The 54,749-nt window shown below is 70.9% G+C and carries 59 protein-coding genes (2 of these 59 cut by a window edge); 28 read left to right on the plus strand and 31 right to left on the minus strand.

Translation table 11 applies throughout. From position 1 onward, the window contains the following. The 5 genes from AB0C15_RS04990 to AB0C15_RS05010 form a co-directional block, all read right to left on the minus strand. Positions 1 to 203, minus strand: partial view of a methylated-DNA--[protein]-cysteine S-methyltransferase gene (locus tag AB0C15_RS04990; RefSeq protein WP_357348790.1) — the start only. 307 nt of this gene lie to the left of the window's left edge; 203 of the gene's 510 nt are visible here — the first part of the coding sequence; the start codon lies at positions 201 to 203; the stop codon falls past the left edge of the window. Beyond that, entirely contained in the window at positions 200 to 1,699 is a 1,500-nt protein-coding gene (locus AB0C15_RS04995; protein WP_357348792.1) for an AlkA N-terminal domain-containing protein, read from the minus strand. Before AB0C15_RS04995 ends, AB0C15_RS04990 begins: the two co-directional genes overlap by 4 nt. Before the next feature lie 78 nt (positions 1,700 to 1,777). Further along, positions 1,778 to 3,229 carry an FAD-binding oxidoreductase gene (locus tag AB0C15_RS05000; protein WP_357348794.1) on the minus strand — a complete coding sequence of 484 codons (1,452 nt, stop codon included), beginning with the start codon at positions 3,227 to 3,229 and terminating at the stop codon, positions 1,778 to 1,780. Positions 3,230 to 3,508: 279 nt separating this feature from the next. Next, positions 3,509 to 4,006: a hypothetical protein gene (locus AB0C15_RS05005; RefSeq protein WP_357348796.1), complete on the minus strand. Its 498-nt coding sequence runs from the start codon at positions 4,004 to 4,006 to the stop codon at positions 3,509 to 3,511. Further along, positions 4,003 to 4,512: a SigE family RNA polymerase sigma factor gene (locus AB0C15_RS05010; RefSeq protein ID WP_112583752.1), complete on the minus strand. Its 510-nt coding sequence runs from the start codon at positions 4,510 to 4,512 to the stop codon at positions 4,003 to 4,005. Before AB0C15_RS05010 ends, AB0C15_RS05005 begins: the two co-directional genes overlap by 4 nt. A 137-nt stretch (positions 4,513 to 4,649) precedes the next feature. Between AB0C15_RS05010 and AB0C15_RS05015 the strand changes: the two genes are divergently transcribed. After that, a complete protein-coding gene (locus tag AB0C15_RS05015; protein WP_357348798.1) occupies positions 4,650 to 5,153 on the plus strand; it encodes a hypothetical protein in 504 nt (167 codons plus the stop codon). 113 nt (positions 5,154 to 5,266) lie between these two features. Further along, entirely contained in the window at positions 5,267 to 6,001 is a 735-nt protein-coding gene (locus AB0C15_RS05020) for a peptidase E (RefSeq protein ID WP_357348800.1), read from the plus strand. A gap of 3 nt (positions 6,002 to 6,004) precedes the next feature. Here AB0C15_RS05020 and AB0C15_RS05025 read toward each other — a convergent pair whose 3' ends face one another. Further along, on the minus strand, positions 6,005 to 6,574 hold the full coding sequence (locus AB0C15_RS05025) for an exonuclease (RefSeq protein WP_357348802.1): 570 nt from the start codon (positions 6,572 to 6,574) through the stop codon (positions 6,005 to 6,007). Between the two features lie 146 nt (positions 6,575 to 6,720). Between AB0C15_RS05025 and ychF the strand changes: the two genes are divergently transcribed. Both ychF and AB0C15_RS05035 read left to right on the plus strand, forming a co-directional pair. Beyond that, positions 6,721 to 7,806 carry a redox-regulated ATPase YchF gene (ychF, locus tag AB0C15_RS05030; RefSeq protein ID WP_357348804.1) on the plus strand — a complete coding sequence of 362 codons (1,086 nt, stop codon included), beginning with the start codon at positions 6,721 to 6,723 and terminating at the stop codon, positions 7,804 to 7,806. 671 nt (positions 7,807 to 8,477) lie between these two features. After that, a complete protein-coding gene (locus tag AB0C15_RS05035; protein WP_357348806.1) occupies positions 8,478 to 9,017 on the plus strand; it encodes a DinB family protein in 540 nt (179 codons plus the stop codon). A 162-nt stretch (positions 9,018 to 9,179) separates the two neighbouring features. Here AB0C15_RS05035 and AB0C15_RS05040 read toward each other — a convergent pair whose 3' ends face one another. Continuing rightward, positions 9,180 to 9,569: a hypothetical protein gene (locus AB0C15_RS05040; RefSeq protein ID WP_357348808.1), complete on the minus strand. Its 390-nt coding sequence runs from the start codon at positions 9,567 to 9,569 to the stop codon at positions 9,180 to 9,182. A gap of 222 nt (positions 9,570 to 9,791) precedes the next feature. Between AB0C15_RS05040 and AB0C15_RS05045 the strand changes: the two genes are divergently transcribed. Next, complete coding sequence (locus tag AB0C15_RS05045) at positions 9,792 to 10,562, plus strand: class I SAM-dependent methyltransferase (RefSeq protein ID WP_357348810.1); 771 nt, start codon at positions 9,792 to 9,794, stop codon at positions 10,560 to 10,562. Between the two features lie 43 nt (positions 10,563 to 10,605). On the opposite strand, the gene AB0C15_RS05050 is transcribed toward AB0C15_RS05045, so the two are convergent. The 6 genes from AB0C15_RS05050 to AB0C15_RS05075 all read right to left on the minus strand — a co-directional run bounded on the left by AB0C15_RS05050 (position 10,606) and on the right by AB0C15_RS05075 (position 14,426). Then, positions 10,606 to 10,974: a VOC family protein gene (locus AB0C15_RS05050; RefSeq protein ID WP_357348812.1), complete on the minus strand. Its 369-nt coding sequence runs from the start codon at positions 10,972 to 10,974 to the stop codon at positions 10,606 to 10,608. A 188-nt stretch (positions 10,975 to 11,162) separates the two neighbouring features. Continuing rightward, a complete protein-coding gene (locus tag AB0C15_RS05055; RefSeq protein WP_357348814.1) occupies positions 11,163 to 11,363 on the minus strand; it encodes a hypothetical protein in 201 nt (66 codons plus the stop codon). Positions 11,364 to 11,461: 98 nt separating this feature from the next. Beyond that, positions 11,462 to 12,193 carry a class I SAM-dependent methyltransferase gene (locus tag AB0C15_RS05060; RefSeq protein WP_357348816.1) on the minus strand — a complete coding sequence of 244 codons (732 nt, stop codon included), beginning with the start codon at positions 12,191 to 12,193 and terminating at the stop codon, positions 11,462 to 11,464. 223 nt (positions 12,194 to 12,416) lie between these two features. Further along, entirely contained in the window at positions 12,417 to 12,779 is a 363-nt protein-coding gene (locus tag AB0C15_RS05065) for a PH domain-containing protein (protein ID WP_030337500.1), read from the minus strand. 10 nt (positions 12,780 to 12,789) lie between these two features. After that, complete coding sequence (locus AB0C15_RS05070; protein WP_357348817.1) at positions 12,790 to 13,545, minus strand: class I SAM-dependent methyltransferase; 756 nt, start codon at positions 13,543 to 13,545, stop codon at positions 12,790 to 12,792. Beyond that, on the minus strand, positions 13,542 to 14,426 hold the full coding sequence (locus AB0C15_RS05075) for a LysR family transcriptional regulator (protein WP_357348819.1): 885 nt from the start codon (positions 14,424 to 14,426) through the stop codon (positions 13,542 to 13,544). Before AB0C15_RS05075 ends, AB0C15_RS05070 begins: the two co-directional genes overlap by 4 nt. A gap of 114 nt (positions 14,427 to 14,540) precedes the next feature. Here AB0C15_RS05075 and AB0C15_RS05080 point away from each other — a divergent pair, with 114 nt between their 5' ends. Further along, on the plus strand, positions 14,541 to 14,963 hold the full coding sequence (locus AB0C15_RS05080; protein ID WP_357348821.1) for a VOC family protein: 423 nt from the start codon (positions 14,541 to 14,543) through the stop codon (positions 14,961 to 14,963). Here AB0C15_RS05080 and AB0C15_RS05085 read toward each other — a convergent pair. Next, entirely contained in the window at positions 14,950 to 15,258 is a 309-nt protein-coding gene (locus AB0C15_RS05085) for a 4a-hydroxytetrahydrobiopterin dehydratase (protein WP_357348823.1), read from the minus strand. The two genes, AB0C15_RS05080 and AB0C15_RS05085, sit on opposite strands and share 14 nt — an antisense overlap. Before the next feature lie 183 nt (positions 15,259 to 15,441). Here AB0C15_RS05085 and AB0C15_RS05090 point away from each other — a divergent pair, with 183 nt between their 5' ends. After that, entirely contained in the window at positions 15,442 to 15,885 is a 444-nt protein-coding gene (locus AB0C15_RS05090) for a (deoxy)nucleoside triphosphate pyrophosphohydrolase (protein ID WP_357348825.1), read from the plus strand. Between the two features lie 247 nt (positions 15,886 to 16,132). Here AB0C15_RS05090 and AB0C15_RS05095 read toward each other — a convergent pair whose 3' ends face one another. The 6 genes from AB0C15_RS05095 to AB0C15_RS05120 all read right to left on the minus strand — a co-directional run bounded on the left by AB0C15_RS05095 (position 16,133) and on the right by AB0C15_RS05120 (position 23,608). Continuing rightward, positions 16,133 to 17,197 carry a succinate dehydrogenase/fumarate reductase iron-sulfur subunit gene (locus AB0C15_RS05095; protein ID WP_357348827.1) on the minus strand — a complete coding sequence of 355 codons (1,065 nt, stop codon included), beginning with the start codon at positions 17,195 to 17,197 and terminating at the stop codon, positions 16,133 to 16,135. After that, positions 17,194 to 19,122, minus strand: coding sequence for a fumarate reductase/succinate dehydrogenase flavoprotein subunit (locus AB0C15_RS05100; protein WP_357348829.1), 1,929 nt, complete (start codon positions 19,120 to 19,122; stop codon positions 17,194 to 17,196). The genes AB0C15_RS05095 and AB0C15_RS05100 overlap by 4 nt, the downstream gene beginning before the upstream one ends. A gap of 12 nt (positions 19,123 to 19,134) precedes the next feature. Further along, complete coding sequence (locus AB0C15_RS05105; RefSeq protein WP_357348831.1) at positions 19,135 to 19,941, minus strand: hypothetical protein; 807 nt, start codon at positions 19,939 to 19,941, stop codon at positions 19,135 to 19,137. A gap of 246 nt (positions 19,942 to 20,187) precedes the next feature. Next, positions 20,188 to 21,570: a metallopeptidase TldD-related protein gene (locus AB0C15_RS05110; RefSeq protein ID WP_357349317.1), complete on the minus strand. Its 1,383-nt coding sequence runs from the start codon at positions 21,568 to 21,570 to the stop codon at positions 20,188 to 20,190. 20 nt (positions 21,571 to 21,590) lie between these two features. After that, positions 21,591 to 23,027 carry a TldD/PmbA family protein gene (locus AB0C15_RS05115; RefSeq protein WP_357348834.1) on the minus strand — a complete coding sequence of 479 codons (1,437 nt, stop codon included), beginning with the start codon at positions 23,025 to 23,027 and terminating at the stop codon, positions 21,591 to 21,593. Positions 23,028 to 23,059: 32 nt separating this feature from the next. Then, complete coding sequence (locus AB0C15_RS05120) at positions 23,060 to 23,608, minus strand: Uma2 family endonuclease (RefSeq protein ID WP_357348836.1); 549 nt, start codon at positions 23,606 to 23,608, stop codon at positions 23,060 to 23,062. Positions 23,609 to 23,885: 277 nt separating this feature from the next. Here AB0C15_RS05120 and AB0C15_RS05125 point away from each other — a divergent pair, with 277 nt between their 5' ends. The 5 genes from AB0C15_RS05125 to AB0C15_RS05145 all read left to right on the plus strand — a co-directional run bounded on the left by AB0C15_RS05125 (position 23,886) and on the right by AB0C15_RS05145 (position 29,896). Then, positions 23,886 to 24,941: an ABC transporter ATP-binding protein gene (locus tag AB0C15_RS05125; protein ID WP_357349320.1), complete on the plus strand. Its 1,056-nt coding sequence runs from the start codon at positions 23,886 to 23,888 to the stop codon at positions 24,939 to 24,941. 55 nt (positions 24,942 to 24,996) lie between these two features. Next, positions 24,997 to 26,061, plus strand: a complete 1,065-nt coding sequence (locus tag AB0C15_RS05130) for a dipeptide ABC transporter ATP-binding protein (protein WP_357348838.1) — start codon at positions 24,997 to 24,999, stop codon at positions 26,059 to 26,061. Continuing rightward, the gene (locus AB0C15_RS05135; protein ID WP_357348840.1) at positions 26,058 to 27,065 is read left to right on the plus strand and encodes an ABC transporter permease; all 1,008 of its coding nucleotides are present in this window, start codon (positions 26,058 to 26,060) and stop codon (positions 27,063 to 27,065) included. Before AB0C15_RS05130 ends, AB0C15_RS05135 begins: the two co-directional genes overlap by 4 nt. 10 nt (positions 27,066 to 27,075) lie before the next feature. Then, on the plus strand, positions 27,076 to 28,062 hold the full coding sequence (locus tag AB0C15_RS05140) for an ABC transporter permease (RefSeq protein ID WP_357348842.1): 987 nt from the start codon (positions 27,076 to 27,078) through the stop codon (positions 28,060 to 28,062). A 91-nt stretch (positions 28,063 to 28,153) separates the two neighbouring features. Further along, on the plus strand, positions 28,154 to 29,896 hold the full coding sequence (locus AB0C15_RS05145) for an ABC transporter substrate-binding protein (RefSeq protein ID WP_357348844.1): 1,743 nt from the start codon (positions 28,154 to 28,156) through the stop codon (positions 29,894 to 29,896). Between the two features lie 269 nt (positions 29,897 to 30,165). Here the strand turns inward: AB0C15_RS05145 and AB0C15_RS05150 are convergent, their stop codons facing one another. After that, positions 30,166 to 30,867: an XRE family transcriptional regulator gene (locus tag AB0C15_RS05150; protein ID WP_357348846.1), complete on the minus strand. Its 702-nt coding sequence runs from the start codon at positions 30,865 to 30,867 to the stop codon at positions 30,166 to 30,168. Positions 30,868 to 31,063: 196 nt separating this feature from the next. On the opposite strand from AB0C15_RS05150, the gene AB0C15_RS05155 reads away from it, so the two are divergent. Continuing rightward, the gene (locus tag AB0C15_RS05155; protein ID WP_357348848.1) at positions 31,064 to 31,894 is read left to right on the plus strand and encodes a hypothetical protein; all 831 of its coding nucleotides are present in this window, start codon (positions 31,064 to 31,066) and stop codon (positions 31,892 to 31,894) included. Beyond that, positions 31,891 to 32,427, plus strand: coding sequence for an ATP-binding protein (locus tag AB0C15_RS05160; RefSeq protein ID WP_357348850.1), 537 nt, complete (start codon positions 31,891 to 31,893; stop codon positions 32,425 to 32,427). Before AB0C15_RS05155 ends, AB0C15_RS05160 begins: the two co-directional genes overlap by 4 nt. A gap of 51 nt (positions 32,428 to 32,478) precedes the next feature. Here the strand turns inward: AB0C15_RS05160 and AB0C15_RS05165 are convergent, their stop codons facing one another. After that, complete coding sequence (locus AB0C15_RS05165) at positions 32,479 to 32,700, minus strand: helix-turn-helix transcriptional regulator (protein ID WP_357348852.1); 222 nt, start codon at positions 32,698 to 32,700, stop codon at positions 32,479 to 32,481. A gap of 58 nt (positions 32,701 to 32,758) precedes the next feature. Between AB0C15_RS05165 and AB0C15_RS05170 the strand changes: the two genes are divergently transcribed. Next, positions 32,759 to 33,043, plus strand: a complete 285-nt coding sequence (locus tag AB0C15_RS05170) for a hypothetical protein (protein WP_357348854.1) — start codon at positions 32,759 to 32,761, stop codon at positions 33,041 to 33,043. Between the two features lie 2 nt (positions 33,044 to 33,045). Here AB0C15_RS05170 and AB0C15_RS05175 read toward each other — a convergent pair whose 3' ends face one another. From AB0C15_RS05175 to AB0C15_RS05185, 3 genes are all read right to left on the minus strand, one after another. Beyond that, entirely contained in the window at positions 33,046 to 33,234 is a 189-nt protein-coding gene (locus AB0C15_RS05175) for a DUF1737 domain-containing protein (RefSeq protein WP_357348856.1), read from the minus strand. A gap of 99 nt (positions 33,235 to 33,333) precedes the next feature. Beyond that, positions 33,334 to 34,254, minus strand: a complete 921-nt coding sequence (locus AB0C15_RS05180; protein WP_357348858.1) for an alpha/beta hydrolase — start codon at positions 34,252 to 34,254, stop codon at positions 33,334 to 33,336. Between the two features lie 123 nt (positions 34,255 to 34,377). Further along, complete coding sequence (locus AB0C15_RS05185; RefSeq protein ID WP_357348860.1) at positions 34,378 to 36,522, minus strand: prolyl oligopeptidase family serine peptidase; 2,145 nt, start codon at positions 36,520 to 36,522, stop codon at positions 34,378 to 34,380. 86 nt (positions 36,523 to 36,608) lie between these two features. Between AB0C15_RS05185 and mshB the strand changes: the two genes are divergently transcribed. The 3 genes from mshB (at position 36,609) to AB0C15_RS05200 (ending at position 38,538) form a co-directional block, all read left to right on the plus strand. Further along, positions 36,609 to 37,535: an N-acetyl-1-D-myo-inositol-2-amino-2-deoxy-alpha-D-glucopyranoside deacetylase gene (gene mshB, locus AB0C15_RS05190; RefSeq protein WP_357348862.1), complete on the plus strand. Its 927-nt coding sequence runs from the start codon at positions 36,609 to 36,611 to the stop codon at positions 37,533 to 37,535. Further along, positions 37,532 to 37,990 (plus strand): hypothetical protein, encoded by a 459-nt coding sequence (locus AB0C15_RS05195; protein ID WP_357348864.1) that lies wholly within the window; start codon positions 37,532 to 37,534, stop codon positions 37,988 to 37,990. The genes mshB and AB0C15_RS05195 overlap by 4 nt, the downstream gene beginning before the upstream one ends. Before the next feature lie 83 nt (positions 37,991 to 38,073). Next, on the plus strand, positions 38,074 to 38,538 hold the full coding sequence (locus AB0C15_RS05200) for a hypothetical protein (protein WP_357348866.1): 465 nt from the start codon (positions 38,074 to 38,076) through the stop codon (positions 38,536 to 38,538). Between the two features lie 363 nt (positions 38,539 to 38,901). Here the strand turns inward: AB0C15_RS05200 and AB0C15_RS05205 are convergent, their stop codons facing one another. Next, positions 38,902 to 39,861 (minus strand): GNAT family N-acetyltransferase, encoded by a 960-nt coding sequence (locus AB0C15_RS05205; RefSeq protein WP_357348868.1) that lies wholly within the window; start codon positions 39,859 to 39,861, stop codon positions 38,902 to 38,904. A 79-nt stretch (positions 39,862 to 39,940) separates the two neighbouring features. Here AB0C15_RS05205 and fdxA point away from each other — a divergent pair, with 79 nt between their 5' ends. After that, positions 39,941 to 40,267 carry a ferredoxin gene (fdxA, locus tag AB0C15_RS05210; protein WP_091422126.1) on the plus strand — a complete coding sequence of 109 codons (327 nt, stop codon included), beginning with the start codon at positions 39,941 to 39,943 and terminating at the stop codon, positions 40,265 to 40,267. Next, positions 40,264 to 41,367 carry a succinyldiaminopimelate transaminase gene (gene dapC, locus AB0C15_RS05215; protein ID WP_357349322.1) on the plus strand — a complete coding sequence of 368 codons (1,104 nt, stop codon included), beginning with the start codon at positions 40,264 to 40,266 and terminating at the stop codon, positions 41,365 to 41,367. Before fdxA ends, dapC begins: the two co-directional genes overlap by 4 nt. A 49-nt stretch (positions 41,368 to 41,416) precedes the next feature. On the opposite strand, the gene AB0C15_RS05220 is transcribed toward dapC, so the two are convergent. Next, positions 41,417 to 41,566 (minus strand): hypothetical protein, encoded by a 150-nt coding sequence (locus AB0C15_RS05220; RefSeq protein WP_357348870.1) that lies wholly within the window; start codon positions 41,564 to 41,566, stop codon positions 41,417 to 41,419. Next, on the minus strand, positions 41,539 to 43,257 hold the full coding sequence (locus AB0C15_RS05225; protein ID WP_357348872.1) for a M48 family metallopeptidase: 1,719 nt from the start codon (positions 43,255 to 43,257) through the stop codon (positions 41,539 to 41,541). The genes AB0C15_RS05220 and AB0C15_RS05225 overlap by 28 nt, the downstream gene beginning before the upstream one ends. Before the next feature lie 227 nt (positions 43,258 to 43,484). Here AB0C15_RS05225 and AB0C15_RS05230 point away from each other — a divergent pair, with 227 nt between their 5' ends. From AB0C15_RS05230 to AB0C15_RS05240, 3 genes are read left to right on the plus strand one after another with little or no spacing between them, the layout of a single operon-like run. Then, entirely contained in the window at positions 43,485 to 44,504 is a 1,020-nt protein-coding gene (locus AB0C15_RS05230; protein ID WP_357348874.1) for a prephenate dehydrogenase/arogenate dehydrogenase family protein, read from the plus strand. Positions 44,505 to 44,514: 10 nt separating this feature from the next. Beyond that, entirely contained in the window at positions 44,515 to 45,165 is a 651-nt protein-coding gene (locus AB0C15_RS05235; RefSeq protein ID WP_357348876.1) for an SIMPL domain-containing protein, read from the plus strand. Next, the gene (locus AB0C15_RS05240; RefSeq protein ID WP_357348878.1) at positions 45,165 to 45,812 is read left to right on the plus strand and encodes a nucleoside/nucleotide kinase family protein; all 648 of its coding nucleotides are present in this window, start codon (positions 45,165 to 45,167) and stop codon (positions 45,810 to 45,812) included. Before AB0C15_RS05235 ends, AB0C15_RS05240 begins: the two co-directional genes overlap by 1 nt. 89 nt (positions 45,813 to 45,901) lie before the next feature. Here the strand turns inward: AB0C15_RS05240 and AB0C15_RS05245 are convergent, their stop codons facing one another. Beyond that, positions 45,902 to 46,459, minus strand: coding sequence for a sugar O-acetyltransferase (locus AB0C15_RS05245; protein ID WP_357348880.1), 558 nt, complete (start codon positions 46,457 to 46,459; stop codon positions 45,902 to 45,904). A 179-nt stretch (positions 46,460 to 46,638) separates the two neighbouring features. Here AB0C15_RS05245 and AB0C15_RS05250 point away from each other — a divergent pair, with 179 nt between their 5' ends. Beyond that, positions 46,639 to 49,947: a S8 family serine peptidase gene (locus AB0C15_RS05250; RefSeq protein ID WP_357349324.1), complete on the plus strand. Its 3,309-nt coding sequence runs from the start codon at positions 46,639 to 46,641 to the stop codon at positions 49,945 to 49,947. Between the two features lie 51 nt (positions 49,948 to 49,998). On the opposite strand, the gene dapD is transcribed toward AB0C15_RS05250, so the two are convergent. Next, entirely contained in the window at positions 49,999 to 50,958 is a 960-nt protein-coding gene (gene dapD, locus AB0C15_RS05255) for a 2,3,4,5-tetrahydropyridine-2,6-dicarboxylate N-succinyltransferase (protein WP_357348882.1), read from the minus strand. 78 nt (positions 50,959 to 51,036) lie between these two features. Here dapD and dapE point away from each other — a divergent pair, with 78 nt between their 5' ends. Continuing rightward, complete coding sequence (gene dapE / locus AB0C15_RS05260) at positions 51,037 to 52,110, plus strand: succinyl-diaminopimelate desuccinylase (RefSeq protein WP_357348884.1); 1,074 nt, start codon at positions 51,037 to 51,039, stop codon at positions 52,108 to 52,110. 56 nt (positions 52,111 to 52,166) lie between these two features. Here the strand turns inward: dapE and AB0C15_RS05265 are convergent, their stop codons facing one another. Then, complete coding sequence (locus AB0C15_RS05265) at positions 52,167 to 52,334, minus strand: hypothetical protein (RefSeq protein WP_357348886.1); 168 nt, start codon at positions 52,332 to 52,334, stop codon at positions 52,167 to 52,169. 154 nt (positions 52,335 to 52,488) lie between these two features. Between AB0C15_RS05265 and AB0C15_RS05270 the strand changes: the two genes are divergently transcribed. The 3 genes from AB0C15_RS05270 to AB0C15_RS05280 all read left to right on the plus strand — a co-directional run. Next, positions 52,489 to 53,355, plus strand: coding sequence for a TIGR00730 family Rossman fold protein (locus AB0C15_RS05270; protein WP_357348888.1), 867 nt, complete (start codon positions 52,489 to 52,491; stop codon positions 53,353 to 53,355). Beyond that, positions 53,355 to 53,900, plus strand: coding sequence for a TIGR00730 family Rossman fold protein (locus AB0C15_RS05275; protein ID WP_357348890.1), 546 nt, complete (start codon positions 53,355 to 53,357; stop codon positions 53,898 to 53,900). Before AB0C15_RS05270 ends, AB0C15_RS05275 begins: the two co-directional genes overlap by 1 nt. 212 nt (positions 53,901 to 54,112) lie before the next feature. Beyond that, positions 54,113 to 54,749 carry the start of an ATP-dependent DNA helicase gene (locus tag AB0C15_RS05280; RefSeq protein WP_357348892.1) on the plus strand. Its footprint extends 2,939 nt past the window's final position, so only the first 637 of its 3,576 coding nucleotides appear in the window; its start codon is at positions 54,113 to 54,115; the stop codon falls past the right edge of the window.

Below are 54,749 nucleotides of genomic sequence, written 5' to 3' on the forward strand. Positions count from 1 at the left end.
CCGTCCAGGTAGGAGTGGACCGCCGCGCTGACCGGGCCGAGGTCGGCCCGCTCCCGCAGCGGCGCCCGCAGGGCCGGGTGAACCAGGGGCAGCAGCGCCGCCGGGTCCGGGGTGAAGCCGGCCGCCCGGACGTCACCGTCAGGCCCGGCGAGGATGCTGAGCGGGCCGGTGGGTGTGCCGAGCACGGTGCTGTCGATGTTCATGCCGCTCTCCAGAGTCTGATCGTGGCGTAGGACCGCCAGGGACGCCACCGTTCGGCGTACCGGTCGAGGGTTGCCGGGGTGTCGGGCAGGCCGAGCGCGGCGGCGCCGCGTCGCACCGCGAGGTCGGAGCTGAGCAGGATGTCCGGGTCGCCGAAGGCGCGCATGGCCAGGTAGTTGGCGGTCCACGGGCCGATGCCGGGCAGCGCGAGCAGCCGTCGGACGGTGTCCTCCCGATCCACCCCCGCCGCAAGGTCGACGGATCCGTCCACCACCGCCCGGGCCAACCCGCGCAGAGCCTCCCGCCGCGCCACCGGCATCCCGAACCCCGAGTCCGGCAGCGACAGGAGTTCCTCCGCCTCCAGAAACCCCCGCAGCGTCGGTTCCGCCGGCTCCGGCGGTTGATCATGAAGTTGTTGTCCCGACACGCCGTCGTTCGTGGCAACAACTTCATGATCAATGCGGGAGTGGGTGGTCAGGAGGCGGGTCAGGGTTGTTACGGCGGAGGTTACCGAGACCTGTTGGCCGATGATGGCGCGGACGGCCAGCTCGAAGGCGTCGACCGACCGGGGGACCCGGATGCCGGGTTCGGCAGTGACCGCCAGGGCGAGCACCGGGTCGGCGGCAAGCGTGGCGTCGATGGCCGCCGGGTCCGCGTCCAGGTCGAGCAACCGTCGGCAGCGGGCCACCGCCGGCGCCAGGTCGCGCAGGTCGGCGAGCCGCAACGTCGCCGCGACGTGCCCGTCCGCCGGGGTCAGCGCCACCTGGGCGGTGCCGTGCGGCAACCGAAGACCCCGGTGGTACGTCCCGTCGCGGACCTCCTCCACACCGGGCAACGCCCGCACCGCGAAGAAGTCCAGCAGCGCCCGGGCGTGCAGCGGCGGGCGGTACGCCAGCCGGAGCGCGATGGTGCCCGCCCCGACCGGCGCCTGTTTGCGGCCACGGGCCGCGCGCAGGTCCGACGGGGCGCTCGCGTACACCTCGCGAAGCGTGTCGTTGAACTGCCGCACGCTGCCGAAGCCGGCGGCGAACGCGATCTCGGCCATCGCCAGGTCGGTCGTCTCGATCAGGATCCGGGCGGTCTGGGCGCGCTGGGCCCGAGCCAGTGCGAGCGGCCCGGCACCCATCTCGGCGCTCACCATCCGGTGCAGGTGCCGCTCGGTGTAGCCCAGCCGGGAGGCAAGCCCCGGTACGCCGTCCCGGTCGACGACCCCGTCGGCGATCAGCCGCATCGCCCGACCGACCACGTCCGCGCGGACGTCCCAGAGCGGGGAACCGGGCGCGGCGTCCGGCCGGCAGCGGCGGCAGGCGCGCAACCCGGCACCCTGCGCGGCGGCGGCGGACGGGAAGAACCGGACGTTCTTCCGCTTGGGTGTGATCGCCGGGCAGGACGGCCGGCAGTAGATGCCGGTGGACGTCACACCGGTGTAGAACCAGCCGTCGAACCGCTGGTCACGGCTGTCCACGGCCCGGTAACACCGCTCGAAGTCCAGCTCCATGTCACCGATGATGCCCCGCTCGACGGGTGATCGGCTGGCGGGAATCGGACCTGGGTGTGCTGGTGCGAAGAGGCCCGGTCAACGAGGGCGTCGACGGCGCCGGTGTGGCTGGCCGGATCCGCTGGGCTGGCCGGATCGGCTGGGTTGGCCGGCGCGGTTCGGCTGGGCGGCGCGGCTCGGCTGGGCGGCGCGGTTCGGCTGGGCGGCGCGGTTCGGTTGGCCGGTCAGCAGGGCCGACCGGAACACGCCGTCCGGGTCGTACCGCTTCCACAGCCGCCGGACCCGGGCCCCGGTCTCGCCCGGGTAGATCCGGGCGAACGCGGCCGGGTCCGGCCGGCTCTCGAAGTTGACGTACGCGCCGTCGGCGCGCGCCCCGGCGGCCCGCCAGGCCGCGTTCAGCGCGGCGTCGGCCTGCGGCGGAAACACCGAGGCCACCACCAACGTGTCCTGGTGACGATGCGGGTACGCGGTCGCGTCGGAGGCGACGTCGTTGACCGCCCCACCCAACGAGCGGAGCTGGACCACCGCCCGCCCCGGCCCGGTCACCGCCCGGGTCACGGCCCGCGCCCCGGCGTCGTCCAGCGCGCTGAACAGGCCGTTGGTGGTCGTACCCCGCTGCTGCCCGATGTTGGGGTTGAGGTGCGCGGTCGGCACCAGCGTCGGGTAGGGCAGCAGGTCGGTCCGGTGTTCGAGCACCTTGCCGATGGCGAGCAGCGGTTCCACCGCCGGTCGGGCCCGACGCAGGCTCTCGGCGGCGACCACTGCGGTGATTGACATGAGGACCGATCGACCCTCGGCGAAGACCACCGCGGCCGCGGACAGCTCCCGTGGCGCCTGCGCGAGGTAGCTCGTCCACTCCCGGACGGTGCGGCCGTCCGGGTGCGCCTCGACGACCAGTTGCGCGACACCGACGTTGCGCTGCTCGGCGGCCTCGATCTCGAAGGCCACCACGATCCCCGCGCCGGCCCCGGCCCCACGGACCAGCCAGAACAGCTCCGGTTCGTGCTCGGCGTCGGCGCGTACGAGTGTTCCGTCCGCCAGCACCACCTCGACGGCGCGGATCCGGTCGATGGTGAGGCCGTGGGCGCGGACCAGCCAACCGACACCACCGCCGGTGGCCAGGCCGCCGACGCCGACGCCGCCGTAGTCACCCGAGCTGATCACCAGGCCGTACGGGGCCAGCGTCTTCGCGACGTTCGCCCAGCGAGCGCCGGCCTCGACCCGGACCAGCCCGGCCCGCTCGTCGATCACCTGCACCCGATTGAGCATGGACAGGTCGATGACCACCCCACCGTTGTTCGACGAGGCACCGGAGAGGCCGTGCCCGCCACTGCGGACCGCGATGGGCAGCCGCTGCTCCCGCGCGTAGCGGAGCGCGTCGACCACCTGCGCGGTGGTCTTCGGCAGCAGAACCACGGCCGGTGACGCCGACCTGGTGTACGTCGAGCGCAGGTGCGCGTACCGGCGGTCGCCAGGTGTGACGACCTGCCCCCGGAGGGAGTCGGGCACCCGGGCCGTGGCGGTGCTCATCGTCGCCCCCGCAGCTCGTGGCTCGGACGTCCGGGATCGGTCATGGCCCAAGAATGAGCGGGCATGTCGGCCTCGACAAGTTCGGCGGACCGGGTGCCCGCCGGTCAGCGCCAGGCGCGACGCTCGCCGGTACCGGAGAGTGGCGCGAGAGCGTGACCGGAATCTCCCCATCTCTGGCTCGGAAGGCCGGTGGCCTGCCCGGCCCCACCCTTGCCGGCAACGACAGTGGGACGGCCGGTCCGGCCGGCGCGAGGAAACCGCCGACCGGACCGGTCCTGCTCAGCGCGACGGGCTCGGCGACGCCGTCGGTCGGCCCGGCACGCCAGGCGGGCCCAGTGAACTGGACGGGCTTGGTGAGGCGGTCGGTCCGGCCGGCGCACCCGGTGCCCCCGGCTTGCCCGGCACGCCGGGTGGCCTCGACGGGGTTGGCGAGACCGTCGGCCGTTCCGGTACCCCTGACGCGCCCCCGGGGCTCGGCACGGCCGTCGGCACCGCGGTGGGCGCGGACGGGGTTGGTACGGGTGGGCTGGGCACGGCCGGCGGACCAGCCGGACTGGGCACGGCCGGGGGAGGCCCGTCCGAGCCGGTCGCGGCGAGGGCGAGCGGAGTGGCGATCAGGATCGCCGCCAGGGTGCTCACCGCCCCCACTGCCACCGTGGCGCGACGTCTGTTGCGCACCCGCCGTTCCGCTCGGCTCAACTGGTCATGCACGATCGGTGCCTCCTCGGCCAGGTCGGTGAGGGTGGAGCGGATGAGGTGCTCGAAGGGTTCGGTCATCGCCGTACCTCCAGCATGTCGACGTCCGGCAGCAGGTCGCGCAGTCGCTTCACCGCTCGATGGGTTCGGCTGCGCACGGTGCCCACCGAGCAGCCCAGCAACTCGGCCACCCGGGCTTCGGGGAGGTCCTCGTAGTAGCGCAGGACCACCACCGCCCGCTGCGTCGGTGGCAGGTGGCGCAGCGCGGCCCGCATCGCCAACCGCACGTCGGAGCCGCCGCTCGGGTCGCCGCCGACGGGTTCGTCCGCCGGGTTGAGCGGTGTCTCCCGCCACCGGCGAAGTCGCCGCCACCAGCTGATCTGCTCGCGGTACATCACCACGCGCAGGTAGCCCTCGGGGTCGGCGTGCCGAATGGTTCCCCACTTCGGGATGGTCCGCGCCAACGCCGACTGGAACAGGTCCTCGGCGGCGTTGCGGTCTCCGGTCAGCAGGTACGCGACCCGCATCAGCGCCGGAGTCCGGCTGCCGACGAACTCGGCGAGCCGCGCGCGCTCGTCCTCGTCCACCCACCACCCCCGTTTCGTTGTCACAGATACAGACGTCCCAGGTCATCGTCGCTATCCATGATTGGTGGGGTTTTTCGGCCCGAAAGTGTCGGTCGTGCCGGGTAGCGTCCGGCCACCAACTGAAGAAGGGGTGCGGGATGACGAGCGTGGCAGGTTGGGCGGCGGCGTCGACACCGGGTGCGTTCCCACAGTTGCCCCGCGCGGTGGCGCAGTCCTTCTACCGCCGGATGCGGGCCGTCGCGCCGGCCGCCGTGGGTGCCCTCGAACGGGACCGGGCGGGCGACCCCGGGCAGAGCTTCCCCGACACCGCCTGCGGCCGGCTGGCCGGCTCGCTCGACGACGCCGGCCTGCGGGCGCTCGGGATGTGGACGCACCACTGGTGCATGCGCTTCTACGACGACGACACGAGCGTTGGCCGGCGGTTGATCCGCGAGATCGCCTCGCGGCCTGGGCTGGGCTGGACGGTCGACGAGGTGCGTTGGATGCTGCGCGAGTCGGCCTCGGCCGGGCCGGCCGCCGCCGATCGGTTCACCCTGCCCCGCGCCGCCGCCGCGCAACTGCCCCCGGCCGACCGTGCGGCCCTGGGCCACTGGCCCGAGGCCGAGGTGCCCCGCCAACGGCGGCCCGACCAGTCTAGTTGATCATGGTGAGGTCCGACCGCCACCCGCGGCTGGGGGTCGGCCCCACACCGAGCACACCGGAGACCGGCTACGGCAGGATGGACGCCGCACCGCCCCGACGGAAGGACGCTCCGATGCCCGCAAGCGAACCGACAGTCATCGCCACCAGCATGGGTTTCCTCCGGGGCGACCGTGGGCCCTACGACCTGCGTCCCAGCCCGGTCTTCGAGCTGGCCGCCGAGCTGGCCGAGGCTGGTCCGCAGCCGAAGGTCTGCTACCTCGGGCAGGCCGTCGGCGACCAGCCCACCTCGCTGACCGCCGTCTACGGCGCGTTCGCCGACACCCGGTTCCGGCTGTCACACCTGGCTCTGTTCCCCATGCCGAACATCGAGGACGTCCGCGCTCACCTGCTCGCCCAGGACGTGCTCTGGGTCGGCGGCGGCAGCGTGGCCAACCTGGTCGCGGTGTGGCGGGTGCACGGGCTCGACGAGATCCTGCACGAGTGCTGGCAGGCCGGTGTGGTGCTGGCCGGCGTCTCCGCCGGCTCGATCTGTTGGCATGTCGGGGGTGCCACCGACAGCTTCGGCCCCCAACTGCGCGGCTTCACCGACGGCTTGGCCTGGTTGCCGTACGGCAACGGGGTGCACTACGACAGCGAGGCCCAGCGCCGCCCGCTCATGCACGAGCTGGTCGGTGACGGCACGCTCCCCACCAGCCACTGCACCGACGACGGCGTCGGCCTGGTCTACCGGGGCACCCGACTGGTCGAGGCAATCGCGGACCGCGAGGGTGTCTCGGCGTACGAGGTCAGCCGGGGCGCGGACGGCAGCGTCCGGGAGGCGGTCATCGCCCCGCGCCTGCTCGGCTGAGCGTCACACCTCCCCGGCTGCCTGTTGGCGGCGCAGCACCGCGTCGAAGACCTGGGCCAGCTCGGCGGCGTCCTCCCCGGCGTGGTGGGTGTGTGGCATGTCGTGCAGGCCCAGCTCGTGCTTGATGGCACCCTGGCGGGTCCGGGCCCACTCGCCGCCGGTCAACCCCATCCAGTAGCTGCGAAGGTCAATACCGGAGCCGGTCACGCCGAACGGGCTGTGCCCGACGAAGCGGACGAAGTACCAGTGCACGAACATGCCGTCCCAGACGGCCGGGGCGGCGAGGAACACCGGACGGCCGACCCGGCGCAGCCCGTCGACCCAGGCCGCGGCGGCGGACATCGCGTCCCGCGCGGTGGGTGCCTCCCGCAGCAACCGGTCCCGGTCCAGACCGGAGACGGCGAGCGCCGCCGGGACGAACTCGTCGGAGATGGGACGCAGCTCGGTGTAGAAGGTCAGGTCCGGGCGGCCGGCCACGGCCATGCCCAGCGAGATCATGCTGTACGGCCCGGGGATCGGCCCGTCCGCCTCCACGTCGACGGCGATGTACAGCTCAGGCAACGTCGAGGTCATCCCACCTCCAGCGGGGCAGCAGCATCGAAGCGGGAGACTAGCAACGCCTGGCCGGGCCCGGCGGGACCGTCGACCGACCACCGGCGCGGCGCCGAATCGGAGCCGCCTGGACCGGACCGGCCGGGACCGGCGTAAGCTGGCCCGTCGTGAGTCTCACCATCGGCATCGTCGGCCTGCCCAACGTCGGCAAGAGCACGCTTTTCAACGCGTTGACCAAGAACGACGTGCTGGCGGCGAACTACCCGTTCGCCACCATCGAGCCCAACGTCGGCGTGGTCGGTCTGCCCGACGAGCGGCTGGGCAAGCTGGCCGAGATCTTCTCCTCGCAGAAGGTTCTGCCGGCCCCGGTGTCGTTCGTCGACATCGCCGGTCTGGTCCGCGGCGCGTCGAAGGGGCAGGGCCGGGGCAACGCCTTCCTGGCCAACATCCGGGACGCCTCGGCGATCTGCCAGGTCGTCCGGGCCTTCTCCGACCCGAACGTGGTGCACGTCGACGGCAAGGTCTCCCCGGCCGACGACATCGAGACGATCAACACCGAGCTGATCCTCGCCGACCTGCAGACCCTGGACAAGGCGCTGCCCCGGTTGGAGAAGGAGGCCAAGCTCCGCAAGGACCGGCTGGCCGCCGTCGCCGCCGCGAAGGCCGCCATCGAGGTGCTCGACGGTGGCACCACCCTCTACTCCGGGGCCGCTGCCGCCAAGATCGAGCTGGAGCACCTGCGCGAGCTGCACCTGCTGACCACCAAGCCCTTCCTGTACGTCTTCAACGTCGACGAGGCCGAGCTGGCCAACGAGACGTTCCTCGACGAGCTGCGCGCCCTGGTCGCCCCGGCCGATGCTGTCTTCATGGACGCCAAGATCGAATCCGAGCTGGTCGACCTGCCCGAGGAGGAGGCCCGCGAGCTGCTGGAGTCGATCGGGCAGAACGAGCCCGGTCTCAACCAGCTCGTCCGGGTCGGCTTCCGCACCCTCGGCCTCCAGACGTACCTCACGGCCGGCCCCAAGGAAGCGCGCGCCTGGACCGTCCCGGTCGGCGCCACCGCGCCGGAGGCCGCGGGCGTCATCCACAGCGACTTCCAGCGCGGCTTCATCAAGGCCGAGGTGGTCTCGTACCACGATCTGGTCGAGTACGGCTCGATGGCTTCGGCCAAGGCAGCGGGCAAGGTCCGCATCGAGGGCAAGGAGTACGTCATGCAGGACGGCGACGTGGTGGAGTTCCGCTTCAACGTCTGACCTCGGGCTGGGCGCTGCATGCCCGGCGACGGTGCGGCTGGGCTGCCGGCGATGTTGTGCAGCCCTCACGCCTGACGCCCAGCGGCTGGCGCGGAGAGCGGGAAGCCCGCACGGCCGCCGCAGAACGACAGGGACGTTGACCGGTGGGGGTTGGGCCGGCAGCCGGCCGGGCCGCGCGGCCAGGAGCCCGCGCGGCGCAGGGGAGCGCACGCCGGCCGCGTCGGAGAGCTGGGGGCGGTCGCGGGGTTGCGGTTACTGCGCCAGCAGAAGTCACGGCGCGAGGTTACCGATCTAAGGCTTGAGGCGTTGCACCTCGGCTGCCATGATCAAGGCCAGATGCAGGCGAAGAGCCTCCCGGCAGCGTCGGGGCACCGCCGGCCCACAGCAACGCCTCAGGATTCTTCACGCCTCCCCATGCGTCGGGGCTGTCGTGCAGAGCACGCAGAGACCTCACCCCCGGAGGCCGGGTGCCGTGCACGCGCGGCGGCTCGAAGGCGTGTGGGGGCCGCTGGCGTGCCATGCCCCACCGGGGGTTCGAACCTCTTCGGTCTGCTCGCAGTCCCGCAGGACGGTTGGGTGACGATCAGGATCGAATTTCCTCTGGAGGCCGTCGAAGTTGGGGCACTGCAACACCCTTGACTGGTTCGCTCTGCCCGCGCTTGGGTGGCGCCGTGAGCAAACTGTGGACCGCCCCCGAGAACGACCCCAGAGTCTTCGGTCAACCCGTCGGCGAAAAGGCGACCTATCGGGAGTACCTCGACAACTACCGGCTGACCATAGAGATGAAGTGCGACGGACTGGACGCCGAGCAGCTCGGCCAGCGCTCAGTACCGCCCAGCACCCTGAGCTTGCTCGGCCTGGTCCGCCATCTGGCGCAGATGGAGAACCAGTGGTTCCAGCGTGTGCTGCGAGGGCGGACTGACGCACCGTGCCTCTACACGCACGAGGATGACCCGGATTGGGACTTCGGGGGTGCGGTCCCCGACCCAGAGGTGGTGAAGGACGCCTTTGCGACCTGGAAGGCCGAGATCGCCAAGGCGGACGAATGGCTCGACACCATCGACGAGGCCGACCTGGGCCGCGAGGTGATGGTCGACGGTGGCAGCCACGGCACGCGCGACGTGCTTCTCCACGTCATCGAGGAGTATGCGCGGCATGCTGGCCACGCCGACCTCCTGCGCGAGTGCATTGACGGGCGTACCGGCCAGTGACCCACCCCAACCGCCAACGCAGCCGAGGCGACGGCGGTCGGGGCCGGGCCTTCCAGAGCGGATTTGCCGCCGCCCTGACCCCTTCACCAACGAGGCAGGTGACTGGTCGCCGGTTTAGTGGTCCTTATCGGCTGGACGAGACCGTGTGAGCGTGCAGCGGAATTAGTTGTAGTGGGCGAATTCCGTGTAGTCGTTCCAGATCCAGCCTTTGACGCCGGTGCAGCAGTCCGAGTGCCACCACAGGTTTCCGGCATCGTTTACACAACGCTTGTCGATACGGAAAAGCGTCTTCGACTTCCAGTGGGCGATCACCGAGGACGACCCCGAGTAGCTGGTGTGCACCGCAGCGCTACCGACGATGACGCGCCTGATGTGCGGCGTCCAGTTCGAGCATGAGGCCAGCGTTCCGACTTCTGCCGGCACGGTCCCCAGCTCGTCCATTATGGCGGCGGGAACGGGTTCGACGGCCGCAGATGCCGGCGCGGCGATCGGAAGAATGCCGGCGAATGCGAGCGTGAGTGCGCCACCCGCCGCTGCGATCTTCCTGGACATTGCTTTCTTCATAGACTGCTCCATATCTGTAGGTGCGCTAATTTGGACCGTATAGCTGCCGTTGTCTCTGTGAAGTCCGCCCTTGGTAACGGATAGATAAACGTGGCTTGAGCAGGAGCTTGGTCGGTAGGCCAGGGAACTGCTTCCAGCGATTGTCGACTTTGTGTGGTCAACCAGTTTCGGTGCGTGCGGCGGCACCACCAGACTCGGTAGGCTGACCGTATGACCGAACAGTCGCTCCGATCCTCGTTCGGCGGGGCCGCCGCCGCGTACGCCGAGCACCGTCCGGACTACGCGCAGGCTGCGGTGCGGTGGGCGCTGGAGGCCGCACCCGGTAGGCGCGTGCTCGACCTGGGCGCCGGCACCGGCAAGCTGTCCGCGACGCTTGTCGCGGTAGGTGCGGACGTCGTGGCGGTCGAACCCGACCCGGCGATGCTCGCCGAGTTATGCCGTACGCTGCCGGCGGTCCGTGCCCTGCCGGGCAGCGCGGAGGCGATCCCGTTGCCCGACGCGTCCGTCGACGCCGTGCTGGCCGGCAACGCTCTGCACTGGTTCGACATGGCCGTCGCGGGGGCGGAGATCGCCCGGATTCTCGCGCCCGGCGGGATCCTGGCCGGTCTGTGGAACATCTTGGACGACCGGGTCGACTGGGTCGCCGAACTCGAACGGGTCAGCGGGAGCGCGGCCATCGGCCCGCGTGACACGTTGGGCAGTTGGCGCGCCGCGACGGCGGGCATGCTCGTGCCGAACTCCGGCCTGGTCGCCCGGTTCGGGTCGGCGGAGCAGGTCGAGTTTCCGCACGGGCAACGGCGCACCGCCGAGTCCCTCGTCGCGACGCTCGCGACGCGGGCCGGGATGCTCGTCATGCCGGCCCAGCAGCGAGATGACACCCTCGGCCGGATCCGCGCCTTCCTCGAGAGTCGTCCCGAAACCGCCCACGGCGAGTTCACGCTGCCGATGCTGACCGGCGTGCTGCGCGCCCGCCGCCGATGACGGGTCGCGCCCAGCAGAAATACACGCTGCCCGGACGATGCTCCTACTGCTCGGCCCAGGCGCCCAGCTCGTTGCCGCTGGGGTCGGTGAAGTGGAACCGCCGGCCACCGGGGAACTCGTACGGCCCGTTGACCACCTGGCCGCCGGCCTCCTTCACGGCCTGCACGGACCGGTCCAGGTCGCTGGAGTAGAGCAGCACCAGCGGGCCGCCCGCCCGCACGTTGCTGTCCAGGCGGAGGCCGCCCACCTCGGAGTCACCCTGAGGGCTGCGGATGCCGGCGTAGTCCGGCCCGTAGTCGGTGAACTGCCAACCGAACGCGTCCGCGTAGAAGCGCTTGGCGGCGGGGAGGTCGGACACCGTGAGCTCGATGTAGTCGATGGCGTGGTGGTGGTGCGGAGCCGTCTCGGACATGCTCCGATCGTGCACCCCGGGTACGACGAAACCGCGACATGCAACCAAAGGTTGCGCGACGGTGGTGGGCCGTCGTAGATCAGCCAGCCCGAGCACATGCGGGAGTGGTGGCCCGACGACGCGCGGTTCGAGGGTGACTGGCCACCGCCCGGTACGGAGAGGAGCGCGGGAACGGCGACCGGGCCGGATCACCGTCTCGGGCCGTCGTGGTCGCGGGAGGCGCGGAAGGACGAGCCGATGCTCGCGACGATCGAGCCCACCGAGGCGAGCGACACCGCCACCGTGCCGGCCGTGTCGGCACTGCCGTCCGCGGCCACCTTCAGGATGATGCCGGTGACCATCAGGACTACCGACACGGCCAGGACCACCTGGACGGCTCGTTTGCTCATGACTGCACCTCGCTCTCGGACGGCGGGAGTTCGACTCGGGTTCCTTGACGTCGGTGCTTTGACTGTTCGACTTTCCGGAACCCGAGCCGATCAAACCGCTACTCCGCGCGGTAGACGGAGATGTGCGATGGGCTGTCGGCCTGGAACGGTCGCCGGTGCCAGTCGGCGTACCGCTCGGTGAGCCGGAGCCCGGCCTGCTGAGCCATCTCGTCGATCTGGTGCGGCCAGGCGTAGCGCATGGCGAACGGCAACAGGCGCACACCGTCGCCGTCGAACGTGATCGTCTGCCGGATGAACCGCTGCGCCGGCCGGTCGTACCGGTGCAGTCGGATCGTCGCGGAGTCCTCGGTGACCTCCCGTACCTGGACCTGCTCGTCCGCGTCGAAGCTGCGCGGGTCGGGCACGAACGTCTCGATGACGAACGCGCCGCCGGGCGACAGCACCCGGGCGACGTTGCGGAAACAGTCCGCCTGCCGCTCGGCGTCCACCAGGTTGAACAGGGTGTTGAACACCAGGTACGCGAGCCGGAACTCACCAGCCACCGGCACGTCCGCCATGTCGGCGACGACCACCGGGATCCGGTCGCCTCCGGGTTTCGCCCGCAGGTGCGCGAGCATCTCCTCGGACGCCTCGACGCCGTGCACGGCAAGGCCGCGCTCGGCCAGCGGGAGTGCTACCCGCCCGGTGCCGATGGCCAGTTCGAGAACCGGGCCACCATCGGCCAGGTCGGCCAGGAAGTCCACGGCGGGGGCCGGGTCGGGGTTGCCGGGGCCGTCGTAGTCCGCGGCCCAGAGCCGGCCGAAGAGGCCGGGATCGTCGAAGACCGACATCAGCGGCCTCCGCGGTTGGGGTCAGTGGCGCCCAGCAGCGCCGGGGGAACAGTCCTGCTCACGAAGTCTCGATTCCTCGATGTGGATGACTCTGGCTTCGGGGGACTTCGTCGTGTTGGACATGGTGGTTGCTCCCTTCGCGCGGCTGTCGACTCAGGACACCAGAGACGCCGCGGGCCCGGCAAGGCGATTACGCCAGCCGGGCCCGCGACGGGACGTGCGGTCAGGAGATGTGGTGCAGGATCACGTTGTGTACGTGGTGGCTCTTCTGCGCACCACGGAACTCCACCTCGTAGGTGTGCGTGCCGACGTGGATGGCGATGGCACCGGTGGAGAAGAACGAACCACCCCACGACTTGTTGCTGACCACGCTCACGCTGGTGATCTTCGAGTACGGGATGCTGGTGATCGCGAACCGCTTCCCGACGAAGGAGCGGTCCTGGATGATCACGCGGCGGTCGGTCAACCCGATGAACCCGGTGCCGGTGCCGACGGCGTCGTAGACGGCGATGATCTGCTCGCCTTCGAGGAGGCCGCTCTCGATCTGCTGGACCTGCTCTTTGCGGTCGTACGCGATGTTCGCCATGCCGTCCAGGCTAGAAAACCGGCGCCACAGTTGCCGCGTGGGCGACGACCACGAACTCGCCGTCGCCGAGCCCCAGCGGCTCCTGGCGCCAACCGCCGTAGACCCGGTCCACCACGAAACCCGCCCTGGTCAGAGACCCGCGCAGCTCCTCCTCGGTGCGAAAGCGCAGGGTCGCCGAGCTGACCAACCGTTCGCCGTCGTCGAAGTGGTAGTGGTGGGTGAAGTCGACCACTCCGTCGCGTACCCCGGTGACCCTGGTCCACGCGCGGACCTCGCCGCCGTCGGGCAGCGTGACCAGCCGGTGCGAATCCTCCGGGTTCCACAGCTCCCAGCGGCGGTCCGCCGGGTCGCGGGCGTCGAACACCAGCCGGCCGCCGGGCACCAGCGCCCGGGCCAGGTCGGCGAGGGTACGCGCCCACTCGGCGTCGTCGACGAAGAACTGCGCGACGTGGCTGGTCAGCACCGCGACGTCGAACGCCCGTGTCGGCAGCGACGCCGAGGTGCCCTCGATCCAGGTCACCCGTTCACCGCCGGGCCTGGCGCGAGCGGCGGCCACCGACGCGCCGGCCGGGTCCACGCCTGTGACGCGGTGGCCGACGGCGGCGAGGGCAACGGTCAGCCGGCCGGTGCCGCAACCGAGGTCGAGGACCCGGGCGGCCGGAGTCTCGTCGACCACCGCCTGGAAGAAGTCGTCGTCCGGCCCCCACCGGCACTCGGCGTCGTACACCTGGACCAGCCGGTGGTGGCGGAACTCGGCGTGTCTCATCGGGGGTTCGCGTCGGTCGCGGCGCGGACGAACTCGCGTACCCGGGTGGTGGTGTTGCTGGGCAGCCAGATGGGCCCGCGTTCGATCGGTGGTGCGTCGTGAATGGGCACGTACGCCACGTCGGGGCGGGGGTAGTAGCGCCGCGTGTGCGCGCCCACCGGCAGAACGCCCCGGCCCAGGGCGACCAGGGACAGCATCTCGGAGAAGGTGTTCCCGGCGGGGCCCTTCGGCACCGGTCGACCGGACGGGGTGCGCTCCGGGGTGCGGTCCCGCTTGAACTCCACCGAGGTCACCGTCGGGTACTGCACCACCGGGTGGTCGGCGAGAACCTCCACCGACACCGACCGCTCCCGGGTGAGCGGGTGACCCGCCGCCACCGCCAGCACCCGGTCCTCGCAGAGCAGTGCCGGGCCGGTGGCCATCCCGTCGAACGGGTACGAGGCGATCAGCACATCCGTCGAGCCGTCGAGCAGGCCGGCCCGGGTGTTGGACAACTGCGCCTCGTGCACCTCCACCCGGCAGTCGGGGTGCCGGTCGCCGAACAGCGCCACCGCCCGGAGCAGCACCGGCGCGGTCCACTCGCCGAGGAACGCCACCCGTAGCGTCCCGGTCACGCCGCGGGCGGCGTCGGTCGCGCGGCGAACGGCCTCGTCCATGCCGGCGACGAGCGGGGCCAGTTCGTCGGCGAGTTGCCGACCGATCGGGGTGAGCCGGACGACCCGGCTGGTACGGGCGAACAGCGGTGCGCCGATCTGGCGTTCAAGCTTCTTCACGATGCGGCTGACCCGGCCGGTGCTGAGGGTCAACCGCTCGGCGGTCCGGCCGAAGTGCAGCTCCTCCGCGAGCGTCAGGAACGTCTCGACCTCGTACCGCTCCAGCACACCGTCCCCATCGTTGACCTGTGGGCAACGATCGTAGCCGGATCAGGTCTTGGTTGGTGTCCCTCATCCCGGCATCGTGAGCGCGGCAGGGAACACCGAGCGAAAGGCGCTGACATGAGCGGGTTGCGGGTCACCGGCTTCGACCACCTGGTGCTGACCGTCGCCGACGTGGAACGGTCGCTTGACTTCTACTGCGGCCGACTGGGGCTGGCCCCGGTACGGGTCGACGAGTGGCGTGCGGGCGCCGTCCCGTTCCCGTCCGTGCGGATCAGCCCAGACAGCATCATCGACCTCGTCCGGGGTGAGCCGCACGGCGCGAACGTGGACCACTTCTGCCTGGTGGTGGCTCCACTGGACTGGGCGCAGGTGATCGAATCGGGGGCCTTCACGGTGCTGACCGGGCCGGTCAGCCGGTTCGGCGCCCGCGGTTCGGCGACCTCGATCTACGTGCGGGACCCGGACGGCAACTCGGTGGAGCTGCGCTGGTACCCGCAGGACGAAGGGTCGGCTTCGGCAACGGTCGTCAGGACTCGGTGACCGCCCGGTACGCGTCCTCGATGCGGGCGGCCAGCAGGACCTCGCCCTCGGTCAGGGGCTCGCCGCTGCCGTGCCCGACCCGGATCTGGGTGCTGTCGGCCCGGCGGCTGATCTCGGGTCGCAGACGCAGCGCATCCGCGACGACCTTGACCCGTTCAGTTAGTGCGGCGTGTTGGGTATCGTCGATCACGAGCGTCCGTCGGATCTGCTCGCCCTCGCGCGTCCAACCAGATAGCAAGGTCAACGCGTCGGAGAGGTAGTCGTGTTTGGCCCTGCTGTTGAACAGCACGCGCATAACCGCACCCCCCAAGCGCCGTTGCCGGCTTGTGGCCAAATCGTCGCCATCCCGTGTCTTGTCGGTGTCCCCTAGTCTCTCGCTGCCCGGAGGGGGTGTCCACGCCCACACTTCCGTGTCTTACTGGCCTAGCGGACGGCTACGGTACCCAAACCGCCGATTGATCTGGCACCCTGGACGCCCGTGCGGACCGAACGGGCGAATAGTGGCGGGCAGGCCGAACGACGGGACCTGAAGGTGATCGTCGGCGCGGCGATCATCCGGGACGGGAAGGTGCTCGCCTGTGCGCGTTCCGCCCCACCCGAGGTAGCGGGCATGTGGGAGTTTCCGGGCGGAAAGGTCGAGCCGGGGGAGGCGGAGACCGACGCGTTGATCCGAGAGTGCGCCGAGGAGCTGGCCGTACGCGTCGAGATCGGCCGCCGGGTCGGCCGCAACGTACGGATGGCGCACGGCCGCTCGGTGCTCAAGGTGTACGCGGCCCGCCTGCTCGGCGACGACCAACCGCAGGCGCTGGAGCACGAGGCGCTCCGCTGGCTCGCCGCCGACGAACTGGACTCGGTCACCTGGCTCCCCGCCGACGCCCCCATCGTGGCAGCCCTCCGCCCCCTCCTCCTACCCAGCCCCTAACTCGGAAGTAGACCTACTTCCTCCCGATTAGGGCCGCTTCGCGCAGCGGACCGACAAGGACTAACCCCCGGCCCATCCCCCCGGCCCCCGCTCCCGGTGATCAAGAGGTTTCAGTCACGATTACGCCTCTTGATGACCGAAACCTCTTGATCACCGGGGAGCGGGGGTGGGGTTGGGTGGGGTTGGGTGGGGGGAATGGGAACGGGGGCCGTGGCGTTAGCCGCGGCCCCCGTTTCTGCTCAGGTGGTCAGTGCTTGTCGTCCTGCTCCGGGTGGGCGAAGTTGAGGTGCTCCGGAGGCAGCGGGAAGGTCACGTCGTCACCGAACGGCGACGGCGCGGCGGCCCGGTCGAAGGTGAGCTCGGTCAGCGGCAGCCGGCCCCGGTCGTCGACCGCCGGAGCGGTCGGGTGGGGCACCTCCCGGTCCCAGTTGACGCCGCTCTGCGCCTGCGCCTCAGCCCGCGAGTCGTGGGAGCCACCCGCGTGCGAGTGCACCCCACCCCGGGCGGAGCCCGGCGTCGCCGAGCCCTGACGGGCGGTGGTCACGCTGGTCTGGGGCGTCTCGCCCCGACGGAAGATCTTGCTACCAAGCCACACAAGGGGATCGTACCTGCGGTCGACGACCCGTTCCTTCATGGGGATGATCCCGTTGTCAGTGATCTTGATGTGCTCGGGGCAGACCTCGGTGCAGCACTTGGTGATGTTGCAGAAGCCGAGCCCCTGTTCCGCCTGCGCGTACTCCTTGCGGTCGGTCCGGGCGTCCAGTGGATGCATGTCCAGCTCGGCGGCGCGGATGAAGTACCGCGGGCCGGAGAACGCCTGCTTGTTCTCCTCGTGGTCGCGGATCACGTGGCAGACGGTCTGGCACAGGAAGCACTCGATGCACTTGCGGAACTCCTGCGAGCGCTCGACGTCCACCTGCTGCATCCGGTAGTCGCCCGGGGCGACGTCCGCCGGAGGGGCGAACGCCGGGGTCTCCCGGGCCTTCTCGTAGTTGAACGAGACGTCGGTGACCAGGTCCCGGATCACCGGGAAGGTGCGCAGCGGGGTGACCGTGACCGTCTCGTCGTCGCCGAAGGTCGACATCCGGGTCATGCAGCCCAGCCGCGGCTTGCCGTTGATCTCCATGGAGCACGAGCCGCACTTGCCGGCCTTGCAGTTCCATCGGCATGCCAGGTCCGGTGCGTCGGTGGCCTGCAGACGGTGGATGACGTCGAGAACGACCTCGCCCTCGTTCACCTCCACCATGTAGTCCTGGAGGTCACCGCCGGTCTCGTCGCCCCGCCAGATCCGGAACTGACGCTTCGCGCTCATCGGTTGTCCGCCTCTCCAGCGTCGGCAACGAGAGCGTCGAAGTCGGCGAGCTCCTCGTCGGTGAGGTACTTGGAAAGCTCGGCCCGGTCGAAGAGGCCGATCAGCTCCGACCGCATCTTCGGCAGCGGCTTGCGGGTCAGCTGCACGGTGTCGCCGTCAAGTGCGCAGACCAGGTTGACCTGCCGCCACTTCGGCTCCATGGCCGGGTAGTCCTCCCGGGTGTGCCCGCCGCGCGACTCCTGCCGCTCCAGCGCCGCCTTCGCGGTGCACTCCGAGACCACGAGCATGTTGCGCAGGTCCAGGGCCAGGTGCCAGCCCGGGTTGTAGCGGCGGCCACCGGCAGCGCTCACCTTGGCCACCCGCTCCCGCAGCTCGGCGAGCCGGACCAACGCGTCGGCCAGCTCACCCTCCCGGCGGATGATGCCCACCAGATCCCCCATGACCGCCTGCAGGTCCTGCTGGAGGGTGTACGGGTTCTCGCCGGTGTCGCGCTGCAGCGGAGCGAGGGCGGTCTCCACCGCGGCCTCGACCTCGCCCACGGCCACCTTCGGCCTGGTGGTCAGCCCGTCGGCGTAGCTGGCGGCGTGTCCGCCCGCCCGCTTGCCGAAGACCAGCAGGTCGGACAGGGAGTTGCCACCGAGTCGGTTGGAGCCGTGCATGCCGCCGGAGACCTCGCCGGCGGCGAACAGCCCGCGTACGTGGCCGAAGGCGGCACCCGAGTCCGGGTCGACCTCGACGCCGCCCATCACGTAGTGACAGGTCGGGCCGACCTCCATCGCCTCGGAGGTGATGTCGACGTCGGCCAGCTCCTTGAACTGGTGGTACATCGACGGCAGTCGGCGGCGGATCTCGTCGGCCGAACGCCGGCTGGCGATGTCCAGGAAGACACCACCGGCGGGGGAGCCCCGGCCGGCCTTGACCTCGCTGTTGATGGCGCGGGCCACCTCGTCGCGGGGCAGCAGTTCCGGCGGGCGTCGGTTGTTGTCCGGGTCGGTGTACCAGCGGTCCGCCTCCTCCTCGGTCTCCGCGTACTGCTTGCGGAAGACGTCGGGGACGTAGTCGAACATGAACCGCTTGCCCTCGGAGTTCTTCAGGACACCGCCGTCGCCGCGCACCGACTCGGTGACCAGGATGCCCTTCACCGAGGGCGGCCAGACCATGCCGGTCGGGTGGAACTGGAGGAACTCCATGTTGATCAGCGTCGCCCCGGCGCGCAGCGCCAGCGCGTGCCCGTCCCCGGTGTACTCCCAGGAGTTCGAGGTGACCTTGTAGGAGCGACCGACGCCACCGGTCGCCAGCACCACCGCCGGCGCCTCGAAGAGGATGAACTCGCCCGACTCGCGGTAGTAGCCGAACGCGCCGGCCACCCGGTCACCGTCGAGCAGCAACTCGGTGATGGTCGTCTCGGAGAACACCCTGATCCGGGCGTCGTACGAGCCGAACTCCCGCTGGTCCTCCTGCTGGAGCGACACGATCTTCTGCTGCAGGGTGCGGATCAGCTCCAGGCCGGTCCGGTCACCCACGTGCGCCAGGCGCGGGTACTCGTGGCCACCGAAGTTGCGCTGCGAGATCTTGCCGTCCTTGGTGCGGTCGAAGAGCGCACCGTACGTCTCCAGCTCCCAGATCCGCTGCGGCGACTCCTTCGCGTGCAGCTCGGCCATCCGGAAGTTGTTGAGGAACTTGCCGCCACGCATGGTGTCGCGGAAGTGCACCTGCCAGTTGTCCCGGCTGTTCACGTTGCCCATCGCGGCGGCCGCGCCGCCCTCGGCCATCACCGTGTGCGCCTTGCCGAACAGCGACTTGGAGATGATCGCGGTCTTCTTGCCGGCCAACCGGGCCTCGATCGCCGCGCGCAGACCGGCGCCGCCGGCCCCGATCACGACGACGTCGTAGTGGTGTCGTTCGATGCGAGTGGTAGTGGTCATGTCAGGGGCCCTTTAGTTGATGAACCGCAGGTCGGAGAACCACTCGGCGGAGAGCGCCATGATGTAGAAGTCGGCGAGCGCCAGGGTGCCGAGGGTGATCCAGGCGAGCTGCATGTGCCGGACGTTCAACGCCGAGACGAAGGTCCAGGCCCTGTACCGCACCGGGTGCTTGGAGAAGTGCTTGAGCCGGCCGCCGATGATGTGCCGGCAGGAGTGGCAGGAGATCGTGTACGCCCAGAGCATCACCACGTTGAGCACCAGGATGATGTTGCCCAGCCCGAACCCGAAGCCCTTCGGCGAGTGGAAGGCGAGGATCGCGTCCCAGGTGTTGATCAGCGAGATGATCGCGGCGGCGTAGAAGAAGTAGCGGTGCAGGTTCTGGCCGAGCAGCGGGAAACGGGTCTCACCGCCGTACTCCTTGTGGCCGTCCGGGACCGCGCAGGCCGGCGGCGACAGCCAGAACGACCGGTAGTACGCCTTGCGGTAGTAGTAGCAGGTGAGCCGGAACAGCAGCAGGAACGGCAGGGTCAGCGCGGCGTCCGGGATGATCCACCAGCCGGGCAGGAACCGGCCGAAGTGCGCGGCGCCCTCGACGCACCGCTCGGTGACGCAGGGCGAGTAGAACGGCGTCAGGTAGTGGTAATCCGCGACCCAGTAGAAGTCGTGCATGAAGACCCGGACCGTCGCGTACGCGACCCAGGCGCTGAGCCCGATCACGGTGATCAGCGGGGCGAACCACCATCTGTCGGTACGCAACGTCTTCGCCGCGATGGCGGCGCGCGCCCGCGCCCCCCTCGGCCTCGTTGCCGTTGAAGTCATTCGAGTCGTCTCCTCGACGGGCCCGTACGGGCGGGCTGGTCTCTTCCCGGTCGGCACGCGGACCGGCGAACCCGCACCCGCTGCCACGTCATGCGCACACCAACGACCACGCCGGATCGACCGACGCAGCTAAGTGACACACGTTACGCCGATCTCTGCGAGCCGTCCGCGCAAGGGAGTGTCTCGTGTGTCTGGCCTGCGGAAAAGCACTCGACGCGCGGGTTTTCTCGCGCGTCGATGGAAACGTCAGCCGGAGGCGCCTCCGGTGAAGTGCCAGGACGCCAGCCGCAGCGAGGGGGCCGCCCACCACACACCGTCCACCCGGTCCGGTTGACGCACCGCCCGCGCGCCCAACCCGAGCACCGCCCCCGGCCCGAGCGCCCGCGGATACGACTCGGTGAACCGCAGGTCACGGACCGCCCGGACGACCGTGCCGTCCTCGATCAACCAGACGCCGTTGCGGGTCAGCCCGGTGACGACCAGGCTCTTCGGGTCGAGCACCCGCGTATACCAGAGATCGGTGACCAGCAGCCCCCGGCGTACACCGGCCACCAGCGCGGCGGTGTCCGCGTCGACGACCGCGCCGGCCGCCGCGCCGGTGGTGCTCCGACCCGCCGCGCTGGCCGGGCCCGCCGCCGCCCCGTTGAGCCGCAGGTTACGGGGCATCGGGCCCCAGGTGGTGCCCCCCGCGACCGCGTGCCCGGTGGATTCCCCGCCCGCCTCGGCAGCGGTCCGCCGATCGTGCGCCACCGCCCGGGTCGTGCCCGCCTCGACGAGCGTCAGGGCCCGTCTGCCGGTGCCCTCCGCGTCGAACGGCAACCCGGACCCGCCAAGCGGGTCGTCCACCACCGTCACCGCCCTGTCGAACTGGGCCTGGCCCGGCTCGGCGAACGACTGCCGCTCGGCGTACCGCTTGCCGTTGAAGCCGTAGAACGCCAGGTTCTGCAGGAGGTCCGCCACGGCGGCCGGCTCGAACACCACCTCGTAGTGCCCCGGCGGCAGCTCGACCGGGTCGGCCGCCGCCCGCGCCTTCGCGGCCGCCTGCGCGCCCAGCTCGGCGCCGTCCAGGTCGGAGAGCCGGTCGGCGCTACGCCGGGCCACCCCGTCCGCGCCGTCCCGGCGGGCGATGCCGTCCATCGCCGCCTCCACCGAGCGGCCGTACGCCGAGTGCCCGGCCGAATTGGCGAACGCCGACGAGCGGTGCGCGGTACGGCAGTAACCGGCGGTGCTCAGGCCCCCCGCCGCGGCCACGAACGCCCCCACCCGATCGGCCCGCTGATCCGGCTCGGCATGCGCGGTCGCCTCGTCCACGGGCGGCGCGTCCGGCGTGGGCGTGGGCGGGACCAGCCCCGGCCAGCTCGCGTCCGGTGGGCAGAGCCGCGCCGCGGCCAGGGTGCGCTCCACCAGGGCGCCCAACCCGTCAGCGGTGACCACGCTGCCACCGCCGGCGGCCGTCCGACCGTCGACGTGCACCCGCAGCCAGACCCCCACTGTCGACTCGGAGACATTCTGGTGGATGCCCGAGTTGGCGAACCGGGTCAGCGCCAGGTCCGCCCGCGTCACCACCGCCTCGGCCTGCGCGGCCGGCCCGCCGAGACGGCGAACCAGCTCCACAACCTGCCCCGCCAGCTCCAACCCACTCCTCGCGCTCACGCTGACACCCCCACTCGGACGTTGCGGAACCGGGCCGGCGCGGCCGGGTGGCCGGTGTGCCCGACCTGGCCGGGTTGGCCCTTGCCGCAGTTGGGCGTCCCCCAGGAGACCGTCTCGCTGGAGAGCATGTCCATCGAGCGCCAGAACAGGGGGCCGATCCCGGTGTACGTGGGATTGCGCAGCATCCGCCCCCGCCGCCCCTTCTTGATCTCCCAGCCGACCTCGCAGCCGAACTGGAAGTTGAGCCGCTTGTCGTCGATCGACCAGGACCGGTTGAGATCCATCAACACACCGTCGTCGGTGGCCGCGATGATCTCCTCCAGCGTGTGCGGGCCGGGCTCCAGGCCGACGTTCGTCATCCGCACCATCGGCAGCCGGGCCCACCCGTCGGCCCGTACGCTGCCGCCGTAGTCGAGGCTCGCCATCGCCGCGGAATCCCGGCCGGCAAGCACACCAACCCAGCGACCGTCCCGGACCGCGTCCCGCTTGACCGCCGGGGAGCCCTCGTCGTCGAAACCGAAGCTGCCAAGCGCGCCCGGGATCGTCGGGTCGATGGTGATGTTCATCAGCTCGGACCCGTAGCGCAGCGAGCCGAGCTGGGCCAGGTCCAGCCAGGACGTGCCGGCGAACGCCGCCTCCCAGCCGAGGATCCGGTCCAGTTCGATGGCGTGCCCGACCGACTCGTGGATCTGCAGGGCCAACTGTTCGCCGCCGAGGATCAGATCCGTCTCGCCGGCCGGACAGGGCGGCGCGGTGAGCAGCGCCCGGGACTCCTCGGCGATCTGCGCGGCGTGCGCGGCCAGGTCGAGCGACTCGACCAGCTCCCACCCGGTGGTGCCGTACTGCCCCCGGTAGCTCGGCCAGGACCGGCGCTGCGTCTCGCCGTCACCGATGGAGGTGGCCGAGATGCCGCCGCCGCACTCGCGGATCCGCTGGTCGATGCGGTGGCCCTCGCTGGAGACGAACCACTTCGCGGTGTCCCAGATCTGGTACAGGCCCTCGGCCAGGTCCGCGCCGTGCTCGGCCATGGTGCGGGTCGCGTCGACAAGCAGATCGCCCTTGGCCGACAGGGGCACCCCGAGCGGGTCGATCTGGCAGCCGGAGGCCCAGCTCGCGGTGACCGCCTCGACCGGCACCAGGTCGACCGCCGGGCCCGGTACCCGCGCGCTCGCCATCGCGGTACGCGTCGCGCGCCGGCCGGCATCGCGGGCGGCGGCGTCCGACAGATCGGGTACGGCGTGGAAGCCCCAACTCGCCCCGACAAGCGCCCGGACACCGAGCCCGATGCTCTCGTCCTGGGTCAACTCCTCCACGTCGCCGTTGCGCGCGGTCATCGACTCGTAGCGGCGGTGCATCACCCTGGCGTCGGCGTAGCGCGCTCCCGCGTCGAGGGCCGCCTGAACCGCGGCGGTGGCCGCGTCGAACTCGGTCATGGACCGACCCTAGGCCAGCCGACCGACACCCGTCAGGGGAGCAGGTCCTCCGGTCTAATGGTGGCCTTCACCGGCTCAGTGAGCACCAACAGTTCGCCGGGTCTGGTTACCGACTGCTCGGTGTAGTGACCGCCCCGCCGCCGGTACAGATGCATGGTGCCGCTGTCCTGCTCTACCAGCAGGTACCACTCGATGCCGGCTGCGGCGTAGTAGTGCATCTTGAGCACTTTGTCGGTCGACGCGTTGCTAGGCGAGATGATTTCGCAGACTAGTCGCACGTCACCCGCCTCGACGTTGAGTTCGTCGAAGTCGATCGGGCCGGTGATGACGAGATCGGGAATCGGGATCCGCCCCGGCCGGAGTCGAACGTTCACCGCTTCCAAGACGTGCAGGCCGGCTTCGCGGACCGGGGCTCGGAGCACCGCGCGTAGTTCACCGGAGATGTTCTGGTGTCGGGGGGTGGGGGCTGGGGTCACGTGGAGGCTCCCGTCGAAGAGTTCGACGCGTTGCTGCGTCTCGCCGAGGGCGAGGTACTCCTCTTCGGTCCACGGGCCTTCATGGTTGAACACCGACGCGGTCATCGTCACCTCCACCTCGTGCCACGGGCATCCTCTGCTGGCTGCTCGCCCAATGATCGCACCTGACGTGCGGCCCGAGCCATGAACGGGCGTGGATGGCGAGGTGACGGGGGTGCGGGGCCGATGCCGACTCGTTACGCTCGGGCCCGCTGACACCTGCCGGCTTTGTAGCTTATTTTCACCCTCGGGACATTGCTGTAAGTTCTCTTCGTCACTGAGGGAGGTGGCCGTGGACAGCTCGGAACCCTCGCCGTCCGGTACCCCGGACGACCGCCCCGCCGTGCCGGCGCAGCGCTCCGACCAGGACGCCTACCTTCGGGTACGTGACCTGCGGGTCCGGTTCGACACCGAGGACGGCGTGGTGCGCGCGGTCGACGGGGTGTCGTTCGCCGTCGAGCGGGGTCGGACCCTCGGCATCGTCGGTGAGTCCGGCTCGGGCAAGAGCGTCACCTCGCTGGCGATTCTCGGCCTGCACGACGCCAAGCGGACCACCATCACCGGGGAGATCTCCGTGGGTGGTCGGCAGTTGGTGGGCCTCGGCGACGAGGAGGTACGCCGGCTGCGCGGCCGGGACATGGCGATGATCTTCCAGGATCCACTGTCGGCGCTGCACCCGTACTACACGGTGGGCCGGCAGATCGCCGAGGCGTACCGGGTGCACCACCCGAAGGCGAGCCGGCGCGAGGCCCGCCAGCGGGCGGTCGACATGTTGGACCGGGTCGGCATCCCGCAGCCGGCGCGTCGCTTCGACCAGTACCCGCACGAGTTCTCCGGCGGCATGCGGCAGCGGGCGATGATCGCGATGTCCCTGGTCAACGACCCGGCGCTGCTGATCGCCGACGAGCCGACCACCGCGTTGGACGTCACCGTGCAGGCGCAGATCCTGGACCTGCTCGCCGACCTCCAGGCCGAGTTCCACTCCGCGATCATTCTGATCACCCACGATCTCGGCGTGGTCGGCCAGGTCGCCGACGACGTGCTCGTCATGTACGGCGGACGTGCCGTCGAGCGGGGCAGCGTCGAGCAGGTGCTCCGCTCGCCGCAGCATCCGTACACCTGGGGGTTGCTCTCCAGCGTGCCGTCGCTGCACGGCGACGCGGACGCGGACCTGGTGCCCATCCCCGGCAACCCGCCGAGCCTGATCAACCTGCCGACGGGCTGCGCGTTCCACCCACGCTGCCGGTACGCGGACCGCAACGGCGACAGGTCCCGCACGGAGGTGCCGGAGCTGCGCCCGGCCGGCGCGGACGGCCACCTGGTCGCCTGCCACCTCGGCCCCGAGGAACGCGCGACGTTCTACGCCGAGGACATCGCACGAGTGGGGGTGGCTGTGTGAGGGCGAGGAACGCAGCGCAGCGGAGTATCGCGGTCCCGAACGGAGGACTGTGGAGATGACCGACGAACCGTTGTTGCGGGTACGCGGCCTGAGCAAGCACTTCCCGGTCCGGCAGGGGCTGCGCGCCACAGGTCTGGTGCGGGCGGTGGACGGGCTCGACTTCGACGTGCGCCCGGGCGAGACGCTCGGCCTGGTGGGGGAGTCGGGCTGCGGTAAGACCACCACCGGCCGGATGCTTGTGCGGTTGCTGGAGCCGACGAGCGGCAGCATCGAGTTCGACGGGCGGGACATCACCCACGCCGGCCGTCGGGAGCTGCGCCCGCTGCGCCAGGACCTTCAGATCATCTTCCAGGACCCGTACGCCTCGCTGAACCCCCGGCACACGGTGGGCCGCATCGTCGCGATGCCGTTGCAGGTCAACGGGATCAAGCCGCCGGGTGGGATCAAGGCCCGGGTGCAGGAGCTGCTGGAGCTGGTCGGGCTGAACCCGGAGCACTACAACAGGTACCCGCACGAGTTCTCCGGTGGTCAGCGTCAGCGCATCGGCATCGCCCGTGCGTTGGCCCTGCGGCCGAAGCTGATCGTCGCGGACGAGCCGGTGAGCGCGCTCGACGTCTCCATCCAGGCGCAGGTCGTCAACCTGCTGCGTGACCTGCAACGGGAGCTGGGCCTGGCCTTCGTGTTCATCGCGCACGACCTGGCCGTGGTGCGGCACTTCTGCCAGCGGGTCGCGGTCATGTACCTGGGCCGGATCGTGGAGATCGGCGACCGGGCCGACATCTACGAGCGTCCGCAGCACCCGTACACCCGGGCGTTGCTCTCGGCGATCCCGGACGTCACCCAGCTCGGGCCGGCCGGCCGGATCCGGTTGACAGGTGACGTGCCCACGCCGCTGGACCCGCCGTCGGGCTGCCGGTTCCGTACCAGGTGCTGGAAGGCGCAGGACATCTGCGCCACCGAGGAGCCCGCGCTGGTCCCGCGCGACGGTGGCAACCAGGCCACCGCGTGTCACTTCCCCGAAGGGGAAGCAGCCAGCACGAGCCCCGAAGGGGAAGCGACCAGCATGAGCCCCGAGGTCGCGGGGTCGATCACCCAGGTCGACGAGGAGGTGTCGTCGTGAGCCTGTCCCCGGTGGAGGGTGTGGCGCTGGCCGAGATCGAGTCCGGCACGGGCGAGGACGGGCCCGCCGCGAAGGGTGTCGTCGGTCGCTCGCCCGGTCAGCTCGCCTGGATGCGGCTGCGTCGCGACCGTACGGCCGTGGTCAGCGGCGTACTCCTGGTGTTCTTCATGGTGTTGGGTCTGTCCGCCCCGCTGATCGAGATGGTCTACGGGATCGGGCCGCGGGAGCAGTTCCAGAGCCTGCTGGACGGCTTCGGGATGCCGCTCGGCTACGCCGGTGGGGTCACCGGGGAGCACTGGTTCGGTCTGGAGCCGGGGTTGGGCCGGGACATCTTCATCCGGTTGATCTACGGGTTGCGGACGTCGCTGTTCATCGCGTTCGCGGCCGCGCTGATCACCGCGACGATCGGTGTCGTGCTCGGCGCGCTCGCCGGCTACCTCGGTGGCTGGCTCGACGCGGTGATCAACTGGATCACCGACCTGACCCTGGCCATGCCCTTCCTGATCATCGCGCTGGCGCTCACGCCCACCGTCACGCTTCGCTTCTACGGTGAGCGGGGGCAGGTGTCGTCCGCCTTCGGGGTGGGGGTGCTGATCGCCGTCTTCGCCATCTTCGGCTGGACCAGCACCGCCCGACTGGTGCGCGGGCAGGTGATCGCGCTGCGCGAGCGGGAGTTCGTGGAGGCGGCCCGGGCCAGCGGTGCCGGGCTGGGGCACATGCTCTTCCGGCAGTTGCTGCCGAACATCTGGGCACCCATTCTGGTGTCGTTCTCCCTGGCGGTGCCGCAGTTCATCACCAGCGAGGCGGCGCTGTCGTTCATCGGCGTCGGCCTCAGCGACGAGACGCCGAGCTTCGGCCGGATGATCTACCGCAGTCTGGACTTCCTCCAGACCGACCCGGCGTACGTGTTCTTCCCGGGCATCACGATCTTCGCGCTGGTGTTCGCCTTCAACCTCTTCGGTGACGCGTTGCGCGACGCGCTCGACCCGAAGTCGTCCCGGTAGGGGGTACCCCATGGCGCGATTTCTGATCAAGCGAATCTTCTCCGCCACGCTGACCCTGTTCGCGGTGAGTGTGCTGACCTTCCTGATGTTCTTCGCCCTGCCCCGCGACCCGGTGAGCAGCATCTGCTCGAAGAACTGCAACCCGGAGCGGCTGGAACGGGTCCGTGACGACCTGGGCCTGAACGATCCGCTGATCAGCCAGTACGCCGGTTACATGAAGGGCATCGTGACCGGTCGGGACCTGGGCAGCGCCCAGGGTGGCCGGTGCGACGCGCCCTGCCTGGGCTGGTCGTACGTCACCAACGAGGCGGTCTCGGACACCATCGCGCGGGTGCTGCCGGTGACCCTGAGCATCGTGATCCCGGCGGCGATCCTGTGGTTGCTGCTCGGGGTCGGTCTGGGCATGGTGTCCGCGCTGCGGCGGGGCACCTGGTTGGACCGGCTGGCGATCGGCTTCTCACTGACCGGCGCGTCGTTGCAGCTCTACTTCGTGGGCGCGGTGCTGCTGCTGGTGTTCGTCTACAACCTGCGGTGGCTGCCGGTGCCCAGCTACACGTCCCTGTTCGACAACCCGGCGAAGTGGGCCGGTGGACTGGTGCTCGCCTGGGTGGCGCTCGCCTTCCTGTTCTCGGCCATCTACGCGCGGTTGTCGCGGGCGCAGATGCTTGAGACGCTCTCGGAGGACTTCGTCCGGACCGCGCGGGCCAAGGGCCTGGCCAAACCCAAGGTGTACGGGCGACACGCGCTACGCGCGGCGATCACTCCGGTGGTGACGATCGCCGGGTTGGACGTGGGCGGGGCGCTGGGCGGCACGGTGATCACCGAGACGACCTTCGGCATCCAGGGGTTGGGGCGTACGGCGGTGGACGCGGTGCGCTCCGGTGACCTGCCCACCATCATGGCCACCGTGCTGATCGCCGCGGTCTTCGTGGTGCTCGCGAACGTTCTCGTGGACCTGCTCTACGCGGCCATCGACCCGCGGGTGCGGCTGCGCTGAGCCGTCGGACCAGGGCGCTGCCGGTGGCAAAATCTATCGACAACTGTTACACAATCCGTAGGTTTTCTTCCATGGGCGAAGGAGGTACTTCATGAGACCACGCGTGGCGGTTGCCGCGGGCGGCGCGATAGCTCTGGTGGTGGCGCTGGGTGCGTGCTCGAAGAACACGGGCGAGGGCACCACTGTCGACACCGAGCGGAAGCAGACCGGCGTCATCGCGACCGACCCCAAGGAGTCACAGGGGCCGGCCGCCGAGGTGAGCGGCGCTGCGAAGGGCGGCACCTTCACCATCATCCGGGAGTCGCCGATCTCCCACCTCGACCCGCAGCGGACGTACTCGTTCGCCGGGCTGATGACCAACCCGCTCTTCGCGCGCTACCTGACCACCTGGAAGGACGACGGCAAGGGTGGCCTGGTCCTCGTCGGTGACCTGGCCGAGACCCCGGGCAAGAACGTCAACAACGACTGCAAGGTCTGGGAGTTCACGGTCAAGGACGGGGTGAAGTTCGAGGACGGACGACCGATCACCTCCAAGGAGATCGCGTACGGCATCGCCCGCTCCTTCGACCCGGACCTGTCCGGCGGTCCCACCTACATCCAGGAGTGGCTGGCCGACACCCCGCAGTTCGACACCAAGTGGGACTTCAAGAAGAACAAGACGTCGCTCCCGCCCGGCCTGAGCACACCGGACGCCAAGACGCTGCGCTTCGAGTTCACCAAGCCCCGCTGTGACCTGCCGTTCGCGGTATCGCTGCCGACCACGGCGCCGCTGCCCGCCGACAAGGACACCGGCGTCGACCTCGACAAGCAGCCGTTCTCGTCCGGCCCGTACAAGGTCGCCAAGAACCAGGTCGGCGTGCAGATCACGCTGGACCGAAACCCCAACTGGGACCCGAACACCGACCCGGTCCGGCACCAGTACCCGGACCAGTTCGTCTGGAGCTTCGGCCCGACCGCGGACGCCGCAAACAACCGGGTGATCGCCGACAACGGCGCCGACCAGAGCGCGCTCGCCTTCAACACCGTGCCCGCCTCGCTGGTCGCCAAGGTCGCCGGGGACGCCGCGCTCAAGTCCCGGACGATTCTCTCGCCGACGCCGAGCGCCAACCAGCTCGTCATCAACAACCAGCGGGTCACCGACCTGAAGGTCCGTCAGGCGCTCAACTACGCCATCGACCGCGAGGGCTTCATCAAGGCGATGGGCGGGCAGACCGTCGCCGCGCCGCTGACCACGCTGATGCCGTCGGCCACCATCGGCTACAAGGCGTACGACGCGTACCCGGCGGGCGCCAACGGCAACGTGGACAAGGCCAAGGAACTGCTCGGCGGGAAGACGCCCGAGCTGGTCCTCGGTGTCGCCGACAACTCGACGGAGCAGCAGCAGGGCGCGCAGCTCAAGGCCAACCTGGAGCGTGCCGGCTTCAAGATCACGCTGCGGAACATCTCCGACGACGCGAAGCTCGACGAGATCAAGAAGAAGGACAACCCCTGGGACCTGTACATCGGTAACTGGGCGGCGGACTGGCCCAGCGGGGCGTCGATTCTGCCGGTGCTCTACGACGGCCGCACCATCAAGGCCGAGGGCAACAGCAACCAGTCCTACTTCAACGATCCGACGATCAGCGCCGAGATGGACCGCATCCAGGCCCTGCCCGCCGCCGACCAGGGCCCGGAGTGGGCCAAGCTCGACGAGCGGATCATGAAGGAGCACGCCCCGGTGGTGCCGCTCTTCGTGGACGTGGCCTACAACGTGCACGGGTCCAAGGCCGGCGGAATCTTCATCTCCAGTGTCTTCGGCTACCCGTCGTTCGTGAACGCGCACGTCAAGCCGTAAGTCGCAGCGCAGACCAGCAGGGTCCCCTTCCGACAGCGCCGTCGGGAGGGGACCCTGCTGTAGTTCGCCCCTTGATCGACTCCGTTTTCAGGAAACCGGGGTGTCCGGGCCGCCCCGACCACGCGCTTTCCTGAAACCCGAGCTGGCCTGAGCGCGAGCCCTGTCAGGTCGGCCCGGGGTGACTAGTCCTGCACGCTTCCTTTGGAGCTGATGCCATAGACGAGTCAACCGTCGGCCGGAAGCCGTCCGTACCCGAGTTGAACAGCGTCCTACTCGGGCGAGGTGTTGTACTGGTCGAGCGTCGCCTTGGACGTGGACGCGTCTCGGAAAGTCAGCTCCCATGGGCCGGTGTTGACGCCCATGTCCTTGCCGAACCCGACCCACTTCCCGGCCATCCGTCGATCTGTCGGCTCGACCAGTAGCTGGATCGCGCCGTGGTAGCGGGCTCCCCGGTAGTAGCCGGTGGGATCGGTCTGCTCGACCCAGGTGCCGGTGACCACCGCACCATCCACGGTGAGATCCATCGACAGCGACGATGCCGCCGAGCCAGGGAGGCTTCGCACGCTCAGCCGGTCGCCGTGCTGGAGTACGACCACGAAGTGCTGCCCGGCGAATGACTCTCCCCGGCCACTGGAGTGGTACTGGTAACGGCTGAGCCAGACGCCCTCGTACGACGCGTGGACCGCGAGTGGCCTGGGCGTGGGTGTGGCCAGGCCGGACATGGGCGAGGTCAGGTCGTGGCCACCGTGTTGATCGTCGACGACATCGCCATTGGGTATCGCGGCGAAGCCGAGCAGCGAGACCGGCAGGCCGGTCACGACTTCCAGTGCGCGGGCGTACACGGGCCGGGGTGCCGCGATCCCGCCAGACTCCCAGCGCTGGACCAGTCTCTTGTTGGCGTCGTTGGGCTCGCTGACTCGGCGCCCGGCGGCCTGGAGCGCGCGGGCGAAGTCGTCCTGGCTCATGCGCATCCCGGTGCGGACCGCGCGTAGAGCGGTATTCGGGGCATTCTTGTTCGCCACAATAGCGATGTGTCGCCTTAATGTCGCCCGTAAAGTGCCCGTGTTGTCGCGCTCTGTGCCGTCGCGCCTGACGACGAATCGACGTCATTGTGAACAGCAATGCGGCGGCTGAGCCTGCCGATACGCACCAGCAGCGGAGGTGATGATGCTCGGTTCTGACGATGAGATGCATGCCCGTTACCCGCGCCTGGTCGAGCTGCTGCCCACGGTGGTGACCGAGGTGCAGCGCGCCCACGCACAGGATCCGGAGGCCGGGCGGGAGGCGGTGGTGGAGGCTTATCGGGTGACGGCGGCGCTGCTAGTCAAGCTGGGTGAGGGGAGCCTCGCGTGGCTGGTCGCCGACCGCGCGATGTCGGCCGCCGCTGGTGACCGGGTGCTGCTGGCCCGCGCGGCGGTGCAACTGGGCCAGGTACTGCGGGCATCGGCTCGGGCGGGACCGGTGATGCTCGCCGCCGCTTCCCAGATCGCCCCGGGCGCCTGGGAGGAGATGTCGCTGCGGGGATCGCTGCTTGTGCAGGCAGCCCTGATCGCGGCCAGTGCGGGAGACGAGCAGGGAGTCGATGACCTGCTGAATGAGGCCGCCGAGTTGGCTGTTCAGGTGGGCGACGGACACGACCATCACCGCACGGCGTTCGGGCCGACGGCCGTCGAGTTGGCACGGGTCGCCGCCGCCGTGGACTTGGGCGACGGACCGCAGGGGGTCTCCCGGCACGAGTTGGCGATCGGACGGGACGGGTGGCGATGGCTGCCGGTCGAGCACCGCGCCGCGCACCTGATCGATGCGGCGCGCGCGTACCTTCAGACGGACGACGCCACCAACGCGACCCGGGTCCTGCTGCGGGCCGAACGCATCGCACCCGCCGAGATCCGCGACCGGCCGGTCGCCCGGGACGTGGTGGCCCAGGTCGCCCGCGACCCGAGCGCCCCAGCAATGATCACCCAGCTCGCTATGAACCTCGGAGTGTTGCCAGCATGACGCGACCGACACTGTTCCTGACGGTGGGGCTGCCGTGCACCGGGAAGACCACCGCCGCCCGGCGCATCGAGATCGAGTCGGCGGCACTTCGGCTCACCAAGGACGAGTGGGTGAAGGCTCTCTACGGGCCGGAGAATCCGTCGTCGGCTCAGGACGTGATCGAGGGACGACTCATCGAGATAGGGCTACGGGCGCTCGAACTCGGCAACAACGTGGTGATCGACTATGGCCTGTGGAGCCGGGACGAGCGCTCCGCCCTGCGCCAGGCGGCAGCAGACCTGGGTGCGCTCGTGGAGCTGCGTTACTTCGAGGTCAGTCCAGCCGAGCAGCGCCGGCGACTGGATCGGCGGCAGGCCGAAGCACCGCACACCACGTGGCCGATGTCCGACGCGGAACTCGCCGAATGGGCTGCCGGCATGGACGTCCCGACGCCCGGCGAGTTGGACGGCAGCGAACCTGTCGATGACCCACCTGCCGGCTTCGCGACATGGCACGAGTGGCGCAGACACCGCTGGCCGCCCTCGGTCTGCTGAGCCCGTACACCTCTTCGGCGGGAGCGGACGCGGCTCGCCGCCCGCCACGGCTCAGCGGGCCGCGTTGAGGTAGCGCAGCACGGCGAGCACGCAGCGGTGGTCGGTCCGCGCCTGGGGCAGGTCCAGCTTGGTGAAGATGGCTGTCACGTGCTTCTCCACGCTGCGCGCGGCGAGGTGGAGCGATTCACAGATGGCAGCGTTGGACCGACCCTCGGCCAACATGCCCAGGACCTCACGCTCCCGGTCGCTGAGGCGGGCGACACCCGCGTCCACCGCCGGCGCGCCATGATCGGTACGCCGACCGGATGCGCGCGTCTCCTACCGTGATGACATGCAGTGGTATCTCTTGATCGCTGGCATCGGGCTCGCGGCAGGTGTCGTGGTCCTGATCCTCAGACGCCGGCGGCCCCGGACCCTCAGCGTCGAGGAGAAGGCGCAGGCCGCGCGAGTCGCCATGCGAGCCATCCGAGGTAGCGCGCCGCGACCCAATCGCGACATCTTCGAGCGGGGCCGAGGGGTACCCGACCGGCACTCCAACGCCATCGGCGAGAACGCCGGCCTCGGCGACGCCGCGAACTTCGATTCCGGCGGTGGCGGTGGCGGGGGATCGGACTGACGTCACCCGTCAACAGGGTGCGACAGCACCAACGCCTGAGCGGCGACGACGCGCTCGCCGTCGAAGGTCAGTGCCGGCGACCCGTGCAGCCGGTAGCCCTGCTCGAGAAGCGCGCTGACGCGTGCGCAGAACTCGGCATCGTCGGGCCCGGTGATGAGGCGGTAGCCGAGTGGTTTCGTGAGATCCGACACCGCAGCATTGTCCCCGCTCGGGCGTCAGCTCGCCGCCCCGGCCGGCATCCCGTCGTGCGGGGTCGTGGGGCGGGCGCAGCGGACGGACCGCTCCCGCGTTCAGGAACGACCGATGGAACGGTCCAGGAAGTCGTGGATCATCGGCGCGGCCACGTCGAGCTTGTCTTCCAGCAGGAAGTGGCCGGTGTCGAGCAGATGTAGTTCGGCCGACGGCAGGTCGCGCTGGTAGGGGTGCGCACCGGCGGGTGGGAACACCGTGTCGTTCTGGCCCCAAATGATCAGTGTCGGTGGTTGGTGATCGCGGAAGAAGGCCTGGAACTGCGGGTACAGCGCGACGTTGCTGCCGTAGTCGTAGAACAGGTCGAGCTGGATGTCAGCGTTGCCGGGGCGAGCGAGTTGCGCGTCGTCGTGGGTCCACGTGTCGGGGTCGAGCCGGGTGAGGTCCCGTACCCCCTCCGTGTACTGCAACTTCACCGTCTCCGGCTTCAGCACGAACGCGATGGCCTGGCGGTGCGCGTCGGTCTTCTCGGCCCAGTAGGCCTTGATCGGGTTCCAGAACTCGCTCAGGCCCTCCTCGTACGCGTTGCCGTTCTGCACGATGAGGGCGCTGACCCGCTCCGGACCCTTGAGAGCCAGCCGATATCCGGTCGGCGCCCCGTAGTCGAAGCAGTAGAGCGCGTAACGGTCCACCCCGAGCTGGCCGATCAGGCCTTCCATCAGGTCGGCGAAGTTGGCGAAGGTGTAGTCGAACGTCGACCGGTCCGGGCTGGCGCTGTGGCCGAACCCCGGGTAGTCCGGCGCGATCACCCGGTACCGGTCCGCCAGCAGGGGGATCAGATGGCGGAACTGCGCGGACGACGAGGGGAATCCGTGCAGGAGCAAGAGCACGGGCCCGTCGGCCGGGCCGGCCTCGCGGTAGAAGATGTCGATCCCGTTCACCGTCGCCGTGTGGAAGTGGGTGACCGGGAACTCGCCCTCCTGAACGGCGGCGACCGACGGCTTCTGCGCAATCCCGACCATGGTGGAGTCCTCTCGGCACAAGGGAAAGCGGTGCCACCGGGGTATCGCACCACCCGGTCCCGCCTCGGTCAGCATGGCATCTGGTGCGGGCCAGGTATGGCAAAACGGCCTTTCGGGTGCCCCCTACGGCAGGTGGGTGCGGAGAAAGTCCAGCTCCAGGGGGAGCAGCCGCTCGGCGGTGCCGTTCGCGGCCATGTGCGTGGCCCCGGTCAGCGGCAGCACCGCGTGCGGCCGGCCCGAACTCAGCAGCGCCGCCGAGAGGCGCAGGGTGTGCGCGGCCACCACGTTGTCGTCGGCCATTCCGTGCACCAGCAGCAACGGGCGGGCCTGGTCCGGCCCGGTGACCGGCTCGGCGGCCAACTCGACGAGCGAGTGGTGCGCGTAGATGTCCTGGCCGTCCTCCGGCAACCCCAGATAACGCTCGGTGTACGCGGTGTCGTACAGCGCCCAGTCGGTCACCGGGGCACCCGCGATCCCGCATTTGAACAGCTCCGGGTGGCGCAGGACCGCCAACCCGGCCAGCCACCCCCCGAACGACCAGCCGCGCACCGCCACCCGTTCCAGGTCCAGGTCCGGGTGCTTGCCGGCGAGCGCGGTCAGCGCGTCGATCTGGTCGGTGAGGATCACGTCGGCGACCCGCCGGTGGATCGCCTTCTCGAACGACGGCGCCACGCCCGGCGTACCCCGGTTGTCGATGGTGACCACCGCGAACCCGGCGTCGGCCCACCACTGCCGCTCCAACCACGCGGCCCGCGCCGCCACCACCTCCTGGTGCCCCGGGCCGCCGTAGATGTCCAGCAGCACCGGCAACCGTCGGCCCGTCACGTGCTGGTCGGGGTAGAGCACCGCCGCCGGCAGCCGCCGGTCGGTCACCCGTTCCAGCAGCGGCAGCGGAGAGTACGGCGGGGTGGCGGCGAGCGACCGCAGCTCGGCCACCTCCTGGTCACCCCGGCGGACGGTCCAGCGCATCCCGGCGTGATCGAGCGACGCGACGCCGATGGCCACCACGTCCCCGCCGACGGCCGCAGTGTACCAGCCGGAGTCGGTGGTGAGCCGACGCGCGTCCACCCCACCGCCGATGGTGGTGCGGACCCGGAACAGGTGCCGCTCGCTCGGCTCGCCGTCACTCGCCTCCACCAGCAGGTCGGCCGGGCCGGTGGCGGCAGGTAGGCGACCCACCACCCGCCGGACGTACAGCGACGGCGGGGTGAGCAGGGTGCCGTCCGCGAACAGGCAGCGGGCGTCGTACCCGTCGTGCGCCAACTCCCCACCGACGAGCACCCGGCCGTCCGGCAGGTGCGCCGGGGTGCCGGCGATCGGCTCGACCCAGCGCGGGTCGGCCAGTTCGGCGTGCACCTGCGTCTCGCCCGTCCGTGGGTCGACCGCCAGCACCAGCCCGTGCTGCTGCGAACGGCGCAGCACGGTGATCAGCGGGCTGCCCTCACCCCAACTGACGCCGACGAGGTACGGGTAGGTCTCCCGGTCCCAGTGCACGTCGACCCAGCCGTCGTCCAGGTCCAGCAGGTGCAGGCTCACCTCCGCGTTCGGCCCACCAGCCCGGGGGTACGCGACGGTCGTCGGCGGGCTCGCCGGCTGTGCCGGGTCGTGCAGGTGCCACCGCTCCAGGCGGGACTCGTCGACCCGGGCGGCGAGCACCATGCGGCCGTCCGGCGCCCACCAGTACCCCCGGTACCTGCCGAACTCCTCCGCCGCGATGTGCTCGGCCAACCCCCAGCTCACCCCGGCGTCCTCGCCGGCCAGCAGGGTGTCGCTGCCGTCGGGGTCGATCACCCGCAGCTCACCCCGGCGCACGCCCTCGGCCGCGTCCGTCACGTACGCCAGCCGCTGCCCGGTCGGGTCCGGACGAGGGTCCAGCACCGGGCCGACGGTCGCCACCTCCACCACGTCGCCGTGCACCAGGTCGGCCCGGAACAACCGCCCGGCCAACGCGAACACGGCGACCCTGCCGGCCGCGTCGAGCGCGTACGAGCCGATGCCGGCGGCGCTGAGCCGCAGCCGCTCGCGTAGCGCCCGTTCACCGGGGGAGAGGGACCGGACGTCCCCGTCCTCACCGAGCAGGGTGGCCGGGTCGGCGACCAGCCGCTCCGCGCCGGTGGCCACGTCCAGCAACCAGAGCGCGTCCGCCGGGTCCTCGGGGCCGGCGGAGCGCAGGAAGATCACCCGGGAGCCGTCCTCAGCCACCGAGACAGCGCGTGGCGCGCCGTGGCTGAACCGGCGGGTGCGGGCGGCCAGCTCCGGAAAGTCCACACGCCAAATCGTAGAGCCGGAGCGGAGGTGATGTGGCCGACCTGGGCGGACGCGTCAGCGTCAGCGGGGCCGAACCGCCGGTTAGAGTGACCGTCGTGACGATGCTGCCCGACCGCCGCCTGCTCCTGGTCCACGCGCACCCCGACGACGAGTCGATCGGCACCGGCTCGACGATGGCCCACTACGCCGCCGACGGCGCCCACGTCACGCTGGTGACCTGCACGCTCGGCGAGGAGGGCGAGATCCACGTGCCCGCCCTGGCCCAGCTCGCCGCCGCCGAGGCCGACCAGCTCGGGGGGTACCGGGTCGCCGAGCTGGCCGCCGCGTGCGCCGCGCTCGGCGTCACCGACCACCGCTTCCTTGGCGGCGCCGGCCGCTACCGCGACTCCGGGATGATGGGTCTCGCGACGAACGAGCACCCCCGGGCGTTCTGGCAGGCCGACCTCGACGAGGCCGCCGGGCATCTCGTGGAGATCATGCGGGAGGTACGCCCGCAGGTGCTCGTCACGTACGACCCGAACGGCTTCTACGGCCACCCCGACCACATCCAGGCGCACCGGGTGGCCATGCGCGCCGTCGAACTGGCCGCCGCCGAGGGCTGCGCCCCGCTCAAGGTCTACTGGACGGCCATGCCGCTGAGCGTCCTGGAGGCCGGCATGACGCACTTCGCCGAGTCGTCCGACAACCCGTTCGGCGGCATCGAGGACATCGCCGACCTGCCCTTCGGCACCCCGGACGCCCAGATCGCCGCCCAGATCGACGGCACCGACCAGCACGCCGCCAAGGAGGCCGCGATGCGGGCGCACGCCACCCAGATCCCGGCCAACTCCTGGCTCTACTCCATCGCCGGCAACTTCGGTGGCGAGTTCATGGGCGTGGAGTACTTCACCCTCGCGGTTGGCGAGAAGGGCCCGGGCGTCGGGCCGTACGGCTGGGAGAACGACCTCTTCGCCGGCCTGCCTACGGAGACCACCCCGGACCGTTCCCCGGTCGCGGCGGCGGGTCTCCGGTGACGTTGCCGGCCGCACCGGTGACGGTTCTCGACGACCAGGACGCCCCGCCCCCGGCCGGGCCACCGCCGCGATTTCTGGACCTTGGCCTGCGGCTGGTCGGTGGGGTCGTGGTGGTCGTCGCCGGTGTGCTGACCGGAGTGCTGGAGCTGCTGCTCGCCACGGTCCGCGTCGGCGGGTACCTGATCGGCGTGTCCGTGCTGTTGGCCATCGGTGCCAACATCGCACTGAGCTGGTTCGCGTACGAGGCGGTCGGCCGCAGGTGGGCGGTGGCGTTGCCGGCGGTGCCCTGGTTCGCGCTGATGGCGGTGGCCGCCGTCCGGACCAGCGAGGGCGACCTGCTGCTGGCCGGCGACAACTGGGTCGGCCTGGCGATGATCGTGGCCGGTGCGATGACCTTCGCGGTGATGGGCTTCCGGCAGATCCTCGCCCCGCAACCGCAGTTGCTCGGCGGCTGATGACGACTCCCAGGTCGGGGTGGTAGATATTCCTGCCAGGGATGCGAACCCCGCGACGGGACGTACGGCAGGAGGGTCCGGCGATGGACAGACGGTGGCGTGACATCGGAGTGCTCGTAGCAGCGCTGTTCGCGGTCAACGTGGTCGCCCGACTGATCATCCGGTTCGGTTTCGACGGTGACGACACCGCCGCCGACCGGGTGTCGCTGGCGATGTTCACGGTGATCGGGCTGATCCTCGCCGTGGTCGCCTTCCGCTGGGGTGGTCGCCGGCCCCTGGCGGGCTGGGCCGCCGACATGGCCCTCGTGGTGCCGGTGGCACTGCTGCTGACCGTGCTGGTCGGCCCCCTGCTGATCGGTCACAACCCGTTTGCCGGCGGTGCGGCGACCTTCTTCGCCCAGATCTGGCTCTATCTGCTGGCCACCGGAGCCGGGGTGCTGATCGGCTACCTCGGGCTCACCGCGCTCGGCCGTGACTACCGCTCGCAGCAGCTCAAGCGGTACACCGAGGTGAAGGCCGCGAAGCCTCGCCGGGTCGTCCGCCGCTGACCCGCGCGCCAGCCCGACGGTCCGTACGCTTGCCGGACGGTCGGTGCGCTTGCCGGACGGTCCGTGCGCTTGCCGGACGGTCGGTGCGCTTGCCGGACGGTCCGTGCGCCTGTTCGACGGTCCGTGCGCCTGTTCGACGGTCCGTGCGCTTGCCCGTCTGGGCCGTGTGTGGCCGGCGGACGCCGCTTGATCGACTCGGTTTTCATGAAGTCGGGGTGTTGCGGGCGCCGGGATAGCGCGACTTCCTGAAGGTCGAGTCGATCAAGCCGGTTGGGCCCCGCCACGCCGGTTGGGCCCCGCCACGCCGGTTGGGCCCCCACGCCGGTTGGGCCGGCACGCCGGTCGGGGTCGCGGTAAGGGGGGTCAGTGTGGGGCGACTCGGGTCAGGTAGGTGTGGTGGGTGACCAGGCCGAGCCGCTGGTAGAGCGTCACGGCCGCCTCGTTGCGCTGCTCGACCTGGAGAAACGCGTGGGTCGCGCCGCGCGCCGCGCCCCAGTTGGCCAGTTCGTGGATCACGCGGCGGGCCAACCCCTGTCGGCGCGCCGCCGGCAGGACCTCGATCAGGCTGAGGCCCAGCCAGCGCCCCTGGCCGGTGACCGTGCCGCGGCCGATGGCCACCAGCGTGGTGTCGGCGTACACGTGGGCGAAGCGGACCTGGTCGACGGTGGTGAGCACGTGCCGGGCGGCGTCCGGGAGGCCGCCCTTGCGGCCGGCGGCGACGGCCAGCCACTCGTCGTTCGGTGCGGTGGCCAGCTCGACGGTCGGGCTGTCCCACTCGCCGGGGGGCGTGGACGCCAGCAGGGTGAGCGGCGCGGTCTGCACCAGTGTCGGTGGGCGGGTGGTCCAGCCGCGCGCGTCGAGTTCGGCGCCGACCGGTGCGGCGAGGGGTAGCGGGGTGTTGATCAGCGCGGGTTGGCCCAGCTCGGCGTACCAGCGTTCCACCGCGTCGACCGCGGCGGCGAGTGGTCGGTCCGGGTCGCCGATCGGCAGCGCCGAGTTGGCGCGCCCGGTCCAGCCCTCGGCCGACCGGAGCAGCCAGTCGCCGAGTCGGCCCCGGGTCGGCGCAGGCCAGGCCTCGTCGGCGGCCCGCTCCAACGCCACGACCGCGGCGGCGGTCGGCCGGCGGGTCGGCGGTACGCGTTTGGCGCGGTGAACCTGTGTCACCGGGACCCGTAGCTGCCCCTGCGCGGTGGCGAGCGTGAGATGGGTCTCGCTCAGTTCGACGAGCTCGCCGAGGGCATCGGAAAATAGCGGGCGACCTTCACGAATGCCCACAATCCGGCGGACCACGATTCGGTGTCCCACATCCTGCTGTCGGAGCACGATCGACCCCCTCCCCGGCGAGATACTAGGCTCTTACCGTCGCGGGAGATCGCGGCGAGTCTTGCGGAGGAGAAGACCGGTGACCTACATCATCGCCGAGCCGTGCGTAGATGTGCTCGACAAGGCATGCATCGAGGAGTGCCCGGTCGACTGCATTTACGAGGGCAATCGGATGCTCTACATCCACCCCGACGAGTGCGTCGACTGTGGTGCCTGTGAGCCCGTCTGCCCTGTGGAGGCGATCTTCTACGAGGATGACGTCCCGGAGCAGTGGAAGGACTACACCGGCGCGAACTACGAGTTCTTCGAGGAGCTGGGCTCGCCCGGTGGCGCCTCGAAGATCGGCAAGGTGGAGAAGGACGCCACCTTCGTCGCCGCGCAGCCGCCGCGCGGCGAGGGCCACTGAACCGGCCCGCGCCGGTCTCGTCGCGACTGCCCGAGTTCACCTGGGACACCCTGGACGCCGCAGCCACGCTGGCTGCGGCGCACCCGGAGGGCATGATCAACCTCTCCATGGGTACGCCGGTCGACCCGGTGCCCGAGGTGATCCGGCGGGCGTTGGCTGACGCGTCCGATGCTCCCGGTTACCCGCTGACCGCCGGCACCCCGGCGCTGCGGGCCGCGATCGCGGCGTGGGTGTCCCGAGCCTGCGGCGCCGGCGTCGACGGTCTCGGTGTGCTGCCGACGATCGGCTCGAAGGAGCTGGTGGCCTGGCTGCCCACCCTGCTCGGCATCGGCCCTGGTGACGTGGTGGTGGTGCCGTCGATCGCCTACCCCACGTACGAGGACGGTGCCCGGCTGGCTGGTGCCACGGTCGTCCGTACCGACTCGCTCACGTCCGTCGGGCCGACCTCGCGGGTCCGGTTGGTCTGGGTCAACTCGCCCGGCAACCCGACCGGGCGGGTGCTGCCCGCGGCACACCTGCGCAAGGTGGTCGACTGGGCCCGCGAACGTGGCGCGGTGGTCGCGAGCGACGAGTGCTACCTGCCGCTGGGCTGGTCGGCCGAGCCGGTTTCGGTGCTGTCTCCGCAGGTCAGCGGGGGTAGCTATGCCGGTGTGCTCGCCGTGCACTCGCTCTCCAAGCGGTCCAACCTCGCCGGCTACCGGGCCGGCTTCGTCGCCGGTGACCCGGCGCTCGTCGCCGAGCTGCTCAAGGTCCGCAAGCACGCGGGCATGATCGTGCCCGCGCCGGTGCAGGCGGCGATGGTGGCCGCGCTCGAGGACGAGCGACACGCCGAGGAGCAGCGGGAGCGTTACCGCGCCCGGCGGGACGTGCTCACCGCGGCGTTCACCGGTGCCGGGTTCACCGTCGAGCACTCCGAGGCGGGCCTGTACCTCTGGCTGACCCGAGGTGAGGACTGCTGGCAGACCGTCGACTGGCTGGCCCGTCGGGGCATCCTGGTCGCCGCTGGCGTGTTCTACGGCCCGACGGCCGGGCAGTACGTCCGGGTCGCGTTGACCGAGACCGACGAGCACATCGCCGCCGTCGCGGCGCGCCTGTCCTGATCGGGGTGGTCCGGGCGGCCGAGCCGGTGGGCCGACCGCCCGGACGACGTCACTCGCTGATCTGACCGAAGACCCGCAGCAGCGTGTTGCGGCTCTGCTTCTCCAGCAGTTCGCTTGCCATAAGCTCCTGCAGGGCGAGCACCCGGCCGCCGTGCACGGTCAGCTCCGCCTTCAGCGGCACCTCCCGCTTGACGTCCACGGAGACGATCTCCTCGTACGGCAGGAAGGTGTTCGCGGCCGCCAGCTCCGCGACCGGCACCGAGCCGACCAGCTCGCGTAGCCGCTTCTCGCCCTGGCTGGACTGCCGGGGTTGGCGATCAGGACCAACCCGCGGTCGAGGACGAGCACATCGTGCTCCGTACCGTCGACCTTGATGTTGGCCAGCGCGCCGATCAGGTCGGCGTTCCGTCCGGAGACCCGGCCCTCCACCACCGTCGCGCCCGAGGGGTCGACGCCCAGCTCGACCAGACGCGCCAACGCCACGTCCAGGGTCTGCGGTGCGACAGCCAGCTTGGCGATCTCGGCGAGGTCCCACGGTTGCCCGTCCGGGCCGACGAGCTGGGCCGGAGCCGACCAGGAGAGCTGCCAGTGGGCCTGGCCGGAGCGCACGGCCGCGTTGATGAGCAGCGTCTCCATCGGCCCGGCGAACCGGGCGGCCGCCTCCTCGCGGGTGGTGTCGTCGAAGTACTGCTCGGCGAACTCGCCCAGGCGGTCGGCGCGCACCAGGTCCAGCACCGTCGACAGGCCCGGCCCGGTGACACCGGTGAAGCGGCCCGCCGCCCGGTAGACGCCGTCCGCCTGCCGTTGCACTCCGGCCGCCACCGCCGCGGCGATGAACTGCGGCCAGGGCAGCACCTCACGGTGGCCGCGGTCGACGACGATGCCCTGCAACTGCTTCCCGGCGCTGTCGATGTCGGCGAGCAGCAGCGCGGCCGGCCGATCGTCAGGCGCGGCCGCTCCCGCCGGTAGGCCCGTCATGGCGGCGATCCGGACGCCGATCGGCGGGTGGGTGTCCCACGGCGACGTCTTCCGGTCGGGGGCGTTCTCCCGCAACGAGGCGATCTCGTCCTGCCGGCCGCGCAGCAACTGGCCGAAGCCGCCGAAGAGGTCGTCCGGCGCCAGGTCGGCGGACCAGCCCGGCTCGACGTACCGGCGCATGAAGAAGCCCCAGGCCGCGTCGAGCGCCGGCAGGGCACGCAGCGCGGAGGCCGCGGCCTCGGGCCCGGCCAGCAGTACGGAGGAGCGGTCAGCCTCCAGCTCCTGTCGCCGTGACGCGGCGTTGTCCACGATCAGGTAGAGCCTCGAGTAACCCTTGAAGACCCAGCCGATCGGGTTACGCGGGCTGATCCGCTCCAGCGTCTCCGCGATGGCCAGCCGACCCCGGTACGCCATGGCGCCGAGCCGGGTGTGCTTGCCGGAGTAGTGGCCCAGCTCGTGTGCGAGCACCGAGCGCAGCTGGTCCATCCGCAACGCCTGGAGCAGCGGCAGACCGACGTAGAGGGTGCGTCGTCCGCCGAGCAGCCCGAGCAGTCGGCTCTGTTCGGCGACCGCCGCGTTCACCTCGGGCACGAGCCGGATCTCGTCCGGGGCGCGGGTGCCGACGGCGATGGCCAGTTCGCGTACCGCCGCCCACAGGCCGGGCGCGTCACCTTCGCCGAGGACCAGGCCAGGTGCCGGTTCGTTCTTCGTACGGATCGCCCGCCAGAGCCCGACCGCCACCGCGCCGAGCGCGACGACGAGCGGTAGCAGCAGCTTTCCGGTGACGAGCCCGTTGGTGTGGCCGAACAGCCAGACCCCGAGCGCGGCGACGGCGGCGAGCTGGAGGAGCGCGACGACGTAGAAGCCGATCAACATGACCACCGAGGCGAGCGCCCGGTATGTCGCGGACATTTCATTTCCTTCCGCCATCGCCCGCAGCGGATCGGCGGGCGGCGGAGCGGACCGTACGACGCTGATCTGAAGTGGACAACCTCCTTCCGGGCCGGCCTCCGAAGATCTCCGGTCGATGTGATCGGCACAGCGGGAAGGGGCCGTACGCCGACGGGCGATATCCTCGGCCCGGACCTGGTCGGGGTCGCCGCGGCCCCGCACCCCAGCAGGAACGTCGAGGTGCGCGGATGGTTGACAGGCCAGGCACGCGGGTGCGGGCAGCGGTGGTGGGCACCGGCCTGATCGGTGGTTCCGTGCTGCTCCGGATGTACGCCGCCGGCATCGACGTGGTCGGGTGGGACCCGGACGAGACCACCCGGCAGGAGACCCGACGGGCCGGCGTACCCGCACCGGACCGGCTCGTCGAGGCGGTGGCCGACCGGGACGTGGTCTTCCTGTGCGGGCCGCTGCCCACCCTGCCGGCGACGCTTGTCGAGGTGGCCGCGATGACCGGTGAGCGGTGCGTGCTCACCGATGTCGGCAGCACGAAGGCGCAGGTGGCGGCGTTCGCCGCCGCGCAGGGGCTGACGCACCGGTTCGTGCCGGGTCACCCGATGGCGGGCACCGACCGGGCGGGCTTGACGGCCGCCCGACCGGATCTGCTCACCGGCGCGGCCTGGGTGCTCTGTCCGGCGCCGGGCTCGGCCACCACCGCGTTCCGCTGGCTGGCCGAGCTTCTGGTGGAGGTCTTCGAGGCCCGGGTGGTGCCGATGTCCGCCGCCGAACACGACTCGGCTGCGGCGCTCGCCTCACACGTCCCGCACCTGCTGGCCGGCGCGCTGGCCGGCGCCGTGCACCGTGCACCGCTGCGCGACGCGGTCCTCGCGCTCGCCGCCGGCAGCTTCTCCGACGGCACCCGGGTCGCCGGGACCCCGGCCGACCGGACCGCAAACATGCTGCTCGGCAACCGGGACCGGGTGCTGCGTGAGCTGGCCGAGGTCACCGCGTTCCTGGACGACCTGGCCGCCGCGCTGCGCGCCGGGGACGCACCGGCGCTCACCGCACGCTACGACGAGGCCCGCGCCTCCCGGGTGGCGCTGCGTGACCGGCGCTTCGAGGCGGACGATAGGCGGTTCCCGGCCGGCGGCGACCACGCCGCAGAGGTGTCCTGGCTACGGGAGCTGGGGGTGACCGGCGGCCACCTGACCGGCCTGCGGGTCGACGCGGACACGGTCTCCTACGCGGCGCGACGCCCGGTGGCTGACTAGGCTGAGGGACATGGCGGTGGACGGTCCGGTGGTGCAGGTGCGCGGCGAGGCGTACCGGGAGGTGCCGCCCGAGCTGGCCCGGTTCGCGGTCACCGCGACAGCCCGGGACCGGGACCGGGAGGCGACGCTGACCCGGTTGGCCGAGCGGGCCGCGGCGGTGCGGGTGCTGTTGGACGGCTCCGGCCCGGCGGTGGCCCGGCGGGAGACCGGCGACCTGCGGGTGTGGCCGGAGACCCGGCGCTCGGGTGAGCGGGTGGTCGCCTGGCACGGCAGCGTCACCACGACCGTCACGGTCACCGACTTCACCGCGCTCGGTGAGCTGATGCTCCGGCTCGCCGACCAGGACCAGGTCGAGGTGGCCGGCCCGTGGTGGGAGCTTCGCCCGGACAGCCCCGCCCATCGTGCGGCCCGGCACGCCGCGATCAACGACGCGCTGCTGCGGGCCCGGGAGTACGCGGAGGCGCTTGGCGCCCGGGTCACCTCGCTGCTCGAGTTGGCCGACGCGGGCCCTGCCGACCGGCCGATGTTCGCCCGTGCGGCCTTCGCCGGGGGCGGCGGCGCGGGCGGTGAACGGCCGGAGCTCGAGCTGGACCCACAGCCGCAGACCGTGCAGGCGGCGGTGCAGGCGCGGTTCACCATCAGCGACCCGGTGCTGGGCTGATGCCACCGGCCCAGGTGCTCTCCGTCGACGAGTTGGTGGCGCGAGCGATGGCGCTTGCCGAGGCCGGCCCGCGACAGTTGCTCGGCATCGCCGGTGCGCCGGGCGCCGGGAAGTCCACCCTGGCGGAGCGGATCGTCGCCGAGGTCGGGTCGGCGGCCTGTCTGGTGCCGATGGACGGGTTCCACCTGGCCCAGTCGCAGCTCGTCCGGGTGGGCCGCGCGGACCGCAAGGGCGCGGTGGACACCTTCGACGCCAACGGGTATGTGTCGCTGCTGCGCCGGTTGCACCGCTTGGAGCCGACGTCTGTCTACGCGCCGGAGTTCCGCCGGGAGTTGGAGGAGCCGGTGGCCGGCGCGATCGAGGTGCTGCCGTCGGTCCGGCTGGTGGTGACCGAGGGCAACTACCTGCTGTTGCGGGATTTCCCCTGGCAGGAGATCAGGCCGTTGCTGCATGAGGCGTGGTTTCTCGACCTGGACGCCGAGGTGCGGCACCGCCGGCTGACCGCCCGGCACGAGGCGTTCGGTCGGTCTCCGGAGCAGGCGCGGGCGTGGGCGCTCGGCAGCGACGAGTCGAACGCGGCCCTGATCACCCCCACCGCCGACCGGGCCGACCTGGTGGTCCGCCTGTCGGAGCCCCCGACGGTCTAAGGCCTGTTTCATAAGAACTGGCCGGCCTGCGGCGGGCCCGGGCGTCGTCCGGACTCCGCCTCGGCTCGACCGCCCTTATGAAACAGGCCTTAGTCGAGTTCGCGGACCGGCCGAGCCGGGTTGCCGACCGCCACCACGTTCGCCGGCAGGTCCCGGGTGACGACCGCGCCCGCGCCGACTACGGTGTTCGCGCCGACGGTCACGCCGGCCAGCACGATCGCGCCACCGCCGAGCCACACGTTGTCGCCGATGGTGATCGGCTTGGCGGCCTCCCACTTGTCCCGTCGCGGACCGGGTTCGACCGGATGCGTCGGAGTGAGTAGCTGGACGTTCGGGCCGACCTGGACGTCCGCGCCGAGGGTGATCCGGGCGACGTCGAGGAAGACCGCGTTGTAGTTGACGAAGCTGCGCGGGCCGATCCGGATCTGCCAGCCGTAGTCGCAGTGGAACGGTGGGCGGATCCAGGTGTCCTCGCCCAGCTCGCCGAGGAGTTCCCGCAGTGCCGCGATCCGCGCGGGTGGGTCGGCCGCCGGGCTGGTGTTGAAGCGTTCCATCAACCGGGCGGCTCGGTCGAGGTCGGCGATGATCTCGGGATCGTCGGCGATGTATGGCTCGCCGGCGAGCATCTTGTCCTTCATGGAGGTCACCGGCCGATCATGCCGGCCCGGTTCGTCGGCTCGTGGCAGGTCCGTCATTTTTCGGCCTTCATTTTGCATACCCAGTATGCAATTCTGGGATGTCAATGTGACTCCCCATACCTCAAACGCTCCACGAGGAGGATCCGTTGCACCAGGGAAGAAGATTGGCCGCCCTCGGCCTCGTGTCCATGCTGGCGCTTGCCGCGCCGGCCCCCGCCTCGGCCGCCCCCGCCCCACCGGGCGGCACCGGTTTACAGTCCACTCCGGGCGGACCCACCACCAAGCGATCGACCACCGTCACCCTGATCACCGGTGACCGGGTCACCGTCACCGCTTCCGGCGCCTCGGTCCGACCCGGCGCCGGCCGCGAGGACGTGCAGTTCCTGGTCCAGCGCGAGCGGGGCCGCCTCACGGTGACGCCGACCGACGCGCTCCCACTGCTGCGTTCGGGCCGGGTGGACCGGCGGCTCTTCGACGTCACCGGGCTGGTCGAGGCGGGCTACGACGACGCCCGCCGCACCACTCTGCCGCTGCTGGTGGCGTACGGCTCGACGGGCACCGCCAGGCGTGCCACCGCCGCTCTGCCCGGCACGCGGCTGACCCGCGACCTGCCGGTTATTCGCGGCGCCGCCCTGAACAGCGACAAGTCCTCCCTCGGCGCGGTCTGGGAGAAGGTCACCACCGGCTCCGCTGCCGCCCGGCTCGACGCGGCGGGGGGCGTCGAGCGCATCTGGCTGGACGGCCATCGACGGGTGACGCTGGACCACAGCGTGCCCCAGATCGGCGCACCCGCCGCCTGGTCGGCCGGGTTCACCGGCGCGGGAGTGTCCGTCGCGGTGCTGGACACCGGTGTCGACGCGACCCACCCGGACCTGGCCGGCAAGGTGGCCGAGGCGCGCAACTTCACCGAGGTCGCCGACGCTCGGGACACGGTCGGCCACGGCACCCACGTGGCCTCGACCATCGCGGGCAGCGGTGCCGCCTCCGGCGGCAAGTACCGGGGCGTGGCACCGGACGCGACGCTGCTTGACGGCAAGGTCTGCGAGGAAGGCGGCTGCACCGACTCGGCGATCCTCGCCGGCATGCAGTGGGCTGCGGTCGAGAAGAAGGCCGCAGTGATCAACATGAGCCTTGGCGGCTGGGACACCCCGGAGGTCGACCCGGTGGAGGAGGCCGTGCAGACGCTGACCGCGCAGACCGGCACGCTCTTCGTCATCGCCGCCGGCAACGACGGCACGGACGGCTCGGTCGGTTCCCCGGCCAGCGCCGACGCCGCGCTCGCCGTGGGCGCGGTGGACCGCGACGACGAGTTGGCCGAGTTCTCCAGCCGGGGCCCCCGAGTGGGTGACGACGCGTTGAAGCCGGACATCACCGCGCCGGGCGTCGACATCGTCGCCGCAAAGTCAGCCAACGGCTTCATCGGTGACCCGGTGGGGGACAGCTACGTCACGCTCTCCGGCACCTCGATGGCCACCCCGCACGTGGCCGGATCGGCCGCGCTGCTCGCCCAGCAGCACCCCGGTTGGCGGGCCGACCGGCTCAAGGCCACCCTGATGTCCGCCGCGAAGCCGCACCCGGACCAGACCGCCTACCAGCAGGGTGCCGGCCGGGTCGACGTCGCACACGCGATCACGCAGCAGGTCACCACCGACCCGGTGAGCGTCTCGTTCGGTCGTACGCTGTGGCCGCACGCCGACGACGTCCCGATCACCCGCACGGTGACCTGGCGCAACGACGGCCCGGCCCCGCTCACCCTGGAGCTGAGCGTCGAGGGTGCCGGCCCCGGCGGTCGGGCGCTGCCGGCCGGCCTGTTCCAACTGGGCGCCAACCAGCTCACCGTGCCGGCGGGCGGCACGGCCGCCACGACCGTGACCACCGACACCCGGCTCGGCGACGCCGACGGTTACTGGACCGGGCGGATCGTGGCCCGAGCCGGTGCGGCCGTCGCGGTCACCCCGCTGGCCGTGAACCGGGAGGTGGAGAGCTACACGCTCACCGTGGAGCACCTGGACCGCGCCGGAGCGCGCACCGCGGACCACTGGACCATCCTGGTCGGGATGGACACCTACGGCTCGTGGGACCTCGCCAGTTCCGACGGGGTGGCCACGGTGCGGGTGCCGAAGGGGCACTACGGCCTGAGCGCCCTCGTCTTCGAGCCCGGCCCCGAGGATGAACAGCGCCCGATGTCCCTGTTGGCGCAGCCCGAAGTGACAGTCGAGCGGGACACCCGGATCGTGGTGGACGCCCGCCGGGCCAAGCCGGTGCGGACGACAATTCCGGAGCGGACCGCCGTCCCGACACTCATCGACGTCAGCGGCAACTTCACGGCCGACGACGGCACCGGGTACGGCATCGGGCTCTGGGCGGACACGTTCACCGGGTTGACCAGCGGTCAGCTCGGCAAGCGGATCTCCGACGAGCGTTTCGTCGCCACCGTCAGCAGCCAGTGGACCACACCGGAAGTGGGCAGCAGCCCGTACCTGTACGCGCTCGCCGAAGCCATTCCGGGCCGGATGCCCACCGGGTTCGTCCGCGACTACACCCGACGGGACCTGGCCACCGTCGTGCACCAGTTCGGCAGCGGCTACTCGGGCATGCAGGCCGAGCGGACCGTGTTCCCCGTGCTGGAGTACAACGTCGGCGGCTCCGCCGTGGTCCTGCCCACCGGTGTGCCCAGCCAGCGGGTCGAGCACTACAACACCAAGGGTGTGAAGTGGGAGTCCGAGGTCTTCTTCGGGACCGTGGACGACGACGGCTGGCTGAACCCACAGGCGGTGCTCCTGTCCACCCCCACCGCGTACCGGGCCGGGCGGACCGTGCGGGAGGTCTGGAACCAGGCGCCGTTCGCGCCGTCCTTCCCGAACCCGCGCTGGCCGCACCAGAGCGTCACCCGGCTCGGCGACACGGTCATCGTCGACATGCCGATCTTCAGCGACGCCGCCGGGCACCCGGGCGGCTCGCTCAGCGACAGTGAGCACACCACGCTCTGGCGCAACGGCAAGCTTGTCGGCGAGAGCGAGTATGCCGGCTACGGAGAGTTCGCCGTGCCACCGGGCAGGGCGGACTACCGGCTCGTCACGTCGTCGAAGCGCAGCTTCACCGACCTGAGCACCGAGGTGGAAGCCAGTTGGACCTTCAGGTCGCGGCACGTCGCCGGTGAAACGCCGGTCCGGCTGCCCCTGTCGGTGGTGCGCTTCGCGCCGCAACTGCGGGTCGACAACAGCGCTCCGGCCGGTCAGGGCTTCGCCGTCCCGGTGCGGGTGCAACGGCAGCCGGGTGCTCCGGCCGCCCGGGTGGACAAGCTCACCGTCGATGCGTCGTACGACGGCGGGAAGACCTGGGCCAGGGCGAAGCTGGTCCGCACCTCGGCCGACGGGTGGACGGCACTGTTGCGGCACCCGACCGGCAACGGTTACGTGTCGCTGCGGGCCACTGCCCGGGACACCGCAGGAAACACGGTGACCCAACGGGTCATCCAGGCGTACCGGTTGCGCTGAGGCGTACCCCGTCCGGGTCCGCGGCCGAACGCCGCGGACCCGGCGGGTGCGTCAGTCGTTGGCGTGCAGGGCGGCGTTCAGCTCGATGCCCCGGCCGGTACGCGGCCGGGCCTCCAGCGCGCCGGTCACCGAGTTGCGCCAGAACAGCAGGCCGTCGACGCCGGACAGCTCGCGGGCCTTGACCACCCGACCGTCCGGCAGGGTGACCTTCGAGCCGGCCGTGACGTAGCAACCCGCCTCGACCACGCAGTCGTCGCCGAGCGAGATGCCGATGCCGGCGTTCGCGCCGACCAGGCTGCGCTCGCCGATGCGGACCTTGTCGGTGCCGCCACCGGAGAGGGTGCCCATGATCGATGCGCCGGCGCCCACGTCGGAGCCGTCACCAACCACCACGCCCTGCACGATGCGGCCCTCGACCATCGAGGTGCCGAGCGTGCCGGCGTTGAAGTTGCAGAAGCCCTCGTGCATCACCGTCGTGCCGGCGGCCAGGTGCGCGCCGAGGCGCACCCGGTCGGCGTCGGCGATCCGTACACCGGAGGGCACCACGTAGTCGGTCATCCGGGGGAACTTGTCGACCCCGTACACCGCCAGGTGGCGGCCGGCGGCCCGCTCGATCACGCGCAGCTCGTCCACCCGCTCCGGTGGGCACGGCCCGGCGGACGTCCAGGCCACGTTGGCCAGCTTGCCGAAGATGCCGTCCAGGTTGACCTCGTTGGGTCGCACCAGGCGGTGGGAGAGCAGGTGCAACCGGAGGTACGCGTCGGACGCGTCCTTGATCGGGTCGTCGAGCGAGCCGATCACGGTGACCACCTGCACGGTACGCAGACCGGGCAGGGAGCGGTCGCCAAGCGCGGCCGGCGGCAGGTCGAGCACGTCCGTCTTGTCCTCGCCGGCGACCAGCGGCAGCTCGCCCAGGCCCAGCTTGCCGGTCGGGTACCAGGTGTCGAGCACCTGCTCGTCTGCGGTGACCGTAGCCAGGCCGATGCCCCAGGCGGAATCTGCGGACGTCACTGTTACACCTCTCGGTCACGGCCGGGCTGACCTCGGCTCGCTCCTCGCGCTGACAGACCTGAAGGTACCGTGCGAACCATGGAGAACCCGCTGACCCCCGAGGTCCTCGCCGATCCGGTGCAGCTGACCCGCGCTCTGGTCGACATAGAGTCCGTGTCCTTGAACGAGAAGGCGATCGCCGACTGTGTCGAGGAGGTGCTGCGCGGTGTACCGCACCTGACCACCCACCGGCACGGCAACACGGTGATGGCGCGCACCGACCTCGGTCGGTCGCAGCGTGTCGTGCTGGCCGGGCACCTCGACACGGTGCCGTTGAACAACAACTTCCCGTCGACCATGCGCGGCGACCTGATGTACGGCTGCGGCACCTCCGACATGAAGTCCGGCACGGCGTACGCGCTGCACCTGGCGGTGACGCTGCCCGAGCCGCGCTACGACGTGACGTACTTCTTCTACGAGGCCGAGGAGATCGAGTCCCAGTACAACGGGCTGAACCTGGTCGCCCAGGCGTTCCCGGAGTGGTTGCGGGCGGACTTCGCGGTGCTGCTGGAGCCGACGTACGGCATCGTCGAGGCGGGCTGCCAGGGCACCATGCGCTCGGTGGTCACCACGACCGGCGTACGCGCCCACTCGGCGCGCTCCTGGCACGGGGTAAACGCCATCCACGTGGCCGGTGAGATTCTGCGACGTCTTCAGACGTACGAGGCGCGCCGGGTCACCATCGACGGCTGCGACTACCGCGAGGGCATGAACGCGACACGCATCAACGGCGGGGTGGCCGGCAACGTGGTCCCCGATCACTGCGAGGTCGAGGTCAACTACCGGTTCGCCCCGGATCGCACCCCGGCCGAGGCGGAGGCGCACCTGCGTGAGGTGTTCGCGGGCTTCGAGGTGAAGGTCACCGACGCGGCCGCAGGTGCCGCACCCGGGCTCGACGCGGCCCCGGCGAAGGAGTTCCTGGCGGCGGTCGGCGCCGCGCCGATCGGCAAACTGGGATGGACGGACGTGGCCCGCTTCGCGGCGATGGGCATCCCCGCGCTGAACTTCGGCCCGGGCGACCCGAACCTTGCGCACCACCCGGACGAGCACGTCGAGATCAGCAAGATCCGTGACGGTGCGGCGACCCTGCACCGCTGGCTGGCCCCCGCCTGACCTCTGGCCCCGGACCCCTTCGGCCTCCCGACCCGCAAGTGATCAAGAGGTTTGCGTCAGCCTGGCCCGTTGTCGGCGACGCAAACCTCTTGATCGGTCCCGGAGGGGGTGGGAGAGCTGGGGGTCGGGTTCTGCTGACGGGCGCGGCGGCGCTCGGCCACCACGTCGTGGATCCGTCGCTGCATCTGCCGACGGATCCTGATCATCTCGCTGTTACTGATCACGCTGTCTCCTCCCCCGAAGGCGCGCGCCGGGGCATACCCGGTATGTGAATAGTAAGACGTACGGGAGAGCCGAATAGTTGCCCTTGATCGCGAACAATTTCTCGGCGTCCCCGCCCCGCGCACCCGACAGGGGCTGCTCCACTACGGTTGCCCCATGAGCCAGAGCAACGGGCGGGAGGCCGGTCGCGGTCCGGGGCAGGAGCGGCATCGCGGTGCGGTCACCCTGCGCAGAGGGGCGATCCCGAGCAGCACCGCCGACCAACGGTTGCTGGATTCACGGGGCCGCAGTGACTGGAAGACCAAGGACGCCTGGCGTGCGCTGCGCATCCTCGCCGAATTCGTCGAAGGTTTCGACACCCTCGCCGACCTGCCACCGGCGGTCAGCGTCTTCGGTTCCGCCCGCAGCGGCCCGGACAGCGCCGAGTGCCGGCTGGCCGAGCAACTGGGCGGCGCACTGGCCCGAGCCGGCTACGCGGTGATCACCGGAGGTGGGCCCGGGGTGATGGAGGCCGCCAACCGGGGCGCCAGCGAGGCCGGCGGGCTCTCCGTGGGGCTCGGCATCGAGCTTCCGTTCGAGCAGGGCATCAACGACTGGGTCGACCTGGCCATCGACTTCCGCTACTTCTTCGCCCGCAAGACGATGTTCGTCAAGTACGCCCAGGCGTTCGTCGTGCTTCCCGGCGGGTTCGGCACCATGGACGAGTTGTTCGAGGCGCTCACCCTGGTGCAGACCGGCAAGGTCACCCGGTTCCCGGTGGTGCTGATGGGCGTCGCCTACTGGCAGGGCCTGCTGGACTGGCTACGCGACACGATGGCCGCCACCGGCAAGATCGGGCCGGTCGACCTGGACCTGATCTGCCTCACCGACGACGTCAACGAGGCGGTCCGGCACATCGTCGCGGCGGAGGCCGCGCTCTCCGCAGAGCAGGAGGCGGTCCGCGAGGAGGCCGTCGCCCGCACCGGAGCAGACCAGCGGGCCGCAGCCGAACAGGCCGCCGAGCAGCCTCGGGACCACGACTGATGGCGGCGATCTGCGTCTTCTGCGCGTCCTCCCGTACCCTCGATCAGCGCTGGTTGGATCTGGCCGCCGAGACCGGCGCGGAGCTGGCCCGGCGCGGGCACACACTGGTCAGTGGTGGTGGTTGCGTCGGCATGATGGGCGCGCTCGCGGACGGCGCACGGTCCGCAGGTGGGCGCACCGTCGGCGTGATCCCGCAGTCGCTCGTCGACCTGGAGGTCGCCGATCTGGCCTCGGACGAGCTGCTGGTGACCGACTCGATGGCCAGCCGCAAGACCCTGATGATCGACAAGTCGGACGCGTTCCTCACCCTGCCGGGTGGGCTGGGCACCCTTGACGAGTTGTTCGAGGTCTGGACCACCGCCACCCTCGCCCTGCACGTCAAGCCGATGGTGCTCATCGACACCGACGGGTTCTACCGTCCCCTGCTGGAATGGCTCGACGCGTTGGCCGACCAGACCTTCCTCAAGCCCGCCGGCCGCGACCTCCTGACCGTGACCGCCACCGTCCCCGAGGCCCTCGACGTCCTGGAATCCCACCTGACCTGACCCCCGGCCCCGCGCCCGAGGGCCCGGCCCCCCGGCCCGGCCCTGCTCCGGCCCCCAGCCCCGCGGTGATCATGAAGTTAGCGGCAGCTCCGTCGGCGTGTCGCGTCGCCAACTTCATGATCGACGTGGCGGGTGGCGGGTCGCCGGAGACGGAGTGGTGGTGGGTGGGGTTTGGGTGGGTGGGTGTCGTATGGGTCTGATGGGATGAGCTGATGCAGGCGTACCGGTTGGTGCGGCGGCCCGGTGGGCCGGCGCGGGGGGATGAGGCGACGCCTGACGGCGCTTCCGTGCCCGGCGCGTCCGGGGGCGGTGTCGGCGCGTCCGACCGGGTGGTCGGGCCCGAGCTGACCGGCGGCGGCTGGCGGGCCGATCCGGTGCAGGCCGAGGTCGTCGGGCACACCGACGGGCCGATGCTCGTGCTCGGTGGCCCCGGCACCGGCAAGACCAGCACTCTGGTCGAGTCGGTCGCCGCCCGGGTGGCCGAGGGCGCCGACCCCGAACGGATCCTCGTGCTGACCTTCGGCCGCCGAGGCGCCACCGCGCTGCGGCAGCGCATCGAGGCCCGGATCGCGCAGGACGGCCATCGGGTGCTGCGGGAGCCGCTGGTGCGCACCTTCCCGGCGTACGCCTTCGGGCTGCTCCGCCGCGCCGCCGCCGAGCGGGGCGAACCGTCGCCCCGGCTGCTCACCGGCCCCGAGCAGGATCTGATCATCCGTGAGCTGCTCGACGTGGTGGGCGAGGAGCCCGAGGACGACCCGGTCGGCTGGCCGACCGACCTGCGCCCCGCCCTGCGCACCCGGGCGTTCGCCGGTCAACTGCGCGACCTGCTCATGCGCGCCGCCGAACGCG

The sequence above is a fragment of the Micromonospora sp. NPDC048835 genome, assembly GCF_040649995.1.
In the GTDB taxonomy this organism is placed as follows: domain Bacteria; phylum Actinomycetota; class Actinomycetes; order Mycobacteriales; family Micromonosporaceae; genus Micromonospora.

Coding starts and splice junctions, on each gene's coding strand:
- AB0C15_RS05015 (WP_357348798.1), top strand. CDS start 4,650: ATGACGAGCGTGGCAGGTTGGGCGGCGGCGTCGACACCGGGTGCGTTC.
- AB0C15_RS05080 (WP_357348821.1), top strand. CDS start 14,541: ATGAGCGGGTTGCGGGTCACCGGCTTCGACCACCTGGTGCTGACCGTC.
- AB0C15_RS05060 (WP_357348816.1), bottom strand. CDS start 12,193: ATGTCGGTCTTCGACGATCCCGGCCTCTTCGGCCGGCTCTGGGCCGCG.
- AB0C15_RS05270 (WP_357348888.1), top strand. CDS start 52,489: ATGAGCCAGAGCAACGGGCGGGAGGCCGGTCGCGGTCCGGGGCAGGAG.
- AB0C15_RS05275 (WP_357348890.1), top strand. CDS start 53,355: ATGGCGGCGATCTGCGTCTTCTGCGCGTCCTCCCGTACCCTCGATCAG.
- AB0C15_RS05140 (WP_357348842.1), top strand. CDS start 27,076: ATGGCGCGATTTCTGATCAAGCGAATCTTCTCCGCCACGCTGACCCTG.
- AB0C15_RS05145 (WP_357348844.1), top strand. CDS start 28,154: ATGAGACCACGCGTGGCGGTTGCCGCGGGCGGCGCGATAGCTCTGGTG.
- AB0C15_RS05230 (WP_357348874.1), top strand. CDS start 43,485: ATGGTTGACAGGCCAGGCACGCGGGTGCGGGCAGCGGTGGTGGGCACC.
- AB0C15_RS05160 (WP_357348850.1), top strand. CDS start 31,891: ATGACGCGACCGACACTGTTCCTGACGGTGGGGCTGCCGTGCACCGGG.
- AB0C15_RS05065 (WP_030337500.1), bottom strand. CDS start 12,779: ATGGCGAACATCGCGTACGACCGCAAAGAGCAGGTCCAGCAGATCGAG.
- AB0C15_RS05115 (WP_357348834.1), bottom strand. CDS start 23,027: ATGACCGAGTTCGACGCGGCCACCGCCGCGGTTCAGGCGGCCCTCGAC.
- AB0C15_RS05050 (WP_357348812.1), bottom strand. CDS start 10,974: ATGTCCGAGACGGCTCCGCACCACCACCACGCCATCGACTACATCGAG.
- AB0C15_RS05105 (WP_357348831.1), bottom strand. CDS start 19,941: ATGACTTCAACGGCAACGAGGCCGAGGGGGGCGCGGGCGCGCGCCGCC.
- AB0C15_RS05045 (WP_357348810.1), top strand. CDS start 9,792: ATGACCGAACAGTCGCTCCGATCCTCGTTCGGCGGGGCCGCCGCCGCG.
- AB0C15_RS05000 (WP_357348794.1), bottom strand. CDS start 3,229: ATGAGCACCGCCACGGCCCGGGTGCCCGACTCCCTCCGGGGGCAGGTC.
- AB0C15_RS05020 (WP_357348800.1), top strand. CDS start 5,267: ATGCCCGCAAGCGAACCGACAGTCATCGCCACCAGCATGGGTTTCCTC.
- AB0C15_RS05170 (WP_357348854.1), top strand. CDS start 32,759: ATGCAGTGGTATCTCTTGATCGCTGGCATCGGGCTCGCGGCAGGTGTC.
- AB0C15_RS05235 (WP_357348876.1), top strand. CDS start 44,515: ATGGCGGTGGACGGTCCGGTGGTGCAGGTGCGCGGCGAGGCGTACCGG.
- AB0C15_RS05055 (WP_357348814.1), bottom strand. CDS start 11,363: ATGAGCAAACGAGCCGTCCAGGTGGTCCTGGCCGTGTCGGTAGTCCTG.
- AB0C15_RS05070 (WP_357348817.1), bottom strand. CDS start 13,545: ATGAGACACGCCGAGTTCCGCCACCACCGGCTGGTCCAGGTGTACGAC.
- AB0C15_RS05155 (WP_357348848.1), top strand. CDS start 31,064: ATGCTCGGTTCTGACGATGAGATGCATGCCCGTTACCCGCGCCTGGTC.
- AB0C15_RS05225 (WP_357348872.1), bottom strand. CDS start 43,257: ATGTCCGCGACATACCGGGCGCTCGCCTCGGTGGTCATGTTGATCGGC.
- AB0C15_RS05005 (WP_357348796.1), bottom strand. CDS start 4,006: ATGACCGAACCCTTCGAGCACCTCATCCGCTCCACCCTCACCGACCTG.
- AB0C15_RS05040 (WP_357348808.1), bottom strand. CDS start 9,569: ATGTCCAGGAAGATCGCAGCGGCGGGTGGCGCACTCACGCTCGCATTC.
- AB0C15_RS05150 (WP_357348846.1), bottom strand. CDS start 30,867: ATGCGCATGAGCCAGGACGACTTCGCCCGCGCGCTCCAGGCCGCCGGG.
- AB0C15_RS05085 (WP_357348823.1), bottom strand. CDS start 15,258: ATGCGCGTGCTGTTCAACAGCAGGGCCAAACACGACTACCTCTCCGAC.
- AB0C15_RS05200 (WP_357348866.1), top strand. CDS start 38,074: ATGGACAGACGGTGGCGTGACATCGGAGTGCTCGTAGCAGCGCTGTTC.
- AB0C15_RS05250 (WP_357349324.1), top strand. CDS start 46,639: ATGCTGGCGCTTGCCGCGCCGGCCCCCGCCTCGGCCGCCCCCGCCCCA.
- AB0C15_RS05095 (WP_357348827.1), bottom strand. CDS start 17,197: ATGAGCGCGAAGCGTCAGTTCCGGATCTGGCGGGGCGACGAGACCGGC.
- AB0C15_RS05025 (WP_357348802.1), bottom strand. CDS start 6,574: ATGACCTCGACGTTGCCTGAGCTGTACATCGCCGTCGACGTGGAGGCG.
- AB0C15_RS04995 (WP_357348792.1), bottom strand. CDS start 1,699: ATGGAGCTGGACTTCGAGCGGTGTTACCGGGCCGTGGACAGCCGTGAC.
- AB0C15_RS05240 (WP_357348878.1), top strand. CDS start 45,165: ATGCCACCGGCCCAGGTGCTCTCCGTCGACGAGTTGGTGGCGCGAGCG.
- AB0C15_RS05100 (WP_357348829.1), bottom strand. CDS start 19,122: ATGACCACTACCACTCGCATCGAACGACACCACTACGACGTCGTCGTG.
- dapE (WP_357348884.1), top strand. CDS start 51,037: ATGGAGAACCCGCTGACCCCCGAGGTCCTCGCCGATCCGGTGCAGCTG.
- AB0C15_RS05130 (WP_357348838.1), top strand. CDS start 24,997: ATGACCGACGAACCGTTGTTGCGGGTACGCGGCCTGAGCAAGCACTTC.
- AB0C15_RS05180 (WP_357348858.1), bottom strand. CDS start 34,254: ATGGTCGGGATTGCGCAGAAGCCGTCGGTCGCCGCCGTTCAGGAGGGC.
- AB0C15_RS05120 (WP_357348836.1), bottom strand. CDS start 23,608: ATGACCGCGTCGGTGTTCAACCATGAAGGCCCGTGGACCGAAGAGGAG.